This window comes from Arthrobacter sp. fls2-241-R2A-172 (genome assembly GCF_030208885.1).
In the GTDB taxonomy this organism is placed as follows: Bacteria; Actinomycetota; Actinomycetes; order Actinomycetales; family Micrococcaceae; genus Arthrobacter.
In genome coordinates this window covers 229,612-287,099 of the sequence record NZ_JARVTB010000004.1, presented here as the reverse complement: position 1 = coordinate 287,099, position 57,488 = coordinate 229,612, and the positions used below count along the sequence as shown (strand labels likewise).

The 57,488-nt window shown below is 63.0% G+C and carries 51 protein-coding genes and 1 pseudogene (2 of these 52 only partly in view); 23 read left to right on the top strand and 29 right to left on the bottom strand.

The genetic code is table 11. The annotated features are described in order from the left end of the window. The 3 genes from QRM57_RS09470 to QRM57_RS09460 all read left to right on the top strand — a co-directional run. Positions 1-1,048, top strand: the 3' portion of a protein-coding gene (locus tag QRM57_RS09470) for a PucR family transcriptional regulator (RefSeq protein ID WP_257370630.1). The gene continues 395 nt to the left of window position 1, outside the view; only the last 1,048 of its 1,443 coding nucleotides appear in the window; its start codon lies beyond the left edge, outside the window; its stop codon occupies positions 1,046-1,048. A gap of 67 nt (positions 1,049-1,115) precedes the next feature. After that, positions 1,116-2,414, top strand: a complete 1,299-nt coding sequence (locus tag QRM57_RS09465; RefSeq protein WP_257370631.1) for an MFS transporter — start codon at positions 1,116-1,118, stop codon at positions 2,412-2,414. Beyond that, positions 2,411-3,091, top strand: a complete 681-nt coding sequence (locus tag QRM57_RS09460; protein WP_257370632.1) for a FadR/GntR family transcriptional regulator — start codon at positions 2,411-2,413, stop codon at positions 3,089-3,091. Before QRM57_RS09465 ends, QRM57_RS09460 begins: the two co-directional genes overlap by 4 nt. 3 nt (positions 3,092-3,094) lie before the next feature. Here the strand turns inward: QRM57_RS09460 and QRM57_RS09455 are convergent, their stop codons facing one another. The 6 genes from QRM57_RS09455 to QRM57_RS09430 form a co-directional block, all read right to left on the bottom strand. Next, the gene (locus tag QRM57_RS09455) at positions 3,095-4,459 is read right to left on the bottom strand and encodes an MBL fold metallo-hydrolase (protein ID WP_257370633.1); all 1,365 of its coding nucleotides are present in this window, start codon (positions 4,457-4,459) and stop codon (positions 3,095-3,097) included. A gap of 80 nt (positions 4,460-4,539) precedes the next feature. Continuing rightward, the gene (locus tag QRM57_RS09450) at positions 4,540-6,006 is read right to left on the bottom strand and encodes an FAD-dependent oxidoreductase (RefSeq protein ID WP_257370634.1); all 1,467 of its coding nucleotides are present in this window, start codon (positions 6,004-6,006) and stop codon (positions 4,540-4,542) included. 20 nt (positions 6,007-6,026) lie between these two features. Then, a complete protein-coding gene (cobA, locus tag QRM57_RS09445) occupies positions 6,027-7,304 on the bottom strand; it encodes a uroporphyrinogen-III C-methyltransferase (RefSeq protein WP_284986407.1) in 1,278 nt (425 codons plus the stop codon). A gap of 90 nt (positions 7,305-7,394) precedes the next feature. Then, positions 7,395-8,213: a DNA alkylation repair protein gene (locus QRM57_RS09440; RefSeq protein WP_257370636.1), complete on the bottom strand. Its 819-nt coding sequence runs from the start codon at positions 8,211-8,213 to the stop codon at positions 7,395-7,397. Between the two features lie 15 nt (positions 8,214-8,228). Next, on the bottom strand, positions 8,229-9,140 hold the full coding sequence (locus QRM57_RS09435) for a glutaminase (protein WP_257370637.1): 912 nt from the start codon (positions 9,138-9,140) through the stop codon (positions 8,229-8,231). A 4-nt stretch (positions 9,141-9,144) separates the two neighbouring features. Continuing rightward, positions 9,145-10,761 (bottom strand): PucR family transcriptional regulator, encoded by a 1,617-nt coding sequence (locus tag QRM57_RS09430; protein WP_257370638.1) that lies wholly within the window; start codon positions 10,759-10,761, stop codon positions 9,145-9,147. Positions 10,762-11,102: 341 nt separating this feature from the next. Here QRM57_RS09430 and QRM57_RS09425 point away from each other — a divergent pair, with 341 nt between their 5' ends. Both QRM57_RS09425 and QRM57_RS09420 read left to right on the top strand, forming a co-directional pair. Then, on the top strand, positions 11,103-12,593 hold the full coding sequence (locus tag QRM57_RS09425; protein ID WP_284986405.1) for an amino acid permease: 1,491 nt from the start codon (positions 11,103-11,105) through the stop codon (positions 12,591-12,593). A 27-nt stretch (positions 12,594-12,620) separates the two neighbouring features. Next, on the top strand, positions 12,621-15,338 hold the full coding sequence (locus tag QRM57_RS09420) for an aminotransferase class I/II-fold pyridoxal phosphate-dependent enzyme (RefSeq protein WP_284986404.1): 2,718 nt from the start codon (positions 12,621-12,623) through the stop codon (positions 15,336-15,338). Here QRM57_RS09420 and QRM57_RS09415 read toward each other — a convergent pair. Next, positions 15,335-16,372, bottom strand: a complete 1,038-nt coding sequence (locus tag QRM57_RS09415; RefSeq protein WP_284986403.1) for an LLM class flavin-dependent oxidoreductase — start codon at positions 16,370-16,372, stop codon at positions 15,335-15,337. The genes QRM57_RS09420 and QRM57_RS09415 overlap by 4 nt on opposite strands. Before the next feature lie 154 nt (positions 16,373-16,526). Between QRM57_RS09415 and QRM57_RS09410 the strand changes: the two genes are divergently transcribed. The 5 genes from QRM57_RS09410 to QRM57_RS09390 all read left to right on the top strand — a co-directional run bounded on the left by QRM57_RS09410 (position 16,527) and on the right by QRM57_RS09390 (position 20,910). Next, positions 16,527-18,446, top strand: coding sequence for a hypothetical protein (locus QRM57_RS09410; RefSeq protein ID WP_284986402.1), 1,920 nt, complete (start codon positions 16,527-16,529; stop codon positions 18,444-18,446). Positions 18,447-18,466: 20 nt separating this feature from the next. Continuing rightward, positions 18,467-18,991, top strand: coding sequence for a hypothetical protein (locus QRM57_RS09405; RefSeq protein ID WP_284986401.1), 525 nt, complete (start codon positions 18,467-18,469; stop codon positions 18,989-18,991). A gap of 107 nt (positions 18,992-19,098) precedes the next feature. Beyond that, positions 19,099-19,626 (top strand): hypothetical protein, encoded by a 528-nt coding sequence (locus QRM57_RS09400; RefSeq protein WP_284986400.1) that lies wholly within the window; start codon positions 19,099-19,101, stop codon positions 19,624-19,626. 106 nt (positions 19,627-19,732) lie between these two features. Continuing rightward, positions 19,733-20,272 (top strand): hypothetical protein, encoded by a 540-nt coding sequence (locus QRM57_RS09395; protein WP_284986399.1) that lies wholly within the window; start codon positions 19,733-19,735, stop codon positions 20,270-20,272. A 107-nt stretch (positions 20,273-20,379) separates the two neighbouring features. Next, positions 20,380-20,910, top strand: coding sequence for a hypothetical protein (locus QRM57_RS09390; protein ID WP_284986398.1), 531 nt, complete (start codon positions 20,380-20,382; stop codon positions 20,908-20,910). A 50-nt stretch (positions 20,911-20,960) separates the two neighbouring features. Here the strand turns inward: QRM57_RS09390 and QRM57_RS09385 are convergent, their stop codons facing one another. Beyond that, positions 20,961-21,518 carry a dihydrofolate reductase family protein gene (locus QRM57_RS09385; protein ID WP_284986397.1) on the bottom strand — a complete coding sequence of 186 codons (558 nt, stop codon included), beginning with the start codon at positions 21,516-21,518 and terminating at the stop codon, positions 20,961-20,963. Between the two features lie 703 nt (positions 21,519-22,221). Between QRM57_RS09385 and QRM57_RS09380 the strand changes: the two genes are divergently transcribed. Beyond that, positions 22,222-22,842, top strand: coding sequence for a DUF305 domain-containing protein (locus tag QRM57_RS09380; protein WP_175493316.1), 621 nt, complete (start codon positions 22,222-22,224; stop codon positions 22,840-22,842). Between the two features lie 87 nt (positions 22,843-22,929). Here QRM57_RS09380 and QRM57_RS09375 read toward each other — a convergent pair whose 3' ends face one another. The 9 genes from QRM57_RS09375 to QRM57_RS09335 form a co-directional block, all read right to left on the bottom strand. Next, positions 22,930-23,874 (bottom strand): ABC transporter permease, encoded by a 945-nt coding sequence (locus tag QRM57_RS09375; protein WP_284986396.1) that lies wholly within the window; start codon positions 23,872-23,874, stop codon positions 22,930-22,932. Further along, positions 23,864-24,595, bottom strand: a complete 732-nt coding sequence (locus QRM57_RS09370; RefSeq protein WP_257370651.1) for an ABC transporter ATP-binding protein — start codon at positions 24,593-24,595, stop codon at positions 23,864-23,866. The genes QRM57_RS09375 and QRM57_RS09370 overlap by 11 nt, the downstream gene beginning before the upstream one ends. A gap of 95 nt (positions 24,596-24,690) precedes the next feature. Then, complete coding sequence (locus QRM57_RS09365; protein WP_257370652.1) at positions 24,691-25,836, bottom strand: ABC transporter substrate-binding protein; 1,146 nt, start codon at positions 25,834-25,836, stop codon at positions 24,691-24,693. A gap of 152 nt (positions 25,837-25,988) precedes the next feature. After that, the gene (gene mmuM / locus QRM57_RS09360) at positions 25,989-26,942 is read right to left on the bottom strand and encodes a homocysteine S-methyltransferase (protein ID WP_284986395.1); all 954 of its coding nucleotides are present in this window, start codon (positions 26,940-26,942) and stop codon (positions 25,989-25,991) included. 100 nt (positions 26,943-27,042) lie between these two features. Further along, positions 27,043-28,446, bottom strand: coding sequence for a sulfate adenylyltransferase subunit 1 (locus QRM57_RS09355; RefSeq protein WP_284986394.1), 1,404 nt, complete (start codon positions 28,444-28,446; stop codon positions 27,043-27,045). After that, the gene (gene cysD, locus QRM57_RS09350; protein ID WP_284986393.1) at positions 28,447-29,406 is read right to left on the bottom strand and encodes a sulfate adenylyltransferase subunit CysD; all 960 of its coding nucleotides are present in this window, start codon (positions 29,404-29,406) and stop codon (positions 28,447-28,449) included. Continuing rightward, a complete protein-coding gene (locus QRM57_RS09345; protein WP_235517238.1) occupies positions 29,403-30,122 on the bottom strand; it encodes a phosphoadenylyl-sulfate reductase in 720 nt (239 codons plus the stop codon). The genes cysD and QRM57_RS09345 overlap by 4 nt, the downstream gene beginning before the upstream one ends. Continuing rightward, positions 30,119-31,855, bottom strand: coding sequence for a nitrite/sulfite reductase (locus QRM57_RS09340; protein ID WP_284986392.1), 1,737 nt, complete (start codon positions 31,853-31,855; stop codon positions 30,119-30,121). The genes QRM57_RS09345 and QRM57_RS09340 overlap by 4 nt, the downstream gene beginning before the upstream one ends. Positions 31,856-31,990: 135 nt before the next feature. Then, positions 31,991-32,752, bottom strand: a complete 762-nt coding sequence (locus tag QRM57_RS09335; protein WP_284986391.1) for a sirohydrochlorin chelatase — start codon at positions 32,750-32,752, stop codon at positions 31,991-31,993. On the opposite strand from QRM57_RS09335, the gene QRM57_RS09330 reads away from it, so the two are divergent. The 4 genes and pseudogenes from QRM57_RS09330 (at position 32,753) to QRM57_RS20965 (ending at position 35,121) form a co-directional block, all read left to right on the top strand. Beyond that, a complete protein-coding gene (locus QRM57_RS09330; RefSeq protein ID WP_284986390.1) occupies positions 32,753-33,424 on the top strand; it encodes a trimeric intracellular cation channel family protein in 672 nt (223 codons plus the stop codon). Positions 33,425-33,437: 13 nt separating this feature from the next. Beyond that, positions 33,438-33,860, top strand: coding sequence for a hypothetical protein (locus QRM57_RS09325; RefSeq protein WP_284986389.1), 423 nt, complete (start codon positions 33,438-33,440; stop codon positions 33,858-33,860). 391 nt (positions 33,861-34,251) lie between these two features. Beyond that, positions 34,252-34,380, top strand: a pseudogene (locus QRM57_RS20970) (type IV toxin-antitoxin system AbiEi family antitoxin domain-containing protein); the annotation flags it as partial. 219 nt (positions 34,381-34,599) lie between these two features. Next, on the top strand, positions 34,600-35,121 hold the full coding sequence (locus QRM57_RS20965) for an endonuclease domain-containing protein (RefSeq protein ID WP_350309841.1): 522 nt from the start codon (positions 34,600-34,602) through the stop codon (positions 35,119-35,121). Between the two features lie 124 nt (positions 35,122-35,245). On the opposite strand, the gene QRM57_RS09315 is transcribed toward QRM57_RS20965, so the two are convergent. The 3 genes from QRM57_RS09315 to QRM57_RS09305 are packed head-to-tail and all read right to left on the bottom strand — an operon-like array spanning position 35,246 to position 38,492. After that, the gene (locus QRM57_RS09315) at positions 35,246-36,349 is read right to left on the bottom strand and encodes a polyprenyl synthetase family protein (RefSeq protein WP_284986387.1); all 1,104 of its coding nucleotides are present in this window, start codon (positions 36,347-36,349) and stop codon (positions 35,246-35,248) included. Between the two features lie 9 nt (positions 36,350-36,358). Further along, positions 36,359-37,702: a geranylgeranyl reductase family protein gene (locus QRM57_RS09310; RefSeq protein WP_257370661.1), complete on the bottom strand. Its 1,344-nt coding sequence runs from the start codon at positions 37,700-37,702 to the stop codon at positions 36,359-36,361. Positions 37,703-37,730: 28 nt separating this feature from the next. Beyond that, on the bottom strand, positions 37,731-38,492 hold the full coding sequence (locus QRM57_RS09305) for a demethylmenaquinone methyltransferase (RefSeq protein ID WP_211711989.1): 762 nt from the start codon (positions 38,490-38,492) through the stop codon (positions 37,731-37,733). Positions 38,493-38,583: 91 nt separating this feature from the next. On the opposite strand from QRM57_RS09305, the gene QRM57_RS09300 reads away from it, so the two are divergent. The 4 genes from QRM57_RS09300 (at position 38,584) to QRM57_RS09285 (ending at position 42,558) form a co-directional block, all read left to right on the top strand. After that, complete coding sequence (locus tag QRM57_RS09300; RefSeq protein WP_284986386.1) at positions 38,584-39,930, top strand: isochorismate synthase; 1,347 nt, start codon at positions 38,584-38,586, stop codon at positions 39,928-39,930. Between the two features lie 158 nt (positions 39,931-40,088). Then, positions 40,089-40,886: an ABC transporter substrate-binding protein gene (locus QRM57_RS09295; protein ID WP_284986385.1), complete on the top strand. Its 798-nt coding sequence runs from the start codon at positions 40,089-40,091 to the stop codon at positions 40,884-40,886. Positions 40,887-40,966: 80 nt separating this feature from the next. After that, positions 40,967-41,758, top strand: a complete 792-nt coding sequence (locus QRM57_RS09290; protein ID WP_211711986.1) for an amino acid ABC transporter permease — start codon at positions 40,967-40,969, stop codon at positions 41,756-41,758. Between the two features lie 11 nt (positions 41,759-41,769). Further along, positions 41,770-42,558: an amino acid ABC transporter ATP-binding protein gene (locus tag QRM57_RS09285; protein ID WP_235517248.1), complete on the top strand. Its 789-nt coding sequence runs from the start codon at positions 41,770-41,772 to the stop codon at positions 42,556-42,558. Between the two features lie 57 nt (positions 42,559-42,615). Here QRM57_RS09285 and menD read toward each other — a convergent pair whose 3' ends face one another. The 4 genes from menD to QRM57_RS09265 form a co-directional block, all read right to left on the bottom strand. Next, positions 42,616-44,328 carry a 2-succinyl-5-enolpyruvyl-6-hydroxy-3-cyclohexene-1-carboxylic-acid synthase gene (gene menD / locus QRM57_RS09280; RefSeq protein ID WP_284986383.1) on the bottom strand — a complete coding sequence of 571 codons (1,713 nt, stop codon included), beginning with the start codon at positions 44,326-44,328 and terminating at the stop codon, positions 42,616-42,618. Between the two features lie 165 nt (positions 44,329-44,493). Next, the gene (locus tag QRM57_RS09275; protein WP_284986382.1) at positions 44,494-46,584 is read right to left on the bottom strand and encodes a PhoX family protein; all 2,091 of its coding nucleotides are present in this window, start codon (positions 46,582-46,584) and stop codon (positions 44,494-44,496) included. Positions 46,585-46,661: 77 nt separating this feature from the next. Next, positions 46,662-47,681: an o-succinylbenzoate synthase gene (locus tag QRM57_RS09270; protein ID WP_284986381.1), complete on the bottom strand. Its 1,020-nt coding sequence runs from the start codon at positions 47,679-47,681 to the stop codon at positions 46,662-46,664. A gap of 60 nt (positions 47,682-47,741) precedes the next feature. Further along, positions 47,742-48,335 carry a hypothetical protein gene (locus QRM57_RS09265; protein ID WP_284986380.1) on the bottom strand — a complete coding sequence of 198 codons (594 nt, stop codon included), beginning with the start codon at positions 48,333-48,335 and terminating at the stop codon, positions 47,742-47,744. A 103-nt stretch (positions 48,336-48,438) separates the two neighbouring features. On the opposite strand from QRM57_RS09265, the gene QRM57_RS09260 reads away from it, so the two are divergent. Next, complete coding sequence (locus tag QRM57_RS09260; RefSeq protein ID WP_284986379.1) at positions 48,439-49,068, top strand: DUF2510 domain-containing protein; 630 nt, start codon at positions 48,439-48,441, stop codon at positions 49,066-49,068. Between the two features lie 12 nt (positions 49,069-49,080). Here the strand turns inward: QRM57_RS09260 and QRM57_RS09255 are convergent, their stop codons facing one another. Further along, positions 49,081-49,962 carry a helix-turn-helix domain-containing protein gene (locus QRM57_RS09255; protein ID WP_284986378.1) on the bottom strand — a complete coding sequence of 294 codons (882 nt, stop codon included), beginning with the start codon at positions 49,960-49,962 and terminating at the stop codon, positions 49,081-49,083. A gap of 137 nt (positions 49,963-50,099) precedes the next feature. Between QRM57_RS09255 and QRM57_RS09250 the strand changes: the two genes are divergently transcribed. Then, a complete protein-coding gene (locus QRM57_RS09250) occupies positions 50,100-51,152 on the top strand; it encodes a LacI family DNA-binding transcriptional regulator (protein ID WP_284986377.1) in 1,053 nt (350 codons plus the stop codon). 100 nt (positions 51,153-51,252) lie between these two features. Here QRM57_RS09250 and QRM57_RS09245 read toward each other — a convergent pair whose 3' ends face one another. Genes QRM57_RS09245 through QRM57_RS09230 form a run of 4 tightly spaced genes read right to left on the bottom strand, consistent with a single transcriptional unit; the run spans position 51,253 to position 55,913 of the window. Further along, positions 51,253-52,626 carry a glycoside hydrolase family 32 protein gene (locus QRM57_RS09245; RefSeq protein ID WP_284986376.1) on the bottom strand — a complete coding sequence of 458 codons (1,374 nt, stop codon included), beginning with the start codon at positions 52,624-52,626 and terminating at the stop codon, positions 51,253-51,255. A 28-nt stretch (positions 52,627-52,654) separates the two neighbouring features. Beyond that, on the bottom strand, positions 52,655-53,527 hold the full coding sequence (locus QRM57_RS09240; RefSeq protein WP_284986375.1) for a carbohydrate ABC transporter permease: 873 nt from the start codon (positions 53,525-53,527) through the stop codon (positions 52,655-52,657). A gap of 8 nt (positions 53,528-53,535) precedes the next feature. Then, positions 53,536-54,498 carry a carbohydrate ABC transporter permease gene (locus QRM57_RS09235; RefSeq protein WP_284986374.1) on the bottom strand — a complete coding sequence of 321 codons (963 nt, stop codon included), beginning with the start codon at positions 54,496-54,498 and terminating at the stop codon, positions 53,536-53,538. Next, positions 54,495-55,913, bottom strand: a complete 1,419-nt coding sequence (locus QRM57_RS09230) for an ABC transporter substrate-binding protein (protein ID WP_235517260.1) — start codon at positions 55,911-55,913, stop codon at positions 54,495-54,497. The genes QRM57_RS09235 and QRM57_RS09230 overlap by 4 nt, the downstream gene beginning before the upstream one ends. A 53-nt stretch (positions 55,914-55,966) precedes the next feature. On the opposite strand from QRM57_RS09230, the gene QRM57_RS09225 reads away from it, so the two are divergent. Then, positions 55,967-56,980, top strand: a complete 1,014-nt coding sequence (locus tag QRM57_RS09225; protein ID WP_284986373.1) for a phosphatase PAP2 family protein — start codon at positions 55,967-55,969, stop codon at positions 56,978-56,980. A 116-nt stretch (positions 56,981-57,096) separates the two neighbouring features. After that, positions 57,097-57,488, top strand: the start of a protein-coding gene (locus tag QRM57_RS09220; RefSeq protein ID WP_284986372.1) for an acyltransferase family protein. It continues 958 nt past the right edge of the window; 392 of the gene's 1,350 nt are visible here — the first part of the coding sequence; the start codon lies at positions 57,097-57,099; the stop codon falls past the right edge of the window.

Below are 57,488 nucleotides of genomic sequence, written 5' to 3'. Positions count from 1 at the left end.
CCTCGAACGCCTCCTGGCCGGGCACCAGATCCTGGCCCGCTCGCTCCTCACCGGAGGCGGGCTCAACGAGCTCCTCAAGCAGTTGGGCAGCATGCTCCGCACCGATGTGGTGCTCACCCAGTTCAGTGCCCAGCTTTACAACAGCGTGGCTGGGAAGCCGGCGCCGACGGCGGATGGCTGGGCGTCGTACCCTATTCCCACCGGCCGCAGGGACGCCTGCACGCTGTGGTTGCGACAGCCCTTCGTGGACTCCGGGATTGTGAGTTACGCGCAGAACCTGATCAGCGTGGAGCTCAACAACATGGTCAAGCAGCGGCAGTCGCAGCGGGCCATGGCGGGACAGGTGCTGGATGACGTCATTCACGGCACCTTGGAAACCATTGAAGCTGCCCGCCGCTTGGCCGGGGTTGGCATCAACAGCACACGGAAGAACGTGGTGCTGGTGGCGGAGTCCACGGCGCACCACAAACAACTGGTCAGCATCTCGCTCCCCCAAGCCCTGGAAGCCGGCGTCAGCGCCGTCGTCGGGAAGGACCTGGTCACGGTCATCAGCGACGACGGCAGTTCGGCCACCGCCTTGGCCAAGAGCCTCAGCGATCACCTGCAGGAAGCCGGCATCCACGCCGTGATTGGTATCGGTGGCGCCTACACGAAGCCGAACGGATTGCGTTGGAGCTACTTTGAAGCGCGCGACGCCGTGGCGCACGGCTTGCCGGTCAACGAACCGGAACGCCTAAGCCTGACGTCCTTGTTGCTCGCCAGCGAGGATGTGCCCCTTGCCGATATGGCGAGCGAATCGCTGACTCCCCTCCGGAAGTTCGATGCCGCCCACGGAGCCGAGCTGGTGACCACGTTGGAGAGCTACCTCAACCACAACGGATCAGTGGCAGCCGTGGCCGAAGCCCTGACGCTGCACCGGAACACCGTCCGCTACCGGCTTGCGCAGATCACCGAGCTCACGGGCTACGACCCTTCCCAGACGCAGGATCGCGTTCAGCTCTGGCTGGCGCTGGCCGTCCAGCGTCTGGGCTCGCGGAACCCCAGGTAGGCACCCAGGGCGGAGAGGTTCGCCACAGAAGTGTGGACATTAGACGTCAAACGTCTAACCTTTAGTTATGGCTGCGACGACCCCTTTGACTCCCACGACAGGAAACATCCCTACGACCTGCCCCGCTGACACTGCCAGTTCGGTGACTTCGGCGAGTTCGGCGAGCCAGGCAGTTCCAAAGACGCGCGTCGTCGCCGTCGTCGGCATTATCGCCGTGGTGCTCATCGGCCTGAACCTTCGCGCCGGTATTACCAGCGCCGCCGCCTTGTTCCACGATCTCCAGCAGGTCCTGGGGTACGGCGCACTGGTGGCGTCCATCCTGCCGTCCATCCCGTTGCTCTGCTTCGCTGTCGCCGGAATGGGAACTTCATGGCTGACGCGCCGCGTAGGAGTCGAGAAGGCCATCGCCATCGCATTGGCATTGCTCGCCGCTGGCTTGCTGGTGCGGGGTATTCCCGCGACCGGGGCCCTGCTGGGTGGAACGGTGCTGGCAATGTCCGGCCTGGCCGTCTGCAACGTGGCCATGCCGTCGTTCATCCGGGAGCACTACTCCGAGCGCACCTCCATGATGACCGGCCTCTACACCTTCACCATGTCAGGCGGGGCCACCTTCGCCGCAGCGGTCAGCGTCCCCCTGTCCCAACAGCTCGGCTCTCCCTCGATGGGCCTGGCCGCTTGGGGCCTGCTGGGCGTTGCCGCCCTCCTGGGCTTCCTGCCCATGGTCCTGCACACGCACCGCAACAGCACCAGGACCGAGCGCGCCCGCGTCTCCATGTGGCCGCTCCTGCGCACCCGCCTCGGCATCCTGATCACCGCGATCTTCACGTTCCAGGCCTTCCTGGCTTACGCCGTGATGAGCTGGTTCGCCTACATCCTGACCTCGCAGGGCCTCAGCGCTTCCGAAAGCGGTCTGCAGTTCGGGGTCATGCAGCTCGTCTCCGTCGCTGCTGGCATGATCCTGCTCGCGTTCGGCTCCCGGCCGGGCATGCTGCGCCCGGCGCTGTACCTCGCCAGCAGCTCCACGCTGTTGGCCATCGCCGCCATGATCTGGTTGCCCACATCCTTGGCAGTCGTGCCGGCTGTGCTGTTCGGTTTCGGCTTGGGCATCTTCCCGTTGGTCCTGGTGATCATCAGCCGCAGCGGACGTTCGACGGCGGAAACCACCGCCCTCTCCACCATCGCCCAATCGCTGGGATACTTGATTGCGGCAGTTGGCCCCTTTGGCATGGGACTCCTCCACAGCGCCACGGGCGGCTGGGTGCTGCCCCTGAGCCTGCTGTCGATCGTGGCGGTGGCACTCATGGTTACCTGCCATATGCTCACCAGCAAGCGCACTGCCACCAAGACCGGACCGAGGACAGCATGACCCTGACCCCTTCGCATCGCCCAGCCTTGGCCGAGGAAATCACGGCCAAGCTGCGGGACATGATCAAGTCCGGAGAGTGGCCGCTGCAGGAACGCATTCCTGCGGAGCCCGAACTGATGGCGACTCTTGGTGTTTCCCGCGGAACACTGCGGGAAGCCATTAAGGCGCTGGCACACTCGGGCATGCTTGAGGTCCGTCGCGGCGACGGCACGTACGTCCGGGCGAACAGCGAGATGTCCGGCGCCGCCCAGCGGATGTATTTGGAGCACACGCAAGAGCACATTGTGGAGGTCCGGCTCGGCCTGGACACGCAGGCAGCCCGTTTGGCCACGAAGCATGCCACACCAGAGGACATCGCAGAGATGCGCCGCCTCCTCGCCCTTCGTCATGATGCGTGGCTCGCCGAGGACTACCCCTCGTGGGCCTCGGCCGACTGGGAATTCCACGAACGTGTGGCCGTGGCCTCCGGGAACCCCCTGCTTCACCAGTTGTACGTCTCGTTCGGCGGTGTCTTCCACAACGACCTCCTCCGCCAGCAGCGCAAGGGCGGCTTCAATGGCATTCCCCGCGAAGGGCATGACGAGTTGGTGGATGCGCTGGAAGCCCATGATCCCGATGCTGCGGTCAGCAGTGTGTACCGGAACCTGGACTTCTGCGCTGACCAGGCCCAGCCGTAAGTCTTACGGCACTGTTTCGATCCCCGCGCCGGCTGCGTCCTTGAACCTGGCATCAATGAGCACCACGTTCCGGCCCGCCCGGTCCAATAGGCTGGCCGCAATACTTGCGCGGTAACCCGTGGCGCAATGCACCCAGGTCCTCGCCACCGGCAGCTCTGGGATCCTCCCGGGCAGCTCATACACGGGCACGTTAAGCGCTCCACCCACGTGCGATGCTTCGAATTCCTCCGGCCTTCGAACGTCCAATACGACATCGTGGGGTGCCCGTTCTTTGGCCAGGAGGCTCCAGTTACCGTGGGGGTAGGAGGTTCGCTGAGAGTCAGGCGCCAAAGCGCCCGGTTCAGGCCCGACGGCGGCATCCGGACTTTCGATGCCGATCCTCGCCAGATCACGGATCGCCTGTTCCACCTCGTCCCCCGGCCCCAGTAAAGTGAGCGGCTGGTTCCACGGGATCACCCAGCCGATGTAGCTGGTGAAGTTGTCCCCGCGACCGTATTCGAAGCTCAAACTGCCCTGAAGATGGTTGTCCGCGAAGGCCACCCGATGCCTGAGGTCTACTACCCACTCCCCTGCCTTGAGGCGCCGCCCAAGCTCTTCGGCATCCACCGACTCGGGTACATCCAATGACGCAGGCCCTACCCCGGCAGCATTGAGTGGGCTCATGTGGGCGTAATAGGACGGGTAGGCCGTGATGTTCGCCAACAGCTCTGCAACGAAGTGGTCCTCATTGGCGTCCGTCAGCGCGTGGTTGGAAGCTGCTTGCTCGGAGATGGTGGACGCTTCCTGGTGGCTGGCGGGCCCTATCGAACAAAACGAGCCGAAGCCGTGTGTCGGGTACAACGCCGCGTCGGGGCTGGCTTGGGAGGCCAGCCGCCGGACCGATGCGTACTGCTCATGCGTCAACGCAGCGGTGTCGTGGGGCGAGACCAGGTCCGTCCGTCCAACTGAACCGTAGAGCAGGCTGCCGCCGGAAAAAACGGCCTCCGTGCCGCCGTCGTGCGTTTCATCCCGCACCACGTACGAAAGGTGCGTGTGGGTGTGTCCCGGGGTCGCCACAACCCGCACCAACAACCGGCCGATGCGCAGAACCTGGCCGTCGCTGACAGGGACTCGGGCGAAAGAGACGTGGTCCTCGGCGTTTACCAGGTAGTCAGCGCCGTGTTTCAAAGCCAGTACCAAACCGCCGGTGACGTAGTCATTGTGGAGGTGTGTTTCGGCCACATGCGTGATCCGCACGCCCGCAGCTGTGGCGGCGGCCTCCACCCGGTCAATGTCCCGTTGGGGGTCGATCACCAACGCCACGGTGCCATCATGCACCAGGTAGCTCCGGTCCCCCAGCTGGGGTGTCTCGATGACCACGACGTCCATACCCCACCATAAAACAACGCGGGGTCACTTAGGGCCCATCCGGAAGCCCCGGACCGGCACTAAGTGACCCCGCGTTGTAGTTAAACTTCGGCCGTTACGCCGTCGCGGGAGATGTTGACCATGTCCTCGCGCGGCACAACCTTGATGCGCTCACGCTTGACCTCAACACCGTGCGAACCGCCGGCTTCGGTAGCCGCGGCGCCGAGGGCTAGCTCGTGCGCGTCGAGCGCAAGCCAGCCTTCCCAGCTGGTGAACTTCACGCCGCGGGCGTCGAGCAGATCCACGACGGCGTCTGCCGCAGGAACCTCGGCGACCGGCAGGTTTTCGCGGTCCTCCAGCAAGTAGGTCACGGTTTCCAGGGCATCGCCCTTGGTGTGGCCGATGAGGCCAACCGGACCGCGCTTGATCCAACCCGTAGCGTAAAGGCCAGGGACGTGCTGGCCGTCGGCATCCAGGACACGACCGCCGTCGTTCGTAATCACGCCCTTCTTGTGGTCGAACTCGACGTCCGGCAGGGCCGAACCGAAGTAGCCGATGGCACGGTAGACGGCCTGGACGGGGTAGTCGATGAACTCGCCGGTGCCGCGGGCGTTACCCGTGCCGTCCAGCTCGGTGCGCTCGAACTTAATACCGGCAACCTTGCCCGGAGTTTCGGTGGAGTCAACAATCTCAACCGGGCTGTGCAGGAAGTGCAGGTGCAGGCGACGGGACGCCGTGAGCTCGGAAAGATCCTCGGGCTGCTCGGCGATCCAGTTGGTGAGTGTGCCAACCATGGTCTTGATCTGGTTGTTGCTCTGGATCTGGCGGTCGGATTCTTCGTCGAATTCGAAGTCCTCGGCGTAGAGGATGATGTCCACGTCCTTGGAGTGCGAGAGTTCGCGCAGTTCCAGAGGGGTGAACTTCACCTGTGCAGGACCGCGGCGGCCGAAGACGTGCACGTCGGTGACGGGGGAGGCCTTCAGGCCGGCGTAGACGTTGTCCGGGATTTCGGTGACCAGCAGGTCGTCGGCGTGCTTGGACAGGACACGGGCTACGTCCAAGGCCACGTTGCCGTTACCCAGGACGGCGATTTCCTTGGCTTCCAGCGGCCATTCGCGGGGAACGTCCGGGTGTCCGTCGAACCAGGACACGAAGTCGGCCCCGCCGAAGGAGCCCTGGAGTTCGATGCCCGGAATGTTCAGGTCGGCGTCCTTGATGGCGCCGGTGGCGAAGATGATGGCGTCGTAGTGCTTGCGGAGGTCCTCGATGGAAATGTCCGTGCCGTAGTCCACGTTGCCGAAGAAACGGATGTCGCCGCGGTCAAGCACCTTGTGCAAAGCGTTGACGATGCCCTTGATGCGGGGGTGGTCCGGTGCAACGCCGTAGCGGATCAGGCCGTACGGTGCCGGGTAGCGGTCAAAGAGGTCGATGCTGACGGTGAGTTCGCCGCTCTTGACAGCTTCGCTCTTGGTCAGGATGTCCGCTGCGTACACGCCGGCCGGGCCGGAACCGATGACGGCGACGCGAAGCGGACGGTCCGCAGAACCTACGGGGGTGCTAATTGACACGGCTGTGTTCCTTCTTTTTCTCAGTTACTGCGGACACGGGGACGGTTGGGGGTGATGGTGCTGTAGTCAGCGGTCTTGAAATGCTCCGGAGCAAAGGGGCTGACACGGACGACATCGCCGATCACGATGACTGCCGGGCTGGCCACGCCAACGGCTTCCGCCTGGTCCGCGATGGTACCCAAGGTGCCGATGGTGACGCGCTGATCCGGCAAATACCCGTTCTCTACGATACCTACTGGTGTGTCCAAAGGCAGACCCGAGCCTGCCAGGGCAGCCGCGGAATCGCGCAATTGAGCCACTCCCATGAGCAACACCACAGTGTGGTCCGGGCGTGCGGGGACTTCGGACAGCTCTTCATGGCCGGTCACCACGCTGAAGCCCTTGGCCAGTCCGCGGTGCGTGACAGGAATGCCCGCTGCGGCCGGGACCGAGATGGCCGACGTCACGCCGGACACCACTTCAACCTCGACGCCGTTCTGCCGGCAGAATTCTGCTTCCTCACCACCGCGGCCCAGGACATAGGGATCGCCGCCTTTAAGACGGACCACGCGGTTGCCCTTAAGGGCTTCCTCAACGAGGATCCGGTTGATCTCAAGCTGCGGGACGGGATGGTGGCCGGGCGTCTTGCCGACTTCAATCACACGGACATCGGGAGCCAGTTCTTTCAGCAGCTCGCGCGGGCCAAGACGGTCGGCAACCACGACATCTGCTTGGCCCAGGAGGCGCCGACCACGGACCGTGATGAGGCCGGAGTCGCCAGGACCGCCGCCCACCAGGGCCACGGAGCCAACCGAAGCCGTGCCGGAGGCGTCCGGTTTGCGGTGGCGGCGCAGCGGAAGGTCACCTGTTTCCAGGGCAGTGGCAACGGCATTTCGAAGAGCCATGGCGCGGCGCGGGTCTCCTCCGGCGTTGATGGCGATCTTGACGTCGTCCACCACGGCTACGGCGGGGGTCCACGCTGCTGAGGCTTCGTGGTCGGAGGCGTTGACGCACCAGATGCGCTGCGCTTCGGCGTCGGACGCTACTTGGGTGTCCACAGCGGAAGTGCCAGTGGCCGTCTGGACGAACCAGACGCCGTCGAGGTCTGACGTTACGTACTCGCGCTGCTCCAAGGTGAGCAGCCCTGAAGCGGCCAGGCCGTGAAGGTTTTCGGTGGCAACGGGAGCGACGACGGTGACTTTCGCACCGGCGTCGAGCAGTCCCTTGGCTCGGCGCTCAGCCACGGGTCCGCCGCCCACCACCAGCACCGGGCGCCCGAGCAGCCGCAGCGCGGTGGGGTAAATGTCCTGTATTGCCATGAAAAAACTGTAGGGCGGGCTCGTAATATGCTTCAAAGGCTCGGAAACACCCGGTAACGCTGGGTAATCCGGCGTCACATATCTACCGGCCTAGTTCGGGGAAACCCTGTCTTTCAGCGTCAGGTAGTGGGCCCGCTGCTCCTTGCCGAGGTGCTCGATCGCGTAACGAAGCGTGGTCCGCGGCATGGTGGCGGCGTGCTCGTCGAGGAAAGCCAGAAGACGCTCGCGGCTGCTCCGGCCTGCGTCACGGATCCACCCGCCCACGGCTTTCTGGATCAGGTCCTCCGGGTCGTGAAGCAGGACCTCGGCGATGGCGAACGTGTCATCCAGCTGGCCTTCGCGGATGAACGCGGACGTCGCTACGATTGCTGTCCTGCGCTCCCACATGTTCTCCGAGCGAGCCAGTTGGTACAGCGGGTCACGAGGCTTGTCCATCAGCCAGCCACCCACCACGCGTCCTGCCCCAAGATCCACCAAGTCCCAGTTATTGATCCGGTCATGCTTCCGCAAGTAGAGCTCGTAGAGGCGTTGGCGACGCTCTTCGGTGGTCTTCTTTTTCTGGGCTTGGAGCGACATGATCTTCACGGCTCCTGCGCGGGCCTCGTGGATGTCTTGCTCCAAGAGCTGTTCGATGTCCTCCATTGACATGGCTGCGAACTCTTTGCTCAACGTGAAAACCTCACCCATGCGCACGCCCATAAAGAAGTCACCCTCGGCATAGTCGCCCTTGCCGGTCTTGAAATACCGCTGGTATTTAGCTTGCTCCACGTCCGACTGACGGATTTTCAGGCGCTGCAAAAATGCGACGGCGGTGGGCTGCGTTCCCGGCGCGGGCGCGGCAGGCTTGCGGGCCTTTCCGTCTTTGGGCGCCTTACCGTCTTTGGGAGCCTTACCGTCCTTGGGGGTCATGACTCCATCATGCGCCTAAAAGACCGACCAGCCAGTGCGGGTGGTGAATTCGTCCAGTGCCGCTACACCCGCAACCGAATTCCCGGACCTTCCCAGGCCCGGACTCCACACGCTGATGGAGCACTTGTTGGGAACCACGGCAACGATTCCACCGCCCACCCCGCTCTTGCCCGGCAGACCCACCCGGTAGGCGAACTCGCCCGCGGCGTCGTAGGTTCCGCAGGTCAGCATGACGGCATTGATGCGCTTGGTCTGGGCTGGAGACAGCAGCAGGTTTCCGTCCACGCCCAGACCATTCGAGGCAAGGAAACGGGTGGCGAGCGCCAAGTCCTCGCAGGTCATGGCGAGCGCACATTGCTTTGCGTAGGAGTCCAGGACATCCTCGACAGGATTCTCCAGGTTTCCGCAGCTCGCAAGGAAGTGCGCCAAGGAAGCGTTGCGGTGGCTATTGGCCAGTTCCGAGCCGGCAACACGCTGATCGGTGTCGATGCTTTCCTTGGTGGTTTCCTGCCGCATCAGGTCCCGCACGGCGTGCGCTGCGTTGCCGGTCAGGCTCAGGAGCCGGTCCGTCACCACAATCGCACCGGCGTTGATGAAAGGGTTCCGGGGAATGCCTTCCTCGCTCTCCAGCTGAACCAAGGAGTTGAACGGATTGCCCGATGGTTCGCGGAAGACCCTCTTCCAGATGTGGTCGCCGTCGGAAGCCAGCACAAGGGCGAGAGCGAACACCTTGGAGATGCTTTGAATGGAGAACTCCACGTGCGCATCACCCGCCGAGAAGACTTCACCGTCGCGGGTAACTACCGAGATCCCGAATTGATACGGGTCAACAGCACCGAGTTGCGGAATGTAGTCAGCCACATTTCCTTGGCCGATATGCGGTTGAACTGCTCCGACGATGTCGTCGAGGAGGTTTTGAATGTCCACAGTTCTAGCCTTTGGTCCCTGCATAGGTCCAGAGCCTGATCTGAAGGTGTGCCAGCAGGCGTTCATCCGCGGATTGCAGGTCCAGGCCAGCCACTTCGCAGGCACGGCGAAGCCTGTAATGAACAGTGTTTCGGTGGACAGCCATTTCCTCGGCGCACCGGTTCACGTCGCCGAAGAACTCCAGGTAGGTCAGGAGGGTCAGCGCGAATTCCGGATAGCGGCTGCAAAGCCGGGTGATACCCGCATGACGCAAACCGGTCCGTGATTCCAACAGTTCCAGCAGTTCCCGGGTCAGGACGGTGGTCTCAACGTCGCTGTACGAGGCAACGCGAACATCGGGGGTTGATTCCATGACTTTCAGGACGCTGCGCACATGGTCAAGAGTGGCTTGCAGTGCGTCCAGGCGTGGAACGATGGGGCCTACTGCTGCCTGCACTTGGAAGTGGAGGTGGGTGGTGGCATCACGGACAATCGTGTTGACCAGCCGATTGATGGCGGGCAGCGATTTCTGCGGGTCCAGGTCCGGGAGAATGATGGCGGTCTCCATGCCAAGCGCACCCACCACCGCGCCTGGCCGGTAAGCCGCGGCATGAATCGAGGCCACTTTGGAGAGTTCGCCCCTGCGCAGCTGGAGACCGGCTGCGCTTTGGCTGAGGCCCCCTGCAGAAATCAGAACCAAAGCCGCTGGTTTGGAGGGATCGATTCCAGCAGCTTGGGCTTGGGAATGAACTTGTGCCGTGCCGCTGAGCAGGCTGGATACCCGGTCCTCCCGCATCGATTGCGACTGCTCGTTGCGGTGCCGTACCAGCTCAATGGCTGCGTGCCGGGCGGCGCCTACCATGATGCGGTCAGTGTTTTCCGCCAGGGGTTCTGCGCCTTCCTGCAACCAGATGTATCCCATGACCCGACTGCCGGCGTGAATGCCGATTGCTACGCGTTCCCGAAGCCCGGCCTCCAGGTTGGCCTCCACATGAACGGGTGCTTCAGTGGCTTGCAGATGCTTGTAAACTCCTGATTCCTTCAAGAGTTTCTGGTATTTCTCAGGGCCACGCCGCGCCAGGATGGACAGCCTTCGAAGCTCATCAACGTCATTGGACGCAGGCGAGTAGGCAAGCACCCTGTTGCCCGGATCTTCGATCACCACGTGGCCGTTGGTCAGCGTGGCTGTAGTTTGCGCGATCGCAAACAGGTCCCGGTGGACGGCGTTTGGGGATTCCCCCGGCACATCGTTTTCGCGGATCCGGTCCAGTGCGATGCTTTCGAATTTGTCCCAGCGGAGTCCGGGAGCAACGGCCACCAGGCCAATACCCGTTGCCTGTAGCAACTCAGCAGCGGCTTCCAGCTCGCGCTCACTGCCCTTGACTGCTATCGCGGTGGGGCGGCCGGCAATGATGCGACGAAGTGCGGGGAGGGCGGCACGTCCACGGACACCAATCAGCATGACCAGCACCCGGGGGCGGATCTCATCGTCGTCTTCAGCGTCGACAATGACTGTTTCACTGACAGTTCTGTTGTCGCTTGCAGGGGCCAGCACCAACCGGGCGTTGTCGACGCCAAGGTCTTCCAGGACGTCGCTCAATAAGGTGACGACACCGTCGTCGTCAATGTCCAAAGCGTTCAACGAAGCTATCGCTTCCTTTCCTCATCAGTGTCTTCGGCAAGACGCTTCCTCGCCATTGAGGGGCGCAGCCGGTACCTGTACGCAGGCACGCACAGCGAGAAACATTACCGGCCCTTCAGAACACCAGTGTTGTCCGCCCGGCACAAGAGCCGGCCCTGGAATTTGGTTCGCCAGCCAATTTGCCGGCGACGGCGGCGACCTAGAGTTGGTGACTGTCCCAAACACCACAAAGCCTGTCTGCACCACGGCCAAATTCAGGTACATCAAGCCGGCAGGCCACCCCCACGTTTTGGAGTATTGAGCCACCTAAGGTGGCAACGGAGTCAAAGGAGACCCCCGAAGTGATACCCACCCCTGCGTCCACACAGACCCTTTCCGCCCCCAAAGATTCCCCGAAAGACATAGCCGCGGCGCCGTCGTCGAACGCTGTCGCCCCGGAGGAAAGCGGCTACCGCAAAACCCTCAAGCCCCGGCAAATTCAGATGATCGCCATCGGAGGTGCGATCGGTACCGGGCTCTTCATGGGCGCCGGAGGCCGCCTCAACGGATCCGGACCTGCGTTGGTCCTCGTTTATGCCGTCTGCGGATTCTTCGCGTTCCTGATCCTGCGGGCACTGGGCGAGTTGGTGCTGTACCGCCCCACCTCCGGCTCGTTCGTTTCCTACGCCCGGGAGTTCTACGGGGAGAAAATGGCCTACACCGCGGGCTGGCTCTACTTCCTGAACTGGGCCATGACCTCCATAGTGGACGTCACCGCGGTTGCCCTGTACGTGAAGTTCTGGGGCCAATATTGGGCGCCCATCAATGACATCCCGCAGTGGTTGATCGCGTTGATCGCTCTGGTAGTGGTGCTCTCCTTGAACCTGGTGTCCGTGAAGATCTTCGGCGAGATGGAGTTCTGGTTCGCCATGATCAAGGTGGGCGCCCTGGTGACGTTCCTCGTGGTGGGCATCTGCTTCATTGTTTTCGGCGGCCGGACGGACGTTGGCGTTCCGGGCTTCAACGTCATCGCTGAGAACGGTGGCATGTTCCCCATGGGCTCCGTGGCGCCGCTCCTGGCCATCAGCGGCGTGGTGTTCGCCTACGCCGCCGTGGAGCTGGTGGGCACTGCAGCCGGCGAAACCGCCAACCCCCACAAGGTGATGCCCAAGGCCGTGAACACCGTAGTAATCCGCATCGGGGTGTTCTACGTGGGCTCCGTCCTGCTGCTCTCGCTCCTGCTTCCCTTCACGTCCTACAAGGCCGGCGAGTCCCCCTTTGTCACCTTCTTCTCGCACCTCGGCGATCCGCAGGCCGGAGCCATCTCCGCGTCCGTGATGAACTTCGTGGTCCTCACCGCCGCGCTCTCCAGCCTCAACGCCGGCCTCTATTCCACTGGCCGCATCCTCCGGTCCATGGCTGTGAATGGCTCGGCTCCGCAATTCACCGGACGGATCAGCGCGTCCGGAGTGCCCTACGGTGGCATCCTCCTGACAGCGGTCATCACCTTGGTGGGCGTTGGATTGAACGCCGTTGTCCCCTCGCAGGTCTTTGAGATCGTGCTGGAAATCTCGGCGGTGGGCATCATCGGCGGCTGGGCCACCATCATGCTCTGCCACATCAAGCTCCAGCGGTGGGTCCGCAGCGGCAAGGTGGTCCGCCCGGCCTTCCGGCTGTTCGGAGCACCCTTTACCTCCTACCTCACGCTTGGGTTCCTCGCCTTTGTGGTCGTAACCATGGGCTTCTCGGAAACGGGCCGCTGGGTTCTCGCGTCATTGCTGGTGCTGGTGCCGCTCCTGATCGCGGGCTGGTATGCGTATCGCGGCCGCATCCGCACAGCGCTGACGTCTTAGACCCTTCCCAGTTCGAAAGTGAAACACATGAGCAACCCTTCCCCGTCCCTCAAAATCGGCACGCCAAGCCGGGCTTGGCGGTCCCGAGCCGATGCGTGGGAATTCCTGGGGTACGCGCTCAGGCAGCTTGCCTCAGCCAGGCACCAGGAGCCCGGCCTGTTGTCCCAGATCCACCGAAGCCTTGCCCTCCTGGCGGCGGTGGAACCGTATTGGGCAGAGCCCGGAGTCAACGCCGTGGCGCAGTTGCGCCAATTAATCGACGACGGCGAACCCCAGGCCGCGCTCCAGCTTCTGGGCGGTTTGTCCCACCTCCCGCTCGCCTCTGCCGGGGAAACAGCTGCGGTGCCGCGCGCTGAGCTCCCGGACGAGGAAGTTGTTGACCAGTCCGAGCCGGCGGAGCGGCCACGCTTTGAGGTCCTGGTGGTGGATACCATTGAGCCCGAAGAAGCCGAGGCGCTCAAGAACACCATGGCTGCGCAGCGCCGCCCTTCGGATGCGTTCACGTACACGGTCAACGTGGTTCCCAGCTATGAGGATGCCTTGGTGGCCATCATGCTGAACCCCGATATCCAGTCCGTTGTTCTTCGCCCGGGCTTCTCCCTCCGCAGCTCCCACCTGTTGGGCAGCGACCTCCGGAGGTTCCTGGCCCGGCATACCTCCGCAGACTTGCAGGACTCGCGACCCATCAGACGGATCCTTGCGCTGGCCGATGCAATTTCCGGGCTGCGGCCGGAACTGGACGTCTACTTGGTGGCAGGGGTTTCCATCGAGTCCCTGGCGGGATCCCTCACCAGGAAGTTCCGGCGGATTTTCCGGCGACAGGATCATTTGGACCTGCATCTGTCACTGCTGTCCGGGGTGGCTGAACGCTACGAAACGCCGTTCTTCACCGCTCTGCAGGACTACAGCCGCCGCCCGGCCAGCGTCTTCCACGCCCTGCCGATTTCCCGGGGCGCGTCGGTGGGGACTTCACCGTGGATCCGGGACATGGCCGATTTTTATGGGACAAACCTGCTGCTGGCCGAAACCTCCGCCACCTCGGGCGGTCTGGACTCTTTGCTGGATCCGCATGGGTCCATCAAACGCGCGCAGGAACTCGCGGCCCGGGCCTTCGGGGCGCAACGAACCTACTTTGTCACCAACGGCACGTCCACGGCCAACAAAATTGTGCATCAATCGCTGCTTGCCCCGGGCGATGTTGTGCTGGTGGACCGGAACTGCCACAAATCGCACCACTACGCGTTCGTGCTCGCGGGCGCCCGGGTTTCGTACCTGGACGCCTATCCCTTGGACAAGTACGCCTTTTATGGTGCTGTCCCCCTGGCCAGCCTCAAACGCAGGCTGCTGGAATACCGGCGGGCAGGCAGGCTTCACGAGGTGAAAATGGTGACCCTCACCAACTGCACCTTTGACGGCGTTGTGTACGACGTCGAAAGGGTCATGGAGGAATGCCTGGCCATCAAACCGGATCTCGTCTTCCTGTGGGATGAGGCGTGGTTTGCCTTCGCCCGCTCCCATCCGGTGTACCGCCGTCGAACCGGCATGGCGGCTGCAGCCTCCCTGGAAGCTTCCTTCAGCGATCCTGCCTACGCAGCCCGGTACGCGGAACAGGCAGCCGCCCTTCATGACCCGGTCACCAGCGAACCCATTGATGACGAAACCTGGCTCACCACCAGGCTGATTCCGGATCCTGCCAAGGCACGTTTGCGGGTCTACGCAACGCAGTCGACCCACAAAACGTTGACCTCGCTGCGGCAGGGTTCAATGATCCACGTGTTTGACCAGGACTTTGCCGGCTCCAACCGGGAATCCTTCCGCGAGGCGTACATGACCCACACGTCCACCTCGCCCAACTACCAGATTCTGGCGTCCTTGGACATTGGCAGACGACAGGTGGAACTGGAAGGTTTCGGCCTGGTGCAACGGCAATCCGACCTTGCCATGTCCGTGGCCCAAGCCGTAGCCCGGCACCCCCTGCTGAAGAAGTACTTCCGGGTGCTTTCCTCGCGGGACCTCATCGGTCCGCGCTACAGGGAAACCGGCTCCAGCATGCCGCTGCGGGATGGGCTGGCTGAGTTGGAAGATGCGTGGCTACGTGACGAGTTCGTCATCGACCCCAGCCGCCTCACGCTGGACATCAGCAGGACAGGGATCGACGGCGATACTTTCCGCCACAGCTACCTCATGGATGATCACGGCATCCAAGTGAACAAAACGTCCCGGAACACGGTGCTGTTCATGACCAACATCGGCACGTCCCGCAGCTCCGTAGCGTACCTGATCGAGGTCCTCGTCAAGCTGGCCGAGGGTTTTGAGAATCCACATCCTTCGGCGCGGGCTCGGACGTTACCTGCCTCATCCGATGCCCCGCGTCCCACTCCCCCGCTCCCGGACTTCAGCACTTTCGCCGCGCGCTTCCGTACTGATGATTCCTGCGAGGACGGTGATATCCGGGCCGCCTACTTTGAGAGTTACAAGCCCGATTCCACGGTGTACCTGTCCGCAGCCCAAGTGGCTGCGGCGGTGGCCGAAGGACAGGAAGTGATCTCGGCAGGGTTCGTTACGCCGTATCCGCCCGGGTTCCCCATCCTTGTCCCTGGGCAGGTGATCACGCGGGAGACCCTCGAATTCATGGCTGCTTTGGATACCCGGGAAATCCACGGATTCGATCACGAACGGGGGTACCGGGTATTCGTGGAGCCTGCTTCGTTTTCAGCTGCCGGGCTGTTGGCGGTGGCGTCCTAGGCTTTCGCGTTCCAACCGAAAGCAGGGGCGACGTGCTTGGCGACGTTGCCCAGCAGCTTGGCGTTGTAGTCGACGCCTAGCTGGTTGGGCACTGTAAGCAGGACCGTGTCGGCTGCTTGCACGGCTGCGTCCTTCGCCAGTTCGTCCGCTAATTGATCCGGCTCGCCGATGTAGCTTTTCCCGAAACGGGACAACGCGCCGTCGAGAATTCCTACCTGGTCCTGGCTGTCCGCTTGGGCACGCAGACCGAAATAGTGGTTGTCTTGGCTGTCGACGATCGGAATCACGCTTCGGCTGACGGAGATCCTTGGCTCGAAGTCGTGCCCGGCGGCGGCCCAAGCTTCGCGGAACATCCGGATCTGCTCTGCCTGCAGTTCGTCGAAGGGAACACCGGTGTCCTCGGTAAGAAGGGTTGAGCTCATCAGGTTCATCCCCTGCTCAGCAGCCCACACGGCCGTTTTGCGGGTTCCGGCGCCCCACCAGATCCGCTGAGGGAGGCCGGGTGACTGGGGTTGGATGGGCAGCAGACCTGTGGCCCCACCGGCGTAGTGCGGGTCCGCTTCGGCCACCCCGTGCCCGGCGATGGCTTTGCGGAACAATGCGGTGTGGCGGCGGGCCATGTCGCCGCCGTCCTCACCGTCCTCGGGGACGTAGCCGAAGTTCGCTGCTCCGTTCCGTGCGGGTTCGGGTGAACCACGGCTCACTCCGAGCTGCAACCGCCCATCACTGATGAGGTCTGTGGCGGCTGCTTCCTCGGCCATGTAGAGCGGGTTTTCGTAGCGCATGTCGATGACGCCGGTGCCCATCTCGATCCGGCTGGTCCGCGCCGCAATAGCACTCAGCAGTGGAAAGGGCGATGCTTGCTGCCGGGCGAAGTGGTGCACCCGGAAGAAGGCTCCGTCGATGCCCAGTTCCTCAGCGGCCACAGCGAGTTCAATGCCCTGTTTCAGGGCCTCCCCAGCCGTTGGCACGAGGGAACCCGGGACGCGGGCCCAGTGACCGAAGGAGAGGAAACCGATCCGTTTGTTGTGCATGTTCGGGACAACTCTTCACGGTGCCGGGAAATTCCACCGGCACCGTGCCCGCTCAGGGTCCATAGTCCGTCACTTCCCGTTACCTGTGCAAATAGATCCGCAGGATTAGGTAGAGTAGGCGTCGGGGATGCTTTATCTATTCGATGGAGTTTTTATGGATTTCGATGCTCATGCTGCTGATCGCCTGATCGGTGCATGTCGAGACGCCGCGCGTACGTTGCAGGATCAACGAGGCGGACGGGAATCGGCCTCGACTGCTGCTCTCACGGAATTTCGGGGCGTGTTCGCAGACTGCTTCCGGGAAAACGTTGCCTCTGAAAGGGCGGCCCGGTCCGAGCTGGTCCATATGTTGGAAGATGTTGCCCGTCAGGTCCAGGACGCGAAGAACGCGGCCGAGGTTGAGCAGCGTCGCTTGGATGACGTGACCGAGTGGGCGCTGGCCTCCGGCTGGGCCCGTGCTGGCGGCGGTTTCGGGGTGGATGTAGGGCCCCGCCCGTCGACGGCGGAGACTGACCGTCCGGTGGTGAGCGTGGAGACGGCCCGGCAAGGGTTGCGTGTCTGGGCGAGCGGAAGCACTGCTGGGGCGAGTTCCGCTGATCCGGACACCTTGGACTCGGCAGCGTCGACCTTCAGGATCCACGACGACTCAGACCGAGCTTCGGCTGACAAAGTCAGTGCAGCTGTGTCCGATTTCGAGGAGAAGTGCTCCTGGGTGCACTCTGACCTCCACGCTGTCCGTGGCGGGCTACGACGGTTCCTCGAAGACAACCATCAGGACGCGAGCCGGCTTTCCGACATCGCGTCGACGTTCCGCGCTGCCGGCGCCAGCGGGGACGTTGGCCAGATAACGGTATCGAACGGCCTTCTTGTGCTTGCCACGGCACCGATGTCGTTGTCGGGCGCGGCGCTGCTGAGCTACTTGTCCAGTGCCACCGAGGCGGACGTGAAGGCGTTGGCCACAATGCCTGGATGGAAGCAGGCCCTGCAAGGCATCGAGCCATCGAAAATCGGGACTTGGTGGGCGGGCATGAACCCTCCGGCCGGCACCGCCACGGCCGTGGCTGGGTTCTCGCGGGTGCAAGAGCTGCTGCTGACTGCGGCTCCGGCCGTGTTCGGCGCTTTGGACGGAATGCCCGCACTGGCCAGGGTCCGGGCCAATCAGTTGAATGTGCCAAGCCTGCTCCGCGCGGCGGAGAACGACCTGGAATCAGCACGGAAGTTGTCCGAGTTGGGGCAAAGCCACCACGACCCTAACCGAACAAAAATGCTCGAAAATGAGGTGGCGTACCTGAATCTGGTGAAAGCCGGGGACGTACAGCTTTACCTCTATGACCGGGACCGGTCCAGGATTGTGGAAATGATCGGCACTCCGGGCTCCGACACACGGCATGTGATCACCTACGTTCCGGGCACCTTCACCGGGATGGACATCTTTTACACAGGCGGGGTACAGCAGGTCTCGAGCTACCTCCGTAGCGAAGTGCCGGGTACACTGGCTTTCGTTTATAAGGATGGGCGGTTCCCTGGGGAGGAGAACACCGCCGGCGGTCCCAACCTGGCGAGAATCGGTGAGGCGAACGATGAAAAACTCGCACGCACGTCCGGGCAGCAACTGGCATCCTTCGAAGCCGGGATGCGCACTGATCCCTACCTAAAGGGTGCCGAACAAACCGGCATCGGGCACAGCTGGGGCCTGGCAAACGTCACCAGCTCCGAAGTCGCCGGGGCCCGATACGACAAGGTGGTCTCCCTCGCTGGGGCAGGCATGCTCCCGGACTGGAAACCACAGCCAACCACGGAGTATTCGAACCTGTACTACTATGATCTGCTCATCCATGGCCAGGGAGTTACCAACCCCGTCACGAAAAAAGGGGTGGTATGGGAGGGAAACAATCCGATTCATCGCGAAGAGTTTGAACAGCACTACTACCGCGGCCCCCACGACGACCAACTTAGGGCGATCAACACCGTCGAAGAAGGGAACATCCTCATGGAAAACCACAACCTCATTGCCTCCAACAGCGAGGACAACATAAAAGTGCTTGAAACCCTACTTGGAATCGTGGCTCGGTGACGGCTCGGTACGGTGCCACGGTGGTGGTGCTGGCATTGCTGATGGGACTTGCCGGCTGTGCCGGAAATCCAAACTCGAGTTCGACCGAGGCAACTGTGCCAATTGCTACGCAAACACAAGAGGAACCGATGACCACTGAACTCACTTGGCAGGAAGCGAAGGCTCACACTCAAGCTATTCAACTTGAGATCGCCGCACTGATCCCAAAAGATGTTGTTGTCTCGATTGATCAAAAGAAAACGGGCGTGCTTCTATCTTGCAACAAAACTCAACATAACTGGAATGCCTCAACGACAGTCACGGTTCTTGAAGGAACCAAAATAGAGCCTATCGTTAAATCACTCGAAGCTCACTACCGGACAATAGGAACAAAAGTATCCATCGATACTGATGTTAATGGAAGGTATCGTATCCAAATCGACCCGCCCACTCCGGGGGAAAGTTACATCGTCTCTGAAGGATTCTCCCCAAATGAGATCCGCATTGCATCAGGTTCGCCTTGCTTCACATTGCCCGAGGGTACCTACCCGGGTGGGGATTTTTAGATCCTCATGAACAACCAGAACTTCATCGCAACCGACCGCGAGAACTACAAGCAGGCACTCAGAGTCATGCTTGGAATTGTGACTCGATGATGGTGCGACAAGGAGCCATGGCGTTGTTGCTGTTGGCGGGTTCGATCGGGCTCGCAGGTTGCGCCGGAAACCCAAGCGTGAGTTCGACCGAGTCAACCGTGCCAACTGCCGCTGATACACAGGAGGAACCGTTGATAACTGAACTGACCTGGCAGGAAGCCAAAGCCCACACCCAAACTATGGAGCTGGAGATCGCGGCCTTAATTCCAAACAACAACCTTGTCTCGATCGATCAGAAGAAGGCGGGCATGCTTCTGTCCTGCAACAGCACCCACCACAAATGGAAAGGTTCGACTACCATCACTGTCGTTGAAGGAACCAACATCGAGCCGATCGTGAAGGACATCGAAGCCAACTGCCGGGCGAAAGGAACGAAAGTATCCGCCGACAGGAATGTCGACGGAGACTATCGAATCCAAATCGATCTGGGAGCTGGGGAGAATTACATCGTGGCAGAAGGCTTGGCCCCTAATGAAATCCGTATCGCCTCAGGATCTGCGTGCTTCACTTTGCCCGAGGGCATCTACCCGGGTGGGGATTTCTAGATACCATGAACAATTACAACCTCATCGCCTCAAATAACGAGGACAACGAGCAAGTACTCAAAGACATGCGCGGAAATTTGGCTCGATGAGGGCGCGACAAGGAGCCATGGCGTTGTTGCTATTGACGGGTTCGATCGGGCTCGCCGGCTGCGCCGGGCTACCCAACGCGGGTTCGACAGAGTTACCTGTGCCAACTGCCACTGATACACAAGAGGAACCGATGACCACGGTACTCACTTGGCAGGAAGCTAAAGCAAACACAGAAAAGGAAGCGCTGGAGATAGCGGCTTTGATCCCAAAGGACAAGATTACTTCCATAGTCCAGAAAGAGACGGGCGTTTTCCTATCCTGCAGCAAGACAGAACACAACTGGAACGGTTCGACTTCGATCACGCTGGCTGAGGGAAGCGAAGCTGAATCTGTCGTGAAAGAACTTGAGACGGCTGCACGGGCACACTTCACGGATCATCGTTTTGAGGTCTCAAGCGACCGGACCATACAAGGCACCTTTCGTGTTGAGATAAGCGATCCGGCCACCTCGGAAATGTATCTCATCAGAGAGGACGATCCCGGCGTCATTCGCATTGCATCAGGTTCGCATTGCTTCACATTGCCCGAGGGTACCTACCCGGGTGGGGATTTCTAGATGCTTTTGAGCAACCGTGATCTCGTAGCCTCTAACAGTGAAGACAACGACCATGCGCTCAACGACGTGCCGGGAGTTGTGGCTAGGTGAGGGCGCGACACAGCGCTATGGCGTCGTTGCTGCTGGTGGGTGCGATGGTTCTGGCCGGCTGTTCTGGAAGCCCCGGAGGGACACACATCGAACCACCAGTACCCACCGCAACAAAGACGCCGGGTGAACCGATGAAAGCTGACCTGACGTGGCAGGAAGCCAAAGCCCAGACCCAAGCGATGGAACTGGAAATCGCCGCCCTGATCCCAAAAGACGCTGTTATCTCGATCGATCAGAAGAAGAAGGGCATGCTTCTGTCCTGCAACAGCACCCACCACAAGTGGAAAGGTTCGACTACCATCACTGTCGTTGAAGGAACCAACATCGAGCCGATCGTGAAGGACATCGAAGCCCACTACCGGGGGCAAGGGCTCAAGGTGTCAGCCAATATGGATGTAGACAAAAAGCTTCTTATCCAGATTGATCCACCTGCTCCCGGGGAAAACTACCTCGTCGGTGGCGGCGTCAAACCTAATGAAATTTGGATCGATTCGGGCTCGCCGTGCTTCACCTTGCCCGAGGGCATCTACCCGGGTGGGGACTTCTAAACCAGAGCTGATGAGGATGGTTCGGCGTTTTCACGTCGCCTCTACAATCGTCAAACAGCCCGGCGATAATGCATGGACACCGCCCCGTTACTTAGCGGCTCGGCGTATATCAGCTCAAGATGCCGGGTGCTGGGCAGCCCGCCTTGGTATAGGGTGGGGCCGTGACCGGTGATCATGGGGTGGATGAGAAATTTGTACTCGTCGATCAAGCCCAGCCGGTCCAGCTCTGTTGCTAGTTTCCCGCTGCCAACAAGTACCCCCTTCGGAGTCCTGTCCTTGAGTTCCTGAACGGCCGTACCCAGTTCGCCGACCAGCCGATGACTGTTGGTCCAGGGGAAGTCGCTCCGCGTTGTGGAAACGACGTACTTAGGTTTATCCTCCAAGGTAATCGCCCACTCACGAAGGGCTGGCGGCGCTTCGACCTCGCCCCGGGCGACCAAGGGCCAGTACTCCTCCATCATTTCGTAGGTGGTGCGTCCCCAGAGCATCGCACCGCTCTGATCCAGGAGGCGTGTGAAGTGGGCGTGGGTCTCATCATCTGCGATCCCCTCCCGGTGGTCGACGCAGCCATCCAGAGTGACGTTGATGCTGAACGTGAGAAGGCCCATTCGCCGATTCTAGGCCGTTGCCGGCGTTAGCGCAGCGGGATTGCCGCAGTAGTGTGCTTATTCTTGCATTGCAAAGACCGATACCCTCCAGGGGTATAGTGTTGCGAATGGACGCAAAGGAGGAGTGCGCGTGAGCGGGTCATCGTCGCGGGTTTCATCGCCCCTTCTCAGACGAGGATCGCTCTTGATGCTCGTGGCTGCCATCATTGCGGGCTTGTTCGGAATGCATGTGATGAGCGGATCCCATGGGGAACATTCCGTCACGCCAACAGCCACTGACGCGATCACCCTTCACGGGCAGGGCACTTCACATCATGTGCACGACACTTCGCAACCCCTCCCTGCCGGTCATCCTGCGGAAGCGGAACAGTGTACGTCCGGAAGCTGTTCCTGCGCCGAGGCGGTAGGTGCTACCTGCACACCGTCGCTAAAAACCGGTTCCTTGGTTGCGCCGCTCCCAGCCAGCGCGGCTACCTACACTCTCACTGCCACCGGGTACCAAGATCCATTGCCATCCTGGTCCTACCGACCAGACCAGCCCACGCCCGGGCAACTCAGCATCAGCAGGACGTAAGCACTGGGAGGGGCCGCCAACATGCGGGCCCTTCGCCACACCCCGGACCCCTATGGCTCCGGGCGCCCAACTGCTTACCCTTGGCGGCAGACGATGGTGCCGCCTGAATTGGCAAAGGACCAATCACTGATGAACAAAACACGCTACATTGTCACGGGAACCGCTTTGGCAACCCTGCTCGCACTGGCCGGCTGCGGATCCAATTCCGGCTCGGGCTCGATGCCGGGCATGGATCACGGCACCTCCAGTGCATCGGCAAACCCGTCGGCGGGCAGCACGGATCCGGTCCACAACGCGGCGGATACGATGTTCGCGCAGATGATGATTCCCCACCATGCCCAAGCCGTGGAAATGTCCGACGCGATGCTGGCCAAGCAGGACATCCCGGCGGCCGTAACGGAGCTGGCAGCCAGGATCAGGGCCGCACAGGCCCCCGAGATCGAAAAAATGACCGGCTGGCTTACAAGCTGGAATGAATCGGCCACCATGGCTGCCGGCGATCACAGCTCCCACAGCATGGACGGCATGATGAGCGACGCCGACCTGCAAAAACTCGAAGCGGCACAGGGCACAGAAGCTGCCACACTCTTCCTGACGCAGATGATCGCGCATCACGAAGGTGCCGTGACCATGGCCAAAACCGAAACGAGCCAGGGTCAGAATCCTGAGGCCGTCCAGCTCAGCAAGGATATTGTGGCCTCGCAGGAAGAGGAGATCCAGGAAATGAAGGATCTCTTGGCTGGACTCTAGCCTCACGCCAACGTAACGCAAGGGCCCGACGGCGGTAGGTCGCCGTCGGGCCCTTGCGTTTAGGTCGGGCGCGCCGGCCAAAGGAGCCTAGCGGGAACTGCCCGCCAGCAAGCCACGGCGCTGCAGGAGGCGCTTCTCGATCGGTCCGAACACCAGGAGCTCAATCAGGATGCCTACGAACAGAATGAGCAGGATCGCGGACATCACGATGGTCATGTCAGACAACAGTCGGCCCTGATCGAGCAATGAGCCCAGCCCGAAGCCAATGGTTCCGCCCACTGCGATGATCTCGGCGGCCATGAGGGAGCGCCAGGAGAAAGCCCAGCCCTGCTTCAGTCCGCCGATATAGCCGGGAAGGGCCGCGGGCAGCACAATCTGAAGGGCCATTTGGAGTCGGTTGGCACCAAGGACTGTACCTACGCTGCGGTACTGGGGCGGGATCTGGTCCACACCGGAGATGAGGCCGTTGATGATGGACGGGATGGCACCCATGAACACCACGAAGTAGACGGTGGCATCGGTCAGGCCGAACCAGATGATGGCAGCAGGAACCCATGCCACGGACGGGAGCACCTGCAGCCCGGAAATCAGCGGTCCAAACGCCCGGCGCAAAGGAGCGACCTGGGCGAGCAAAAGACCAATGGGGGTCGCGATCACCACGGAGATCAGGAAGCCGATCAGGCCACGCTGCAGCGAAGTCCACACCGCTTCCTGGACTTTGCCTTCTCCCCACATCGTCACGAACTGGGTGAGCACGTCAAGGGGCCCGGGCACGAGGTCGCGCCGCTTGAACTCCAAGGAAACGTAGAGCTGCCACGCAAGGATCAGGACCACCAACGCGGCAACAGGCAGCAGCACTCGATTCCACTCGATGCCCCGCTTTCGGCCATTGTCCGACTGCAGGTTGTCCAGCCCGGCTTCAAGGTCGCGGAGCTCGGAGGCGCTGCCCTTCAGCGACGGGGAAGTGATGTGCTCTTTGGATTCGGTCACGGGAAGGGTCCGCTCTTCGGTGGTGATGGGGTTACTTGGCATGGCGGCGGATCTCCTCGCGAAGTCGGCGGGTGATGACACCAGTGAGCTCCCCAGCGCGACCGGCATCGGTACGGTGTTCCTCGGTGACGTCCCATTCGGCCACCACACGGCCGGGGCGGGAGGACAAAAGCAGCACGCGCTGGCCCAGTCGCACGGCTTCGCGGACGTTGTGCGTCACGAACACGATGGTCCGGCCGGTTTCCTTCCAGATCCGCTCGAGCTCATCATGCAGGAGGTCGCGGGTGATGGCATCGAGGGCAGCAAACGGCTCGTCCATCAGCAGCAACTGCCGGTCCTGGGCCAGGGAACGGGCCAAAGCCACGCGCTGCCTCATGCCACCGGAAAGTTCGTGCGGGCGCTTGTCGCCGGCGCCGCCCAGGTGCACCAGATCGAGCAGCTCCGTGGCGCGGGCACGCCGGCTCGCCTTGGTGCTGGACTTGTCGGCCAGTTGCAGCGCGAGTTCGATGTTGCCGCGGGCGGTCAACCACGGAAAGAGGGACGCGTCCTGGAACATGAAGGCGGCGCCGTCGCTGGGGACTTCAAGGGCGCCCGACGTCGGTTTTTCCAGTCCCGCCATGATGTTCAGCAGGGTGGACTTGCCGCAGCCGGACGCACCGAGGAGGGCCACGAACTCGCCTTGGGCGATGGTGGCGTTGACGTCGTCCAGCACCGGGGCGCCGTCGCCGAAGCGCTTGCCCAGGTTCTCGAGTACGACTGGCATGGTCCCGTCCTTCATGTTGATTGGTAGAGCTGATGTGGCTGAAGGCCGGCCCGCTTCCCGCCCAAGGGGAGGAAAGCGGACCAGCCTGTTAATGCTTAGTCCTGGCCGAGACCTGCAGCCGAGGTCTTCTTGCCTTCAACCTCGTTCAAGGTGCGGAGGTCGAAGATGCCGTTGATGTCGGCCTGCTTGGTGGTTCCGGCCTTCACGCCGTCATCCAGGAGCTTTTTGTACGTTCCGGCCAGCGGGTCGGTGGTGAACTTGATGTTCTGCAGCGCCCGCTCAATCACGTTGGCCGGAAGCGGTTTGCCGGCCGTGTCCTTCAGGACAGCGTTGATGGTGGTTGCCTTGTCTGCCGCTGAGGCGGAGTTGAGCCAGTTCACGGATTCCACGTGGCCCTTGAGCAGTGCCTTCACAGTTTCAGGGTGTTCTGCAGCGAACTTCTTGTTCACGATCAGGATGGTCGTGGTGAAGTCGCCCTTCTCCCACAGGTCCTTTTCGTCAACGAGGACCTTCGCTCCGGCTTCGAGGACCAAGCGGGACGCCCACGGCTCAGGCAACCACGCGCCGTCGAGCTTTCCGTCCTGGAAGAGCTTCAGCGACTGGGCGTTTTCGGTGGGGTTGATGTTCACATCACCGCTGCCGTCAACGTTGGTCTTGAAACCCTGCGCGCCCAGCCAGGCGCGGAGTGCTACGTCCTGCGTGCCGCCGAGCTGCGGCGAGCTAAGGATTTTGCCCTTGAGGTCGGCAGCGGAGTTGATCTCCGGCTTGACCACCAGCTGGGCACCACCGGAAGCCGCACCGGCGATGATGCTGATGGACTCGCCGTTGCTCTTGACGAAGGAGTTGATGGCCGGGTTCGGGCCGATGTACGTGGCGTCGATGGCGCCGGCGTTCAGGGCTTCGATAGCGGCGGGACCGGCGTTGAAGACCTGGGTGCTGAGCTTGGTTTCACCAAGTTCCTTGGCGATGATGCCCTTGCTGATTCCGACCAGGGCCGGACCGTGGGTGACGTTGCTGAAGTAGCCGAGCTTGAGTTCGGCGGCGGGCGTCGTGGCGGGGGCTGGGGCGGCTTGGTTGTTGTTCTGCGAAACAGCGGAAGCAACGGCGGCGCCTGCTCCGATGAGCAGCACCAGGCCGACGGCCAGTGCGATCTCAACGGTGCGGCGGCGCTTGGGCTTGGCGGTCTCACCCGCGACGATGCGGGTGGTACCGGTGTTGGGTGACTCGGGGTTGTTCGACATGAGGGGTCCTTCGGAGATGTGGGATGCGAGTGGGGCGAAGATCAGGCCCCGTGACATCGCCCGTCGAGGGCAAGCAAGGACCATTCCGGAGAGGTCATGCCTTCACAGTAGGGACTGTCATATTTCGGCTTCAATCCCGTAGAAATCAAGGTTCACGCAGGTTCACGTGGCGTCATATTGGCCACGAGGCCTTCAATGTCACGCGGAGTTGTGCGGCAGCAGCCACCTATGAGACGGGCTCCCCTGTCGTGCCAATCTGCAGAGGCGCCGGCCAGGGTTCCGCTCCCCTGAACACCCACAGCCGGACCCCATGTTTTGGTCACGGCGTCGTAGGCCTCCCCCGAATTCGGGTAGGCCACCAGGGGTTTGTCGCTCACAGCCTGGAGGGACTCCAGTGCTGGTGTCACCAACTCCAACGGCACGCAATTAACCCCGACGGCGGCCACGCGCGGTTCCGCGCCAAGCAGCGCAGCCACGCTCTCCAGTGGCGTCCCATCACTGATGTGGCCGCTGTCCCGCAGCGTGAACGTAAACCAGGATTCGACGTCGAACTCCGCCACGAGCGCCAACAGCGCCTCAGCTTCGGCAAACGACGGCAGTGTTTCGCAGGCCAGGAAATCCGCACCGGCCTCTACCAGCGCGGCGATGCGGGGGCGGTGGAAGTCCCGGAATTCCGCGGCAGAAAGCGTGTAATCGCCGCGGTACTCCGAGCCATCGGCAAGGTACGCGCCGTAGGGGCCAACAGATCCGGCCACCAGCAGCGGACGGGATCCGGGGTTGGCTGCTAGGTATTCCTGACGGGCTTCGTCGGCCAGCCGGACACTCAACGCCACCAGCTCCAACGATTCCTCCACGGACAGCCCACGCCGCGCAAAGCCCTGCGGAGTGGCCTGGTAGCTGGCTGTAATGGCCACGGACGCACCGGCGTCGAAATAGTCGCGGTGGACCTGTTTGATCAGGTGCGGCTGTTCCAGCAGGACCTTGGCGGACCACAAGGCGTCTTCCAGGTCGCAGCCGTGGGCTTCCAATTCCGTGGCTAAGGCGCCGTCCAGGACCAGGTCCTTGCCGGCGGCTAAATACGTGCTGAGCGTGGTGTTCTGTGGCATGGGTCCTTCCCCAAAAAAGAAAACCGCAGCTTGTTCGAAAATCCCGCCGTACAACGTGAGGAGTCGCGAACAAGCTGCGGTTTTGTGACTACGTGTGACCCTAGATGACGTAACGTTCGTCCTCGTGGTCGCCCGGGTGGTCCTTGACCAAGCCCGCGGCAAGGGTGTTGCCGTCGATGGGGTCGATCACCAGGAAAGCGCCCGTTCGGCGGTGGTGCAGGTAGTTCTCCAACGGCAGCGGAGCAGAGAGCCGGAGCTGTGCGTGTCCGATGTCGTTAAGGTCCAGGGTGGACGCCGGCTCCACGTTGAACGTGGCCAGGTCCAGCTTGCCCGTGACGTTGCGGACCAGTGCCTGGACCGTGCGCGTACCGTGCTTCACCAGGACCTTCTGGCCTTCGCGGAGCGGTTTCGGCGAAAGCCATGCCAAGGACGCATACAGATCAGCAGTGCTTTCGCGGACCGTACCGGCTGCGGCAATGGTGTCACCGCGGGCGATGTCGATCTCGTCAGCCAAGCGGACAGCCACAGACTGCGGAGCGGCTGCTTCTTCCAACGACTGGCCGGCGAAGTCGATGCCGACCACCGTGGTGGTGCGCGGTTCGTGGCCCGGGCTGATGACACTCACTTCGTCGCCAACCTTGACCGACCCTTCGGTGATCTGGCCGGCGTAGGCACGGTAATCGCGGTACGCCTCCACATCGAGCCCGGCAGCAACAGCGTCAGGAGCAAGGGCACCCTGCGGACGGATCACCAGCTGGACCGGGAAGCGGAAGCTCTCCAGTTCGGCCTCGAGCTCGTCAGCGGCCGGGAGGGTCTCGAGGACTTCCAACAGCGCAGGACCGGTGTACCAAGGGGTGCGCTCGGAGCGGTCCACCACGTTATCGCCATCAAGGGCGGACACAGGAACCACCAGCAAGTCAGCAACACCATCGGAACCCAGTCCGAGCTCGCGGGCAACCTTCTGCACATCGGCCTCGATGTCGCGGAACACCTGCTCGCTGAAATCGACCAGGTCGATCTTGTTCACGGCCACGATCACGTGAGCAACGCGCAGCAACTGCAGCACGGACAGGTGGCGGCGCGTCTGCTCAAGGACACCCTTGCGGGCGTCAATAAGTACGACGACGGCATCCGCAGTGGACGCGCCCGTCACCGTGTTCTTGGTGTACTGAACGTGGCCCGGGCAGTCCGCCAGGATGAAGCTGCGGCGGTCGGTTGCGAAGTAGCGGTAAGCCACGTCGATGGTGATGCCCTGTTCACGCTCAGCACGCAGGCCGTCGGTCAGGAGGGCGAGGTCGATCCCGCCCTTTTCGCCGCCGAAGCCCCGGTCCGCTGAGGTGCGGGCAACGGCGTCGAGCGTGTCAGCAAGAATCGCCTTCGAATCGTGAAGGAGGCGGCCCACCAAAGTGGACTTTCCGTCGTCGACCGATCCGGCAGTAGCGAAACGGAACAGAGTAGTGGGCAGGGCTGTCTCCAGCCCGGCAGCCAATGTTTCGGTGCTCATTTAGAAGTAGCCGTCCTTCTTGCGGTCTTCCATGGCTGCCTCGGAGATGCGGTCATCTGCTCGGGTGGCGCCACGTTCGGTCAGGGTGGAGGCGGCGACTTCAACAACGACGTCGGCCACGGTGCGGGCATCGGACTCGACAGCACCGGTGCAGGACATGTCCCCCACCGTGCGGTAGCGGACCAGCTTGGTGATGACTTCCTCGTGCGGCAGCGGCTGGGAAACCTCGCCCACTGCACGCCACATGCCATCGCGGGCAAAGACCTCGCGGTCGTGGGCGTAGTACAGGCTGGGGAGCTCGATGTTCTCGCGCTCGATGTACCGCCAGATGTCCAGCTCGGTCCAGTTGCTGATGGGGAACGCACGGACGTGCTGGCCCACCGTGTGGCGGCCGTTGTACAGGTTCCACAACTCGGGGCGCTGGTTGCGCGGGTCCCACTGGCCGAACTCGTCGCGGAGGCTCAGGATGCGCTCCTTGGCGCGGGCCTTGTCCTCGTCGCGGCGGCCGCCACCGAAAACGGCGTCGAACTTGTTGCGCTGGATCGCGTCCAACAGCGGAACGGTCTGCAACGGGTTACGGGTGCCATCGGCACGCTCAGCAAGCTCACCGCGGTCGATGAACTCCTGCACCGAGCCCACAACCAGCTTCAGGCCCAGTCGCTCCACCGTACGGTCGCGGAAGTCGATGACCTCTGGGAAGTTGTGGCCCGTGTCCACGTGCAGCACAGGGAAGGGAACCTTGCCAGGCCAGAAGGCCTTGGTGGCCAGGTGCAGCATGACCACGGAGTCCTTGCCACCGGAGAACAGCAACGCAGGCTTCTCAAACTCGGCAACAACCTCGCGGATGATGTGAATGGCCTCGGACTCGAGTGTGTCCAGGCTGCTCAACCGCTCAGCCGAAGGGGCGTCGACTGCCGCTGCAACTTCCACCGTGGACTCCTCTGTTGTGTACGTGCTCATGTGTGTAGTCCGCATTCTGTCTTGTCGGATCCTGCCCAGCGGCCGGCGCGGGGGTCTTCTCCCGGGGCAACCTGGCGTGTGCAGGGCTGGCAGCCGATGGACGGGTAACCCTGGCTCAGGAGGGGGTTGACGGGAAGGATGTTGTCCTCGGAGTACTCGATCAGCTGATCGAAGGTCCAGTCGACCATCGGGTTCACCTTGACCAACCCGAAGCCTTCATCCCACGTGATGATCGGCGTGTTGGTGCGGGTGGGTGCCTCGTCGCGACGGACACCGGTGAACCAGACCTCGTAGCCGGCCAAGGAGCGGCGCAACGGCTGGACCTTGCGCAGCGCGCAGCACTGGGCGGGGTCGCGGGCGAACAGGTCCTTGCCCAACAGGCGGTCCTGCTGTTCCACGGTGGTTTCCGGAAGGACGTCCACGACGTTGACGCGCAGGTTCGCTGCAACTTCGTCGCGGGTCTGGTGCGTTTCCTTGAAGTGGTAGCCGGTCTCCAGGAACAAGACGTCGACGCCGGGAAGCTGGTCCGCCACCAAAGCCGGCAGGACGGCGTCGGCCATGGAGCAGGCCACCGTCACCGCGGGCAGTTCGAAGTTGCGGGCCACCCAAGCGATCGCTTCGGTGGCGCTGGCGTTCCAACCCAGCTCAGCGGCGCCGGCTTCAGCCAGGGCCTTGAGCTCCTCGTTGGAGCGCTTGAGTGCTACAGCTACGGTCACTGTAAGTCTCCTTCGTCGGCGGAGTGTGCCCACTCAGCGAAGGTCTGGCCCTCGGCGCCAACGGCGACAAACTTACGGACCACACGCTCCACGTAATCGGGCAGGTCTTCCACCGTGACCTTGAGGCCGCGGACGGTACGTCCCAGGCCGGCTTCCTCGCGCTCGTTGTTGGCCAGCCCGCCACCGAGGTGGACCTGGAAACCCGGGGTGGGGTCGCCGTCGGGCGTTGGCAGCATCATGCCCTTCAGGCCGATATCGGCCGTCTGGATGCGTGCGCAGGAGTTGGGGCAACCGTTGATGTGGAGGGACAGTGCCGACGGCAGCTGCTTGGTCTCCACGAGGTCGGCCAAGCGGCATTCCAACTCAGCGATGGCCGTTGCTGCGGTGACCTTGGTTTCCACGATGGCCAGCTTGCAGAACTCAATGCCCGTGCAGGCAATGGTGCCGCGGCGGAATACGGACGGCCGGGCGGAGAGGCCCAGGGTGTCCAGTTCGGCGATCAGGGGTTCCACCTGTTCCTTGGCAACGTCCAGGATCACCAGCTTCTGGTGAGGAGTAGTGCGCAGCCGGTAGGAACCGTGCTTCTCCAACGTGTCGGCCAAGGTGACCAGTGCTTCGCCGGACGTGCGGCCCACAGTGGGTGTGACGCCGATGAAGAACTTGCCGTCCTTCTGCTCGTGGACGCCGATGTGGTCACCGGGAGCGGTGGGCTTGGGAGCGGCGGGGCCGTCCGGGAGCTTGAAGCCGAGGTATTCGTCTTCAAGGATCTGGCGGAACTTGGCCGGACCCCAGTCGTTCATGAGGAATTTCAGGCGGGCCTTGGTACGCATGCGGCGGTAACCGTAGTCGCGGAAAATGCTGGTGACGCCCAGCCACACTTCAGCGGCGACGTCGGCGGAGACGAACACACCCAGGCGTTCGGCCAGGCGGGGGTTGGTGGACAGGCCGCCGCCAACCCAGAGGTCGTAGCCGGCACCAAGTTCGGGGTGAACAACTCCCACCAAGGCGAAGTCGTTGATCTCGTGCACCACGTCCTGGGAGGGGTGGCCGGTGATGGCGGTCTTGTACTTGCGCGGCAGGTTGGCCAGCTCGGGGTCGCCGATGAATCGCTCGGCGAGCTCGTGGATCAGCGGCGTGGGATCGATGATCTCGTCCTTGGCGATGCCGGCGACCGGGGAGCCCAGGATGACTCGGGGAACATCGCCGCAGGCCTCGGTGGTGGACAGGCCGATACCTTCAAGGCGACGCCAGATCTCCGGAACATCCTCAACGCGGATCCAGTGCAGCTGGATGTTTTGGCGGTCCGTCAGGTCTGCCGAGCCCCGGGCGAAGTCCACGGAGATCTGGCCGATGACGCGCAGCTGCTCGGTGGTCAGCGCTCCACCGTCGATGCGCACGCGCAGCATGAAGTACTTGTCTTCGAGCTCGTGCGGTTCAAGCGTTGCCGTCTTGCCGCCGTCGATCCCGGGTTTGCGCTGCGTGTAGAGGCCCCACCAACGGAAACGGCCGTGAAGGTCGGTGCCGTCGATCGAGTCGAAGCCTTCTTTTGAGTAGACAGACTCAATGCGCTCACGGACGTTCAGCCCGTTGTCTTCCTGCTTCCAGGTTTCGTTGGCGTTGAGCGGGGCAGTGCCGTCAACTTTCCACTGGCCGTGGGGCTTGGCGGCAGGGCGGGTGCGCGCCGGGCGCTTGGCGGTCTCCGCGGACGCGCCGGCTACAGCTGTATCTGTCATATATCGAGGGTAGGTCTGGCCAGATTTAGCCAGCAAAGGTCTGGAAATGTTGAGTCACCTAGGGAAACATTTCGTCACGAACACGCCAGTGGCCTTGTCCGGCGGCGCCACATATGCAGGCGGATTTGGAGGCAATCAGCTCGCCAGCACTGCGTCGTAGCGTTCCAACGCGATCTCGGCGAGCACCGGTGAAGGCAGCAGCGGAGCCGCGACAACGTCAGCTCCAGCCTTGGCCAGCTGATCGTGGAAATAGCCGGTCGCCAAGAGGTAGGACGCGATGAACACCCGTCCCGTCCCACCATCGGCGGCGAGCTCCGCACGCAAGGAGGCGACGCCGTCGGGCACTGTCGGCTTGGCGCTGGCACCATAGGCGACCCGGACCTTGTTGGGGAGCAGCTCAGCGAGCAGGCGCGCTTGCTCTTCCGAGTCCACCGACCCGTCCGGAAGCGAGGAGCCGGCGGCAGCCACCAGCACGCCGTCGTTCTCCTCCAGGCCTGCGGCCCGCAGATGCACGGCAAGCAGCTCAGCCAGCCGCGGATCCGGGCCGAGCGGCCTGGCCGAGATCACTTCGGGCCGACTCTTGATCGCCTTGGGTACGTCCACTTTGATGTGGAAGCCGGTGGACAGCAAAAGCGGGACGACGACGGCGGCAGTCCCCTCGGGCAGGCCCTCCACCACTCCCCCCAGCTCAGGTTCCTGCACGTCCACGTAGGCCTCGAGCACCCGCAAGCCGGGGCGAAGGGCCTCGATGTCGGCCATGACCTGTCGGATTGCTGCCTGGCCTTCGGCGTTGCGGGTTCCGTGGGCGCACGCGATCAAAACGGGGCTGTTCATGGGAGCTAGCGTAACGTTGAGCCAGCATCTGTTGAGAGCCGTACCCAGAAAGAAACCGTCCACTTGATTTCCATCGACATCCTTCTTCTGTGGCTTGACCTATTTGGCGTGTTTTTCTTCGCGGTCTCCGGGTCACTGTTGGCGGCCCGCAAACAGTTCGACATTGTGGGTTCCGTGCTCCTGGCCTCGATTGCGGCGCTGGGCGGCGGCGTGATCCGCGACATCATCATCAACGCCGGTCCCCCGATCGCGTTCACCAACCCCGCCTATCTGGTCCCGCCCCTGCTGGCGGCAATGCTGGTGTACTTCCTGTTCTCCTCGGTTCAGCGCTTTACCTCCCTTTTAACGCTCTTCGACGCCGGCGGCCTGGCACTCTTCTGCATCACCGGGACGCTGAAGGCCCTGACCGCGGGCGTAAATCCTGTGGCCGCGATCCTGCTGGGTGTGACCACTGCCGTGGGTGGCGGACTGCTGCGCGACATTACGGCGAACGAGGTCCCCACACTCTTCAACGCCCGCGACCTCTATGCCCTTCCGGCCTTTGTTGGTGCCGGCTTGACCACGTTGCTGTGGCATTTGGGGCTGTTCACCGGGCTCTCTGCCTGCGTCGTCGCCGCCGTCGTTTTCGCTTTCCGCGTCACTGCCTGGCGACGCAGCTGGCGCGTGCCGCTCGCGGTCCGTGGATGGCACCGGCCCGGCCGCGGAACGGGCGCAATTTCGGGTGCCCGGGATTAGCTAGGATAAGAGCATGACTGACATGTTCCTCGAGAAGTTCCGCGCGCTGGTCCCAAAGTATCTCGAGGATGAATGGCAGGAAGAGGATGGCCTCACGCCCGAAGAGCTGGACGAGGCCCTTGCCGACCACTCCTTCACCATCCCGCTGGTTCTCCGCGAGTTCTACCTGGCCATCGGCGGTTGCGAAGACCTCATGGAGGCCTACCACTACTTCTGGGATCCCGAGGAACTCGAGGTCGACGACGAAGGTTTCCTCATGTTCCTGGAGGACGAGGACGAGCAATTCACTTGGGGCTTCCGCACGGCTGATCTGGGCATCCCCGATCCCATCGTCTGGCGCCGCAACAACGCCCGCGGACAGTGGAAGAGCGAAGAAGGAACGTTCTCCGAGTTCGTCTTCGACATGTTCGAGTGGGCGTTCAACGACGAAGACTAGGTCCTTTTTCAGGGCGCCCCCGTGGCTTCCTGACCCTGTTTGAACGACACGCAGCCCCTATGCAACCTTGATTGATTGCATGGGGGCTGTTTTGCATTGAAAGAAGGTCACAAAGCCACGGGTTTCCGGGCTTAAACGGAATGGCCCCGGCTCGCTGCAACGTTACGAGTCATACGCTGCACCGAACCGGGACCACAATCTCCGTTCGCATCAGACCCACCGGAGGCATTTAGTGGATCCGTGAATAGCTTATGACAATCCTGTCACAAGCGCAACTCTTAGCGTCAACGTAAATTCAAAGATGCCGTTGCGTTTTTACGGCCCGGTGTAGTTATCCACATAGGCCGAAAAGCAGGCTCTGGAGAGTCTCCAACGCCGCAACCATAGCCTGATGGACCTCACCCAATTCCTCCGATCCAGACTCGGCGCGGCCAGAACCGCAGACTTGAAGCGGGTCGGGTTCTCTGAACGAACACTGGCATCGGCGTTGAACAACGGGGTGATCACCCGATTGCAGCGAGGCGTCTACGTCACCAAAGGAGCAGACCCTGACGTCGTAGCCGCCTTTCGCGCGAATGGCCGCCTGACCTGTATCTCGGCAGCGAGGTTCTACGGACTTTGGATACTTCACGAACCAGAAACTTCGCACTTAAGCTGCGGCAACGGTCTGCCCAAGCCGCAGGTTGTTGACCACGCCTGCATGACCCATCCCCCGCATCCCTATCTACCTGTTGCAGGCGTGGCTGACGTTCTCATTCACGCCCTTCGTTGCCGGCCGGAGCTGGAGTCGCTGGTCATGGTCCAGAGTGCTGTGAGCCAGGCGCTGCTCAGCCCGGATTACCTAAGGTCCAAACTGGCGGGTCCCCGCAATGGCCGGGCGCGGGCTGTTGTGGGGTTGGTCCTTCCCAGGGCAGATTCCTTGCTGGAAGTCCTGGCTCATGTCCACTTCACCAGGGCAGGACTCAGGGCGAAGATGCACGTGCAGCTACCCGGGGTTGGTGAAGTCGACTGCCTGATCAACGATTGCCTGGTGATCGAGCTGGACGGCGGTACCCACTTGGAAGGTAGGCAGGTTAAGAAGGACCAATACCGGAACAACGCCAGCATGCGTGGCGGGCTGCTGGCTCTTCGCTATTACTACTCCGACGTCGTCCACCATCCGGGGAAGATGGTGGCTGAAGTGCTCATCGTGCTGGGTAACAGGGAAGCCGGGCACTTCGGACCGTCGCGGTGGACACCAAAGTGGGTGCCGGCGTCGTGATTCGATCGTCTGCCGTGGCGATCCAAGCTTCTTTGGAACGAAAACGGCCGCTTTGCAACCCGAAAAGGGTGCAAAGCGGCCGTCAAGCGCCTAAAGCGGGTCAGGAAGCCACGCCCGGAAAAACCTAGCTGCTGCGGTCCACCACAGCGTGGGCGAAGTTGGTCAGCGACGCCTTCACCACGCCTTCCGGCAGGGGCGCGAGTGCAGCGACTGCCTCGGCGGACCATTGGCGCGCGATTTTCCACGACTCGTTGGTGACGGGGTGTTCACGCAGGCCGGCCACGGCCTCAGCCAAAGCCGAATCGGAGGACAGGTCGCCGTCGATCAGTTTGAGGAGTTCGGCGGCAGACGAGTCCCCCGCAGCAGCATCGCGGCGCAGCAACAGCACCGGGAGGGTGGGTACGCCTTCGCGGAGGTCAGTGCCGGGGGATTTTCCGGACTTGACCTTCACGCCGGTGACGTCGATGACGTCGTCGGCAAGTTGGAACGCGACGCCAACCTTTTCACCGTACTCAACCAGCAAATCCTCAAAGGATTCATCGGCACCGGCGAAGATCGCGCCGAGCTGCCCGGAGGCCGCAACCAGGGATCCGGTCTTGTCCGCGATGACGGAAAGGTAGTGCTCCACGGGGTCTTCGTCCTCGCGTGGCCCCACGGTTTCGTGCAATTGGCCCAGGCAGAGGCGTTCGAAAGTCCGGGCCTGGATACCGAGGGCACGAGAGCCGAGTTCGGAGACGAGAATGGAGGCTCGGGCGAAGATGAGGTCGCCGGTGAGGATGGCCACGGAGTTGCCCCATACCTCGTGTGCTGTGGGAGCCCCGCGACGGAACGGAGCCGAGTCCATGACGTCGTCGTGGTAGAGCGTGGCCAGGTGCGTGAGCTCAACAACCACGGCAGCCTGGACAACCTCGGGGCGCGAAGCATCACCGAGGTGGGCGCACAGCAGTGTGAGCAGTGGTCGGATGCGCTTGCCACCGGCTTCCACCAGGTGACGCGACGTCGCGTCAGCCAAGGGGTCAGAGTTGGAGATGGCTTCGCGAAGCTTCTTCTCCACCCGGGCAAGGTTGTTGGTGATGGCGGGGCCGAGTTCGGCGTCCCCTGCAATGGCAGCGAAACCAGCGGGCAGTTGCAGTCCCGTAGCAATCGCTGTGGTGTTCAGGGAAGGCTCGTTGGAGTCAGGCAGGCCGTGCCCGGCATGCGTCCAACTGTGTTCGGCAGAGTTCGTCACGGGTTAACCCTAACTAGTTGTTGCGGAAACCGCGGTGTCGGAGCCGGCTGCGGTCAGCGCGCCGGACGAAGAAGTGTTGGACGTCGCCGGAACCAGCATTTCGAGTACCCGGATCACGCGGTCCTCGAAGCCTTTCGCTGACGGATCGGTGAGGTTCGCGAGCATGCGGACCACAAACCGCATCAGCACCGGAATCGGCATTCCCGTGCGAAGTGCCAGCTTCATGACAGCCGGCTTGCCAATCAAGGAAGCGAAGAGCCGTCCCAGCGTGAAGTGCGATCCCCACTGGTCCCGCACATAGTCCGCGTACCGCGAAAGGTGCGCATCGGCGTCGTGCGTGTTCCAGCCGGCTGAAGCGGAGCGGGAGGACGCATCAATGATGAACTCGGCCGCGAACCGGGCGGACTCCATGGCGTAGGAAATGCCCTCGCCATTAAAGGGGGACACCATGCCGCCGGCGTCGCCCAGCAGGAGCAGCCCGGGCGAGTAGTGCGGCGTGCGGTTGAAGCCCATGGGCAGCGCGGCACCACGGATCTCCCCTACCTGGTTCTCCGGCGTGAAGCCCCAGTCAGCGGGCATGCCGGCGGTCCATTCGCGCAGGACCTGCTTGTAGTCGAGCTTGCCGAATTGCTTGGAGGAGTTCAGGATGCCAAGGCCAACGTTGGAGGTGCCGTCACCAACACCAAAAACCCAGCCGTAACCGGGCAGCGGCTTGCCTGACTTATCCGGCAGTTCAAGCCAGCCTTCCATCCAGTCGTCCTCGTGCCGGGGCGACGTGAAATAGGTGCGCACGGCGACACCCAGCGGACGGTCATCCCGCTTGTGCATACCCAGCGACACAGCGGTCCGCGTGGAGTTACCGTCTGCGGCAAGAACGACGTCGGCATGGAAGTCGCGCGTTTCGCCCGTCTTGCGTCCGGACTCGTCAAGGATGGCGGCACGTACGCCGACGACTCGGCCGTCGTCCGATTTCAGGGCCGACGTGACACTGTGGTGTTCAAGGACGACGGCGCCCGCGGCCTGCGCGTGACGGGCCAGGTCCTCGTCGAAACCGAGGCGGGTCCGGATCAGGCCGTACGTGGGAAAGTCGGCGACCTCGGGCCATGGCAGCTCGATGGTGCGGCCGCCGGCAATGAGGCGGAGGCCCTTATTGCGCCTCCAACCTTCAGAGACGGCGTGCGGCAATCCGAGCTTTTGGATTTCCCGGACAGCCCTTGGGGTGAGTCCGTCGCCGCAGACCTTTTCACGGGGGAAGGAGGTCTTTTCCAGCACCGTGACGTCAATGCCCGCCTGGGCGAGGTAATACGCGGCGGTGGACCCGGCCGGGCCCGCGCCAACAATCAGTACTTTCACGTCGTCCTAAATCAGCAGGCAGTACGAGCTAGCCGGCCTGGTGGCGCGGCTTAATCTGGCGGCGAAGCTTGGCTACGGGGACACTTTCGCGGTGCTCGGCGGGCTTCTGCGCGCGGTGCACGGCAACGATGCCGCCGCTGAGGTTGCGGTAGGTTACGTCAGTCCAGCCGGCGTCACTGAGCCACTGGGCCAAGTGGTCCTGGTCCGGCCAGGCACGGATGGACTCGGCGAGGTAGACGTAGGCGTCGGGGTTGGAGGAAACCTTGGTGGCGATTGCCGGAAGCGCGCGCATCAAATACTCCGTGTAGAGGTTGCGCCACAGCGGCACCACGGGGTGGGAGAACTCGGCAATGACCAGCCGGCCGCCGGGTTTGGTGACGCGCAGCATTTCCTCGAGGGCCTTGCGCGGTTCCACGACGTTGCGCAGGCCGAAGGAGATGGTGGAGGCGTCAAAGCTGTTGTCCGCGAACGGCAGGTTGGTGGCGTCCCCGGCGATGAAGTCGATGTCCGGACGGCGGCGCTTGCCGACTTTGAGCATGCCCAATGAGAAGTCGCAGGCTACGACGTCAACGCCGGCGTCTGCGTAGGGTTCGCTGGAGGTACCGGTTCCAGCGGCGAGGTCCAGGACCTTCTGGCCGACCTTGACGTCCATGGCGTCCACCACGATCCGGCGCCACCGCCGGGTCTGCCCCATGGACAGGACGTCATTGACGACGTCGTATTTTGGGGCGACATCATCAAACATCGTCGCAACTTCGTCCGGACGCTTTTCCAAGGATGCTCGGTTCACCCTGTAATTGTCTCAGACATTCCGCCGACTTTGCTGCGCTGTAGAAGTCGGCTCAGATTCTGGCTGCGGGCGGGAGTACTGTTGTTCCATCATGACCAGCACGCTCCGCACCTTGACAGTCCCCCTCGATGTTGAATCATCCTCCGGGGGGCTGCCGTCGTTTCTGGTGCGGGATGACGTTCTCTGCTGGTCCCGCCGCGAGGCTGGCCTGGTGGGCTTCGGTGAGCTGACCCGCTTCAGCGCCACCGGTCCTGAGCGTTTCCTTGAGGCCGATATGTGGTGGCGGCACCTCATTCTTGAGGCCGAAATCACTGACCAGATGGAGCTGCCGGGCACCGGGCCGGTCGCTTTCGGCTCCTTCGCCTTCTCCAAAACGTCCCCGCACGTCTCGCGCCTGATCCTGCCCGAGCTGGTGGTTGGCATCCGTGATGGCCGCGCCTGGGCCACCCAACTAACGTTCGACGACGGCGACCTCACCGAGGCCGGTGTCCTAGCCTCTGTTGACCACTGGCTGAGCGGCGGCGAGCCGAACGGCGAGGATTCAGCGGCAGGCGGGTCCGGCGTCGGACTCTCACCGGACGCTGTTGCCGCGGACGGTTACCTGAGCCACGGCTCGCTCAGCGAAGAAGCCTGGATGCAGGCGGTGGCCGATGGCGTGGAGGAGATCCGCGCCGGCAAATTGGAGAAGCTCGTGCTGGCCCGCGACGTCGTAGCCACCCTTCCGGACGGCGTCAACGCTGCGGAGGTTCTTCGCCAGCTCGCAGCCCGGTACCGCGAATGCTGGACGTACGGCGTGGACGGCCTGGTGGGCGCGACACCGGAGATGCTCATCCAGGTCGAAGGCCGCACGGCGCAGGCCCGCGTGCTGGCTGGCACCTTGGACCGTCGCGACGCTGACGGCATGGACGGTTCTCCGATGGAGTACGCCGAGCGGGTGCTGGCCGGTTCGGAGAAGCAGCGGCACGAACACGAGATTGCGATCGACTCCCTGACGCGACAGTTGGCCCCGTTCTCCGAGGCAATGAATTCGCATAGCGAGCCGTTCATCCTGGAGCTGCCCAATGTGTGGCACCTGGCCTCGGACGTAAAGGCAGAGTTGGCTGACATCGAGGGACACGTCCCTACATGCCTGGCCTTGATCAACGCGCTGCATCCCACGGCTGCAGTGTGCGGAACGCCCACGCTGGTAGCGGGAGCTTTGATTCGCAAGCTTGAGCATCTGGACCGGGGCCCGTATGCCGGGCCCGTCGGTTGGCTGGATGCTGCGGGCAACGGCGAATGGGGCATCGCGCTTCGCGGAGCCGTTATCGAGGATGCCAACACGGTCCGCCTGTACGCAGGTTGCGGCATTGTGGAGGGATCGCAGCCGGAGGCCGAGCTGGCGGAAACCTGGGCTAAATTCCGGCCAATGCTCGAGGCTTTGGGTATCCGTCGCTGAATCTGGGATCCCGGACAGCTACTCCCTTTTGGCGGTTGATAAGTGCGTAAACTAGTTATCTAATAGTGAAACTTCGTTTCCTGTGATGCACATCTCATGTTCGGCGCTACACTAAAACCGACTCAGTTCAGCATCCACCGCAACAAAAGGTAAACAACATGCAGATCTCCCGTTCGGTTCTGTCCGGCACCAAGATGGCCGCCGTGCTCGCTGCCGGCGCCTTGGCCTTGACCGCTTGTGGCGGCTCGTCCACTCCGGCAGCCTCCAACGACTCCGGCCTCAAGTTCATCAACGCCGGCAAGCTCACGGTGTGCTCGGATGTTCCCTACGAGCCGTTTGAATTCCAGAAGGACGGCAAGATTGTTGGCTTCGACATGGACATCGCGGCCGAGATTGCCAAGGACACCAAGACCGAGCTCAACGTGGTGGACAGCTCCTTCGAGGCCATCGAGACCGGCACCGCACTGACCGGTTGCGACGTCTCCATCTCCTCTATCTCCATCACCGACGTCCGCAAGAATGTCATGGACTTCTCCAACCCGTACCTGGATGACGACCTGACCCTCGTTGCCACGTCCTCCTCGGGCATCAGCAACATCGACAGCGCGAAGGGCAAGAAGGTTGGCGTGCAGCAGGCCACCACCGGCGCACAGTACGCCAAGGACAAAGGAATTGACGCCCAGCAGTTCGAGGACTCCGGCCTCCTGGTCCAGGCACTCAAGGCCGGCACCATCGACGCCGCCATCGGCAACCAGTCCGTCCTTGGCTACGCCATCAAGGATGACTCCAACCTCAAGCGCGTCGAAGACTACGCAACGGGTGAGAAGCTGGGCATCTCCATCAAGAAGGGCAACACGGCCATGGCAGATGCCGTAAACGCCACGCTCAAGCGCCTCACGGATGATGGCTCCATGAAGAAGTTCCAGAGCACCTGGTTCGGCGAAACCTCCAAGTAGCTCCCGACATCCACACAGGTGGGCCCCGAAACTACACGCTGTTTCGGGGCCCACCTGCGCAACACGAATGTGAGAACACCATGGCAATGACTGCACGTCAACGAGCCAAAGTCAGCCTGTACGTCCAAGCCGGAATCTTCGTAGTGGTCCTGGCCGCGGTGATCCTTGCCGTCGACTGGAAGACTGTTGGGAACAGCGTCTTCAACTTCGCCAAGATCGGGCCGATGTTCCCGGACATCTTCCTGGTGGGCCTCAAGAACACCCTTATCTACACGGCGTTGGCCTTCGTAGTGGGTTTGTCAGGCGGCCTTCTGCTTGCCCTGATGAAACTCTCCTCTTTCCCGCTGTACCGCTGGCTCGCAACGGGCTACATCGAGTTCTTCCGCGGTGTCCCTGCGCTGCTGGTCTTCATCGCCTTCGGCTACGGCGTTCCCCTGGCCTTCGGTGTCCAGTGGGACGTCAACATCGTGGTCATGGTTTCGCTGGGCATGGTGGCATCGGCGTACATCGCTGAAACCCTCCGCGCGGGTCTTCAGGCCGTGCCGAAGGGCCAGATGGAAGCCGCCCGTTCACTTGGCATGCCGCACTGGCGCGCCATGGTTTCGATCGTGATTCCCCAGGCGTTCAAGATCGTCCTGCCCCCGCTGACCAACGAGATCATCCTGCTCACCAAGGACTCCTCGCTGATTTACGTCCTGGGCCTCACAGCTTCCCAGTACGAGCTCACCAAGTTCGGCCGCGATGGCATCTCCAGCCTCGGCGCGGGCCTGACCCCGCTGCTCGTGGCCGGCGCCTTCTACCTGGTCATCACCATCCCCTTGAGCCTCCTGGCACGGAAGTTCGAAAGCCGCTCCGCGCGGACGAAGCGATAGGCAGGACAGTCATGAACGACGTCGTAAACAGCACCGTTCGCGCCGCTGGCGTGGATATCAAGGACCTGCGCAAGTCCTACGGCAGCAACGAAGTCCTCAAGGGCATCTCGCTGACCGTGGAACCGGGCCAGGTGGTTTGCTTGATCGGGCCTTCCGGCTCGGGAAAGTCCACGCTCCTGCGCTGCGTCAACCTGTTGGAGCAGCCCAACGCGGGCACCATCAACGTGGGCAAGTTCGAAGCAACGGATCCTGATGTTGACCTGAATAAGATGCGCCAAAGCGTGGGCATGGTGTTCCAGCACTTCAACCTCTTCCCGCACCTCAGCGTGCTGGACAACTGCACCATCTCCCAGATGAAGGTGCTCAAGCGTTCCAAGTCCGAGGCCGCCAACGTGGCCCGCCACAACCTGGAGCGCGTAGGGCTGGGTCACCTGGCCGACCGTTTCCCGGACCAGCTCTCCGGGGGCCAGCAACAGCGTGTCGCAATCGCCAGGGCACTGTCCATGGACCCGCAGCTGATGCTCTTCGATGAGCCCACGTCCGCGTTGGACCCCGAGACCGTCGGCGATGTCCTGGCAGTCATGCGCAAACTCGCGCAGGAAGGCATGACCATGTTGGTGGTCACGCACGAGATGGGCTTCGCCCGCGAAGTCGCCGACCGCGTTGTCTTCATGGACGCCGGCGTTGTGGTGGAAGAAGGCCCGGCCGAGCACGTCATCAGTGCTCCTACGCAGCCGCGCACCAAGGAATTCCTGCGCCGTGTCCTGGATCCGACACACATCGGCGTCGAGGAAGCGTAACTCTCTGCCGCGAGGGGTTAGCTCTCGGCGCTTTGGAAGCCCCCAAAGCCTCGAGAGCTAACCCCTCGCCGTCAGGACCCTGTCCACGGCTTCGGAGATGGCTTCCTTGATCCGGGCATGGAGTCCGCGCAAGCCCGCCCGGTCCACGCGCACCTCCACAATGGTGCGCCCCTTCAGCGGCGACTTCAGCGCTTCGGCAAGTTCCGCCGTCGTACTTACCGCTTGGTGTCCGACGCCGTAGGCCGCCGCGAGTGCCGCGATGTCCACTGAGTGCGGGGTACCGAAAAGGCGTTCGACGGCGGTGCCGTAGGCGCCGGAGTCTTCGACGGCGCCGTGTTCCAGGAGGCTGAAGATGGCCCCGCCGGAATCGTTGAGGACCACGATGCGAAGATCCGGAACAGGTTCACCGTGTCCCATGAGCAAACCGCCGGCGTCGTGGAGGAAAGTGACATCCCCCAGGAGTGCAGTGGTTTCGCGGCCGCTCCCCAGCGCGATTCCCGTGGCTGTGGCGATGGTGCCGTCGATTCCGGCCAGGCCGCGGTTGGCGTAAACCGTTGCGATAGGCGCGGTGTGTGGTTGCCCCGCGAGGTCGACGTCGCGGATGCCGTTGGAGGAGCCGAGGACCAGCTGGCCGCGGGCGTGTTCCCAAACCGCTGCCCCGACGGACGGGCCATTGGCAGCACTCTCCCCCGCCAACACGCTGTCCAAGCCATGCTGGGCTGCGGCGGCGGCGAGGAGCCAGGAGTCGAGCCACTCCGCGGAGCCACGTCCCGCGAAATCCGCGAGCTCCGGGAGTGTTTCAATCGGCGTTTCGCGTCGCCGTCCCGCCTCGTACCAGGCAACCGGGACCGGCTGGTAGATGGCGGACTGTACGGCCTCACGCGCCAACAGGGACGCGACGGGACGCGAGAGCGTTGCCCGGCCGAACAGGACCACGCGGTCGATCGGGGTTGAAGATTCGGGCCCGAAATGCTGAAGCAGCACGCGATACGGGCCCACTGCATTAGGGCCGAAGCGCGCGTTGGATGATGGCTCTGCAAGCAACGGCAAGCCATGCGCCCTCGCGAAAGCCTCGGCCACGGGTCCGGCATCGTGACCGGCGAGGACCACGGTGCGTCGCTCGGGGAGTTCGCTGGACGCCGCCGGCAGGTCCAGTGCCTGAGGACCGGCGTCGTAATGGAACACGCCGTGTCCCTGCGTTTCCGGGAGGGCGTCGTTGGCCGCTGGAACCAAAGGATCACGGAACGCAAGGTTCAGCTGGACGGGGCCGGGCGGGGTGTCTTCCAGCGCGCCCGTCGCGGCATAAAGTGCAGTGGCAACAGCCTTCTGCGGATCGTCCCCAGCGGGGACGTCGACGGCGAATCGCACGTGCTCGCCGAAAAGGTCCAGTTGGATGGTGGTCTGGTTGGCCCCGGTCCCGTGGAGTTCTTCGGGCCGGTCCGCGGAAATGACAACCACGGGCACGGCCGAATGGTTGGCCTCCATCACGGCCGGAAGAAGGTTGCCCACGGCCGTCCCGGAGGTGGTGACGACAGCGACGGGAGCTTCCGTTGAGAGCGCCAACCCCAGGGCCGTGAATCCGGCGTCGCGTTCGTCGATCCGCACGTGGAGCCGGACCCGGCCCGCAGCTTCGGCTTCCGCGAGGGCGTAGGCCATGGGGGCCGACCGCGAACCCGGCGCCACCACCACATGCCGCACACCGCCGTCGATCAGCGTAGTTACGGCGATCCGTGCGGCGGCGATGGATGTCAGAGAGTCCTGGGAAGTCACCGCTCCAGTCTATTGGGGCGGTGATGGAGCGTCCGCCGGAACCGGGCGGGATGTGAGAGAGCGTCCGCCGGAACCGGGCGGGACGTGAGAGAGGGACAGTGTGGGAATGCTCCCCCACCCGGGGGTCGGGCGGGAGAGCATTCGTGGTTTTAGGAAAGGTCAGTGCTACTTGCGGAAGACCTGCACGATCGCAGGGCGCGGGGCCCGCACGGCACCGGCCGGAGCGGGGGCGCCTGCAGCAACGTAGTCCGGGAAGTACGAGTGCGGCGCGTCGAACGTGCCTTCCTCACCCGGGTGCTGGACGGCGACAAACACCGTGCGCTCTTCGTCGTGGACGATCGGGCCACAGGTTTCGGCGTCGCGGGGTACGGCCAGGAACTGCTCCACCTTGCCGCGCTCCGGGCCTTCCAACGTGACCTTGAACAGACCGTCGTTGTAGCCGATGGTGGACGGGGCACCGTCGGTGGAGATCCAGAGGTTGCCCACCGAGTCGAAGGCCACATTGTCGGGGCAGGAGATGGGCGACACCTTATCCGCCGGGAAGCCGGAGAAGTAAGCGGACTTGTTCTTGGCCGGATCGCCCGCAACAAGCAGGAGGGTCCAGTTGAACTTGGTGCCGGTCTGCCCCGGCGCCTCAGTGATCTCCACGATGTGGCCGTCACGGTTCTGGGTGCGGGGGTTGACCTCCGTCGCGCCTTCCTTGCCGGCCTTGCCGCGGTCGGAGTTGTTGGTGCAGGCCACGTAGATCTTGCCCGTGAGCAGGTTGGGCTGGACGTCTTCGCAACGGTCCATCTTGGTGGGTCCGACCTTGTCAGCGGCCAGGCGGGTGTACACAAGGACCTCGGCCACGGACATACCCGGAACCGCGGAGACGCCACCAACCACCAAGGGCAGCCATTCGCCCGAACCGTCGAAAGCGCCGTCGGCCGGGAGCTTGCCGGTACCGTCGATCTCGGCGGCGGGCGAGTCACCCGTGAAGCGGGCCACATACAGGTCGCCTTCTGAGAGAAGGTTCATGTTGTTCTGGCGGGCAGCCTTCGAATCACCGGGCTGGTACTTGCCCTTGGAGACGAACTTGTAAAGGTAGTCGAAACGCTCGTCATCACCCATGTAGGCAACCACGTGGCCATCGGGGGCAACGATCACGTTGGCGCCCTCGTGCTTGAACCGGCCCATGGCCGAGTGCTTCCTCGGAGTGGATGTGGGATCGAAGGGGTCTACTTCCACGATCCAGCCAAAGCGGTTGGTTTCGTTCGTGTACCCGGAGTTGCGGGTGTCGAAGCGGGGCTCGTCCAGCTCCCACTGCCGCGCGGTGGGCTTGGCAGAGAGGCCGTAGCGCTTGTCCGAGTCGCTCGTGCCGGGCGCGACGAAGTATCCGTTGAAGTTTTCTTCGCCGGAGAGGATGGTGCCCCACGGGGTGGTGCCGCCGGAGCAGTTTCCGAGCGTGCCCTTGATCCAGCGGCCGGCTGGGTCATCAATGGTCTTGACCAGGTTTGTACCGGCAGCCGGGCCGGTCAGCTCGTAGACGGTGTTGGTGAGGAAGCGGCGGTTCAGGGGTGCGCCTTGGACGTAGCTCCACGGCTTGTTCTTGTTCTTGCGCTCAAGCTCCACCACTGCGAGGCCGTGGGCGGCGCGGCCGATGGCACGGCCCTCGGCAGCATCGAAGCCGACCGGCAGCATGATGTTCTCGTTGGTGTACTCGTGGTTGGTGAACAGGACAGCGCGGCGATCCTTGGAATCGGGGATCGGAAGGATGTCCGTGTAGTCGTTGTTGTAGCCGAACTGGCGTGCCTGCGCGGCCGCGGTCTGCTTGGTGATGTCGAAGGCCGGGGAGTCGCTGAACAACGGGTCACCCCAACGGATGATCGGGTTCCAGCCGAAGCCCTCAGGGACGGTGAATTCGTCGACGGCGGCGTCGACCGGCTTGATCGCGGTGAACTTGAGCTTGGACTTGTCGAAGCCCTTCTTGGCAGCGTCGGAGAGTCCGTTCCCGGAGTCGGCGACTGCGGCATCGGTGCCGGTCACTGCGCTGCCAAGAACGACGGCGAGCGCACCCGCAGCGCCGAGGCCAAGAGCCGCGCGGCGTGACATGGCCGTGGAGGCGATGTCCCTGAAGTAGCCGTTGGTGCTGGTGTTGCAGACATCGCCAGAGCAGGCGTTGTCGCATTTCAGAGCACACGTGACTGGGCTGCGCTTGCCTTTGGTGTGGCCGAGCATGGGGAGCAGCGGGAACGTGCGTCCAGTGGTTTCAGACATGGGGATGACCTTCCAGAGGGTGTACGGGATTCCCGTTGAGCTTTTCAGCGGAATCCGAATCCGGGAGGTCGCTCGGGTTAAGGCTGGGTGAACAAAGGGTGGTGGTCGCGCGCCAGGACGTCGTGCACCCGTCGGAGCCGGTCCAGCCACCAATCCCGGCGGTCCGCCGAAGCCGCGTACTGCTCCAGCAGTCCGGGATCGGGGTGCGTGTCACGCAACGGTATAGCGCCGTCGTCGGCTACCAACGGATCCAAGGTGACGTCTGAGGCAAAGAGGGAAACCGTGCCCAGGCCGCAGGCGTAGGGAAGGGACGGAAGGGAAGCTGCGAGCGCGAGCCCGGCACGGATCCCCACCGAGGTGTCCAGCGCAGAACTGACGACGGCAGGCAGCCCGGCTTGCTCGACGATGTCCAACGCCCGCCTGACTCCCCCGAGCGGTGCTACCTTGACGACGATGAGGTCCGCAGCCCCCGCCTTGGCTACACGGAGGGGGTCATCCTCTTTGCGAACACTTTCGTCGGCGGCGATCAGGACCGGAGTCCCTGCTTCGGCTAGCCGACGGCGGACCTCGGCCAAACCTTCGATGGTGGGAACGGGTTGCTCGGCGTACTCGAGGCCCTGCGATGACAGCGCCCCAAGCGCCTCCACAGCTTGGTTAACGTTCCATCCACCGTTCGCATCCACCCTGATGGCGGCCTCGGGAAGGGCCCGGCGTACTGCTGCTACCCGCGCGAAGTCGTCGGCGAGTTCCTGTCCCTTCTCGGCGACCTTGATCTTGACAGCATCGACCCGGCCAAAGCGGGCCAGGACGTCCGGTACCTGCTCGGCCCGAACTGCCGGAACTGTGGCGTTAACCGGAATCACATGCCGCAATGGCGAAGGAAACCCCACCCAACCTGCCTCCACGGCGGCAGCGAGCCAGCGGGAGGACTCTTCGTCGTCGTACTCGGGGAACGGGCAGAACTCGCCCCAGCCGCGAGGTCCCTGAAGCAGCAGGGTTTCGCGCTGCATGATGCCCCGGAACTTCACGCGCATGGGCAGCGACACAACGTGGGCGGAGTCCAGGAGTTCTTCGAGGTCAGGAAGGCTTGCAGGCATAGTGCCACTGTACCGGCGGCTTTGCGGGCCACACGGCGGCAGTTGGCCTATGTGGACATCTCAAACGGCCCAGTAGTTTTGGACAGTTCCAAGGACATCAGCCAACCGGGCTCCGGAAAGGACCAGAGAGCTTTCGGGTACCCCCAGTTCGTCCCATTTGGCCACGATGCGGATATCGCCCTCCCCGGGCAGTGGCCATAGCCAGAACTGCGCAGATCCCTCCACTTGCTCATCCCCGGCACTGCCTCCGCCGCCGCCCCGGTGGGTGAGGAGCGGCCCTGAGACGTCTTCGGTGTCCTCCAACATTGCCGGCGTGGGATGCGAGGCAATCGCCTTGCTCCCATCGGCGAGCGAGACTCCGACCTTGATTCCCGGCAGTCCCGGACGGCTGAAGCTTTGCTCCAGAATGTCCCGCCATTCCTGGGCCGACTCGTCTATGCGCCGCACGGACCACTTGAGGTCCAGCAAACAGCCAGTGGAGTACACCTCTGCCATCTTCAACGCAACCACCACGTGGGCGCTTTGGTACACGAAAGCTCCGATGGGCAGGATGCCCGGCAGCTCGTCCGAGGGCGGACCGAACCATCCGGGCCGGATGGGCTGCGGTTGGCGTGGCCGTTCCGGCAGTTCAGGGACGTCGTCGAAGAAGCTCATATTCCATGCTTACACCGCCACGCGGCGCCTGGGGAGGGCCATCTGGCAACTAAGGGACGGCAACCGCGATATTCTCAAAGTCACGACTCAATGCGGGGGAAACATGACTCAATCAATGCCCGGTTCACCAACACCTGCCGGCTGGTATCCGGACCCTTCGGACCCCAGGTTTGTCCGGTGGTGGGACGGCCACGCGTGGGCAGCCAACCAGGCCCCGCGCCAGGGGCAGTACCAGCCAGCCTTCACGCCGCAACGCCCGCGGATCAGTGAGGGGACACCTGTTTACAACCCCTTCATCTGGGCTATCACGCTGTTGCCGCTGGTCTCGGTCATCTTCCTGCTGTTCTGGCAGCCGGAGTTCCGGATGATCACCACCCGCAGTGGCGCGACCACTGTGGACCCGTTCTCGATGTATACCCCGGCGTATTTCCTCAGCCTGGGATCGGGTTTCATCGCCTATGGCCTCTCGGTGTTTTTCGCCTATCTGGACCGTCAGCGCCTGCTGAAGTCCGGCGTCGAGCGTCCGTTCCATTGGGCGTGGGCGTTCCTCAACGCCGCTGTGTACGTGATTGGCCGCTCGGTGGTCGTCAACAAGGTTGCCCCCAAACGTGGGCTGTGGCCGATCTGGGTCACCATCGCCGTGTTCGTACTCACCATGGTGGTTGCAGGTATTTGGACGTCCAACATGATGCAGTCCATGTACAACCAGCTCGGCTACTCGGTCACCACGTAGCTCACCCGCAGCTCACAATTTAGCCGCGGTTGCCGCCCAGCTGGTCAGGAGCTTGATGTGTTCCTCGTGGACGGTGCCTGGCTCCGCTGTGTAGACGCTGAGTTCGTTGACGGCCCGAGGCAGGGTGGGCAGGGCGAGGGACTGGTAGGTGAGTTCCAGATACCCCACCACGGGATGTTGCAGCCGCTTCATGCCCTCGTGGCGGAACCGGATATCGTGTGATCCCCAAAGCTCCCTGAATTCGGGGCTCAGGGTGGAGAGCTCGCCCACCAGTTCGCGCAAGGCCCGGTCGTGGGGCTCCCGTCCGGCTTCTGCGCGTAGAAGGGCCGCCGTGGCAGCGGCGCCGGCTTCCCAGTCGATGTAGAAGTCCCGTGCCGCCGGATCCAGGAAATGGAAGCGGGCAAAGTTGGGACGCCCATTCGCCGTAGTGGTTTCGCTGGCGAACATTTGAGCGTGCAGCGCCCGTCCCAAGGCGTTTGAGGCGACGATGTCCAGGCGGCCATTCCTGATGAACGCCGCGGACAGGGTGATGGAGTCCACCATCCATTGGACGGGTGCGGCCACTTCCGTGTCCTTCCGCCTGGGAGCGGCGCGATTCGTGGTCCGGGCCGCTTTGGCGAGCTCGAACAAGTACGTCCGCTCCTCTTCGCTCAGTTGCAGCGCCCTGGCTACGGCGTAGAGGACGTCATCCGAAACGCCGCTGATGTTTCCCTTTTCCAAGCGGGCGTACCACTCCGGGCTGACGCCTGCCAGCACGGCTACTTCCTCGCGCCGAAGGCCCGGCACCCGACGCCTGCTGCCCGATGGAAGCCCAACCTGTTCCGGGAGGAGTTTCGCGCGGCGGGTAGCGAGGAAGTCCTTGATGTCGGCACGGTTGTCAGGCAGGTTGTTCATGGATTTACAGTATCGCTGGCTCGCCTCACTAAGGGGGCCACAACCTGTACCCCCTATCAACGGAGCCAGTCCCGCAGAATCGTACCCTCACACGCGTTAGATAGACTTCAGGAAGCAGAGCACGGAAGGACGTTCCCATGAACCGCAAGGCCACCGCCCTGGACGTCGCCAAGAGGGCGGGAGTTTCCCGGAGCGCGGTCTCGCTGGTACTGAACGGCCGCGGCGACGGCAATGTGGCAAAGGAGAGCCAGGACCGGATCCGCCAGGCGGCCCAGGAGCTCAACTACTCCCCCAACGCCATTGCGCTGAGCCTGCGAAACCAGCGGTCCCGGGTCATCGGCATCCTGTCCGACGAGGTGGTGGTCAGCCCCTTCGATGGCAACATCATCGGCGGCGCAGACGACGTCGCCCGGAGCCGCGGTTTCGTGACGGTGGTCATGGACACAGAGAGCGATACTGCCCGTGATGCGAGCGCCATCGAGACACTGTTGGATCGCCAAGTAGACGGGCTCATGTACGTGACGGTGGGATTGAAACCGATCGAGGTGCCACAAGGCATGCTTCGTGTCCCGTCGGTCCTGGCAAATTGTTATGACGCCCACCCTAAGCCGCAGCTCCACCATGTCATCCCGGACGAGGTCACCGGCGGCAGGGAGGCAACGGAGCATCTCCTGCAACTGGGCCACACGGATATTGCCCTGCTTGCCGGTTCCTTGGACTCTCCCGCGGCTCCCCTGCGCGTGCAGGGTTACCGGGACGCCTTCGCCACTGCGGGGCTCGCAGCGAGCGAGGGGCGGATCCACATGGCGGGCTGGGATATCGATGCCGGTTTCCACGGGGCCATGAAGCTGCTCGACGGCGTGTCCCCGGCTGACCGGCCCACCGCCATCATGTGCGCGAACGACCGGCTGGCCGTCGGGGTAGCCCTCGCAGCCGCACGCCTTGGACTGAACGTCCCTGCGGACCTGTCCATCATGGGCTACGACGACGAGACCCGGATCGCCGACACCATGGTCCCCGCCCTCACCACCATGGCCCTGCCGTTGCGGGAGGTAGGGCGCGCGGCGATGACCACGCTGCTGGACGCCCTGGAACGTACCGAAGGCGCGACGGAGGAAACCACGAAGGAAACGATGGTCCCGTGCCGCCTTGTCATCCGCGAATCCACTGGCCCGGCGCCAACCCGCTGACCTGCCACGTTGTGAGGCCCGCTCTGCACCCTAAAAGGGCGAAATACCCTGCAGAGCGGGCCTCACAACGCAGGTCAGCGAACGACGCCGGCCTGCCGCCTTAGCGCGGCAGCGCCAACTCCCACACGTCGGCAGTCGCGCCCGGGGGCAGGGTGAGCTCCCACGACTCCCCGGGAGCGGGGTAGGCGCGGAGCGTCGTAGCCACGGAACCGGTACGGTATACCTCCACGAGGGAGGCGTCGAGGAAGATCCTCAGCTCCTCCCCTTCAGCCAGGGAACCTGAGTAAACCACCTGTGCCGCGGGCCCTGAGCCAAGCACCAGGTCGATGGAACCGGCCGGTGAACCCGAACCCCGCACCAGTACCTCGGCAAACCCGGGCACGGCAACCGATCCTGCAGCACCCATCGCCAGGACAGCACCACGGTATGCGAGGACCTCAGGCGCAGGAGCGACAACCAAGGAACCATCAGCCACGGACAAGACGCGAGGATGTGTCAGCACACCCGACCATCCGGCGTCGTCGATTTCCTCTTGGGTGCGGCCCCGGCGACCATCGCGCCCGGGCCCCTCGTTGGCCCAGCCCCACAGCAGGGCAGACGGCGTGGAACCGGTGGAAAGCTGCAGGATCTGGGGCGCATAGAAATCCCGTCCAAGATCGGATTTTCCTCCAGTAACGGGCGTAAAGACCGGCAGCCCGGTCTTGGGGTCCGCGGTGAGCGAGCCGATCAGGTGGCCGACCCCGTTGGCGTGCTCATGGTCGTCCCCGGAGAGCCACAGCGAGAACATCATGACCCATTCCCCCGTCGGCACCTGGACCAGTTGCGGGCACTCCCAGATTTCGGCCGGAGCGTGCTCCCCAGCGACGGGATCAGCCGTGGTCAGCCAGATTCCCTGGTACTTCCAGTCATCGAGGGAATCCACCGTGTACAGCAGCAGGGCAGCTCGACCGTCAGCAAGACCCGCCCCCTGCATGGCGTAGCGGGCACCGTTGAAGCGGAAGATGAAGGGGTCGCGAACGGCGGTGACAAGAGGATCGGCCGGCATGGAGGCGGCAACATGCCCGTCCTGGGACCAGGTCACCAAGTCCGAGGAACCCCGGGCAATGACCACCTGCGAATGCCCCCCGTGATCCTTGACTCCGGAGTAAGCAGCGGTCGGCACGCCGTCGTCGGAGGTGACGACACCTGTCCAGCAGCCCGCGGAGTCCGGCCCGCCCGGCTGTGGTGACAGCGCCACCGGGTGTTCTTCCCAGCGGACCAGGTCCGGGGAGCTCACGTGGCCCCAGCAGATCTGGGAATGCCGCGCGGACAAGGGGTTGTACTGGAAAAACACGTGGTACCGGCCGCCGATGTAGCTGACGCCGTTGGGGTCGTTGATCCATCCTTGCGCCGGACGCGGGTGGAAGCGCGGAAACGCGGAATCCGGATGTGTCGCCGCCAGAGACAGAGTGGAAGAGAGTGCAAGGTCCGTCAACGGAACCCCTTTCAGAGTGAAGAGAAGATTACTTGCCCGTGCCTGCGGTGAGTCCGTCCTGCAGCGCGCGCTGGCCGAACATGAACACCACCAGTGCGGGAATCATGGACAGGACAACACCGGCGAGCACCACGGAGATGCTTCCAGTGCCGAGGTTGCCTTGAAGCGAGACAAGGCCCAGGGGCAGCGTGAAGTTCTGCTCCGAGATGGTCATAATGAGTGGCCGGAAGAACTCGTTCCAGTGGAAGTTGAACGCCAGGATGCCCACGATCGCCAGGCCCGGCATGGCCAGCGGAGCGTACACGGACCGGAAGGTCCGCCACGGCGAGGCGCCGTCGATCGCAGCCGCTTCAGCGAGCTCACCCGGCAACCCCATGAAGTACTGGCGCATCAGGAAGGTACCGAACGCCGTCGGGATAGCCGGAATGATCAGCGCGAGCAGTGTGTCGGAAAGCCCCACGCCGCGGATGAGCATGAACACCGGCACGATCGTCACCTGCGCGGGCACCATCATGGTGGCCAGCACAATTGAGAACAGGGCACCGCGCCCCTTGAAGCGAAGGTGCGCGAAGGCGTAGCCGGCCAGCGCCGCCGTCACCATTTGTCCGACGGCGATCAGCCCCGTCACCAGGGCACTGTTCACCACCAGCAGCACGATGTTGAGCTGCTTGAAGACCTGCGTATAGGAGGTGAGGTCCGGGTTCAGCGGCAGGAACGCGGGCGGAAGTTTGAAGGATTCCGACGGCGGCCGCAGCGAGGTGGACAGCGTCCACAACACCGGACCAAGGACAAAGACGGACGCTATCAGCAGGACGATGATGCGGCCGGCCACTGACCAGTCCCGCTTCTTCCGGGTGACTGCGGGCGCCGTGGTGGTGACACGTTCTTGAATGGTGGTCATGGCGGGCCTCACTGGTAGAAGACGAATCGTTTGCTGAGCCGGAACTGCGCGGCGGTGATGGCCATGATGATGAGCGTCAGGATCACGCCGATCGCTGAAGCCTGGCCGAACTCGAGGCGCTGGAACGCGGACTCGAAAATCACCATCACCGCCGTCCGCGTCGAGTCGCCGGGCCCACCGCGGGTGAGGACGTAGGGCTGGTCGAACACTTGGAGGGCGTTGATGATGGCCATGACGGAGGCCACCAGGGTGGTGGGACTGAGGAGCGGAAGCGTGACGTAGAAGTGCTTGCGCCAACCCGTGGCACCGTCGATCGACGCAGCCTCGTACGTCTCCACGGGAATCGACGCCAGGCCGCCGATGAACAGCAGGAACGAGAACCCGAAGTTCTGCCACACGTAGACAAGGATGACGACGGCGGCCGACCCTCCCGGCGTCGTCAGCCACGGGACTGCCGGGATTCCGATCAACGAGAGCATCCAGTTCACGACGCCGAACTGCTCGTTGAAGAGGTAGCGCATGAAGATGGAGACCGACGCCGCGGACAGGATCAGCGGGAAGAAGAAGGCGGACCGAAAGAACACCCTCAGCCAGGCCGGGAGCTTCTCCTGCACCATGATTGCAAGCCCAAGGGCCAAACCCAGCTGCAGCGCCACGGCCACCACCACAAACACGATGGTGTTCACGAATGAGACGCGGACGGTGGGGTCCTGGACTACTTCGGCAAAGTTGTCGAATCCCACGAACGTCGGCGCCGAGATGATGTCCCAGCGGAAGAACGCCAGCGCAATGGAGGCAATGATCGGCAGCAGGGTGAAGATGCCCATGCCCACGATCGTTGGCGCGAGGAAGGCCCAAGGGAGCCATCGTTGTTGCACGCGGCCGCGCTTGGACGGCTGGCTGTGCTTGTGGGCTGTTTTGCGTCCCGGTTCGCTTCCCGTCCCAGTGGGCGTGCTGGTTGCGGTGCTCATGGCTGCCTCCTCAAGGCAAGTTCAAGGTCGCGTTGCATGGAGCTGAGGGCGTCCTTGAGTTGGCGCTCGTCGCCGCTGACGGCAAGGCTGACGTTTTTCATCAGGGCGGTCTCGACGGCGGCCTGCTGGGGTGGCGCTGGAATGGGACCTGTGGTGGGGAAACGGTCCAAGGTGTCGTAGAAGACCTTCCAGTTCCGGGGCCCGGTTCCCGAGTAGAGCTGCTCGTTGACCATCGAGCGCCGGGCCGGAGTGGTGTTGGGCGTGGGGAACACGATCTGCATGGCTTCGAGGCTGGAGCTGAACTTCACCCATTCCCAGGCGGCGTCCTTATCCTTGGCGGTCTTCATGATCGCGTACCCGGCCGTACCGAACTGGTGCCGCTGGGACCGCCACTTCGGGAAGAACTGGACGTCGAAGTCGTTCTCTGTCATCCCCGCTTCGTGGAGGCCTTGCACCCAATAGCCGCCTGCCGGCGTCGTACCTATCCTGTTGGAGGCGAAGAGGCCGATCAGCGAACTGCCGCCGCCTTCTTCGGGCCGAACACCGAGTCCGTCCTTGACCAGTCCGCGGAGGTAGTCGAAGGACTCGAAAACCCGGGGATCGTCGGCGTTTGGTTCGAGCCATTGGTAGCCGCCGGAGCGGAGGCTTCGGGTGGGGTCGTTGGCGTAGAAGCCGTCCCAGAACCACTCCCCGCCCGGTGACTTGGTCTCTTTGAGGAAGCTGGTGTCGTTGGCGTAGAGCCACGGCACCACTCCGCCGAAGAGACGGTTGGTCCAGTAGTAAGGAGTGAAGTCCTTGGGATTGGCCTTCTTCATGGCGGCCAGGGTGCTCCGGAAGTCGGTGTGCGTCCAATTGTCGGCGGGCCGCTCGAGTCCGGCTTTAGTGAGCGCCGTGGTGTTGTAGTACATGTTGGCGGCGTTCCAGTCGATGGGGAGCTGGAACAGGCTGCCCTTGTACATGAACGCTTCCACCAGGCTGGGGTGGACGTCCGCAAAGTATTCCTTCATGTCCGCTGCGTCGCGGCGCAAGTACTCGTCCAGCGGGTGGGCCAGTTTTTCCGCGAACAGCTGGGCGCCTTCGGTGGCCACGTAGACCACGTCCGGCGGGGTTCCCGCCGCCACCATGGTGAGGATCTTGGTGAAGAAGTCCTTCCAGTCCACGGCCTGGATGGCTTGGACCTTGACCTTGATTTCGGGGTGCACTTTGGCGAAGGCGTCGATGACCTTCTGGCGGGCTGCGGCGTCTGCGGCGGTGCCCATGATGGCGATACTGAGGCTGTTGTCTCCCCTGCCCGGAATGTCTGCTCCTGTGAGTCGCGGCCACGATGCCGCAGTTACTCCAACAATCCCGGCGCCGAGGGCTGTGAGGGCACTTCTGCGTGTGAATTGACGCAAAGCCCCGTTGGTTCCCGACATGTAGATTCCCTTTCCTAACACGTGTTAGGAACACTATGCTCGGCACCTAACACGTGTCAAGCGTCACAGGAATGTTGCACAGGCCTCACCTCGGCCCGCCGCGCCGGAGCACACTTCACACGAGGCGTCCAGCGAATTGTGGCAGTCTTGAGAGAATGAGTTCCCAGCAATTCCGCACCAGCGGGAGGTCAAGCAAACGGCCGCTCCAAGCACGCGATGCCGGCTCCGGCACAGGATTCCTTTTCATCCTGGCCACCATCGCCAGCGTCGTAGGCCTTGCTGCGACCTACTACTTCTTCGTGCGCACCACCATGGGCCAGTTCATTGATGAGTCCGCATTGGTCGAAGCAACCGAGCTGGGTGGAACCGCGGGGCGCGCATCCACCAGCCTGCTGGATATGCTCCCCATGCTCTCCCTGGCCATTGCCACCCTCATGGTCATCTTTGTCACGGTAGCCCGGCGGCGGTGGACTGCTGCGGGAATCGCCGTAGTCGCCTGCATCGGAGCCAACGCGGCCACCCAGATCCTCAAATTCCTCATTCCAGACAGGCCCGACCGCGGAGTGCAGACGCTGGAGCTCAACTCGCTCCCCTCGGGGCACACCACCTTGGCCGCTTCCGCAGCGGCCGCCGTCTTCCTCATGGTCTCACCGCGCTGGCGCCCGCTGGCAGGCTTCCTGGGCAGCACCTTCGCAGTTGCCACCGGCGTCTCGACGCTCATCAACCAGTGGCATCGCCCGGCCGACGTCGTTGCGGCCTTCCTGGTGGTGGGCGCTGTAATGCTCCCGGCGGGCTGGCTCATCCTCCGGACCGGCAGCAGCTGGAACGCGTGGAAGGGATACGGCGAACACTGGGCGGCCTCCCGGCTCTGGGTATGGCTCACCGTTGCCGCCCTGCTGATAGCCATCGCAGTGGCCGGCTACTCCTTGATGCAGGTCATGCCCGGGTTGAGCGCCGACAGTACCGTCGACTACTTCTGGGCCGGCACCGCATTCATCGTGATCGCCGGTTACCTCTCAGCCCTGGGGGGCACTTGGCTGTTCGGCCTGGCGGCACGCAAAAGCTAAAGGCCCGCTCCCAGCCCTTTCTCCGCGTCGATAGATCTACCCATGGCATCCCCGGATTCCTTGCATTACTATTAATCCAATCGTTGGAATAACAGTGCAAGATCCGAGGAGCCTTCATGTCTTCCACCCCCACCGCTAAGCTGTGGACTCAACCCTCCGCCGGGCCAATTGCGATCCCCGATTCCCGGGACCTGATTGTGGACCTTATCCGGGTCGCGTGCATGTTCGCAGTCGTGGCTGTCCACTTGCTCATGATGGGCATCAGTGTGGACGGGTCCGGCATTGGAGTCGGAAATCCGTTGACGTCCCTGAGCTGGTTCGCCCAAGGGACGTGGTTCGGTCAGGTCATGCCACTCTTCTTCGTGGTGGGCGGATTCGCGTCACTGACTTCGTGGCGAAGCCTGCAACGCCGCGGCGGTGACGCCGGCGACTACCTTCGCAACCGGGTGCTGCGGCTGGTCCGCCCCACGGTTGCCTTGTACGCGTTCCTCGCCGTTGCGTTGTGGAG

Excerpts from the sequence above, each read along its gene's own strand:
- QRM57_RS09465 (WP_257370631.1), top strand. The coding sequence starts at position 1,116 with ATGGCTGCGACGACCCCTTTGACTCCCACGACAGGAAACATCCCTACG.
- QRM57_RS09460 (WP_257370632.1), top strand. The coding sequence starts at position 2,411 with ATGACCCTGACCCCTTCGCATCGCCCAGCCTTGGCCGAGGAAATCACG.
- QRM57_RS09455 (WP_257370633.1), bottom strand. The coding sequence starts at position 4,459 with ATGGACGTCGTGGTCATCGAGACACCCCAGCTGGGGGACCGGAGCTAC.
- cobA (WP_284986407.1), bottom strand. The coding sequence starts at position 7,304 with ATGGCAATACAGGACATTTACCCCACCGCGCTGCGGCTGCTCGGGCGC.
- QRM57_RS09440 (WP_257370636.1), bottom strand. The coding sequence starts at position 8,213 with ATGACCCCCAAGGACGGTAAGGCTCCCAAAGACGGTAAGGCGCCCAAA.
- QRM57_RS09420 (WP_284986404.1), top strand. The coding sequence starts at position 12,621 with ATGAGCAACCCTTCCCCGTCCCTCAAAATCGGCACGCCAAGCCGGGCT.
- QRM57_RS09415 (WP_284986403.1), bottom strand. The coding sequence starts at position 16,372 with ATGCACAACAAACGGATCGGTTTCCTCTCCTTCGGTCACTGGGCCCGC.
- QRM57_RS09410 (WP_284986402.1), top strand. The coding sequence starts at position 16,527 with ATGGATTTCGATGCTCATGCTGCTGATCGCCTGATCGGTGCATGTCGA.
- QRM57_RS09400 (WP_284986400.1), top strand. The coding sequence starts at position 19,099 with ATGGCGTTGTTGCTGTTGGCGGGTTCGATCGGGCTCGCAGGTTGCGCC.
- QRM57_RS09395 (WP_284986399.1), top strand. The coding sequence starts at position 19,733 with ATGGCGTTGTTGCTATTGACGGGTTCGATCGGGCTCGCCGGCTGCGCC.
- QRM57_RS09390 (WP_284986398.1), top strand. The coding sequence starts at position 20,380 with ATGGCGTCGTTGCTGCTGGTGGGTGCGATGGTTCTGGCCGGCTGTTCT.
- QRM57_RS09385 (WP_284986397.1), bottom strand. The coding sequence starts at position 21,518 with ATGGGCCTTCTCACGTTCAGCATCAACGTCACTCTGGATGGCTGCGTC.
- QRM57_RS09380 (WP_175493316.1), top strand. The coding sequence starts at position 22,222 with ATGAACAAAACACGCTACATTGTCACGGGAACCGCTTTGGCAACCCTG.
- QRM57_RS09375 (WP_284986396.1), bottom strand. The coding sequence starts at position 23,874 with ATGCCAAGTAACCCCATCACCACCGAAGAGCGGACCCTTCCCGTGACC.
- QRM57_RS09370 (WP_257370651.1), bottom strand. The coding sequence starts at position 24,595 with ATGCCAGTCGTACTCGAGAACCTGGGCAAGCGCTTCGGCGACGGCGCC.
- QRM57_RS09365 (WP_257370652.1), bottom strand. The coding sequence starts at position 25,836 with ATGTCGAACAACCCCGAGTCACCCAACACCGGTACCACCCGCATCGTC.
- mmuM (WP_284986395.1), bottom strand. The coding sequence starts at position 26,942 with ATGCCACAGAACACCACGCTCAGCACGTATTTAGCCGCCGGCAAGGAC.
- QRM57_RS09355 (WP_284986394.1), bottom strand. The coding sequence starts at position 28,446 with ATGAGCACCGAAACATTGGCTGCCGGGCTGGAGACAGCCCTGCCCACT.
- cysD (WP_284986393.1), bottom strand. The coding sequence starts at position 29,406 with ATGAGCACGTACACAACAGAGGAGTCCACGGTGGAAGTTGCAGCGGCA.
- QRM57_RS09340 (WP_284986392.1), bottom strand. The coding sequence starts at position 31,855 with ATGACAGATACAGCTGTAGCCGGCGCGTCCGCGGAGACCGCCAAGCGC.
- QRM57_RS09325 (WP_284986389.1), top strand. The coding sequence starts at position 33,438 with ATGACTGACATGTTCCTCGAGAAGTTCCGCGCGCTGGTCCCAAAGTAT.
- QRM57_RS09300 (WP_284986386.1), top strand. The coding sequence starts at position 38,584 with ATGACCAGCACGCTCCGCACCTTGACAGTCCCCCTCGATGTTGAATCA.
- QRM57_RS09295 (WP_284986385.1), top strand. The coding sequence starts at position 40,089 with ATGCAGATCTCCCGTTCGGTTCTGTCCGGCACCAAGATGGCCGCCGTG.
- QRM57_RS09290 (WP_211711986.1), top strand. The coding sequence starts at position 40,967 with ATGGCAATGACTGCACGTCAACGAGCCAAAGTCAGCCTGTACGTCCAA.
- QRM57_RS09285 (WP_235517248.1), top strand. The coding sequence starts at position 41,770 with ATGAACGACGTCGTAAACAGCACCGTTCGCGCCGCTGGCGTGGATATC.
- QRM57_RS09275 (WP_284986382.1), bottom strand. The coding sequence starts at position 46,584 with ATGTCTGAAACCACTGGACGCACGTTCCCGCTGCTCCCCATGCTCGGC.
- QRM57_RS09270 (WP_284986381.1), bottom strand. The coding sequence starts at position 47,681 with ATGCCTGCAAGCCTTCCTGACCTCGAAGAACTCCTGGACTCCGCCCAC.
- QRM57_RS09265 (WP_284986380.1), bottom strand. The coding sequence starts at position 48,335 with ATGAGCTTCTTCGACGACGTCCCTGAACTGCCGGAACGGCCACGCCAA.
- QRM57_RS09260 (WP_284986379.1), top strand. The coding sequence starts at position 48,439 with ATGACTCAATCAATGCCCGGTTCACCAACACCTGCCGGCTGGTATCCG.
- QRM57_RS09255 (WP_284986378.1), bottom strand. The coding sequence starts at position 49,962 with ATGAACAACCTGCCTGACAACCGTGCCGACATCAAGGACTTCCTCGCT.
- QRM57_RS09250 (WP_284986377.1), top strand. The coding sequence starts at position 50,100 with ATGAACCGCAAGGCCACCGCCCTGGACGTCGCCAAGAGGGCGGGAGTT.
- QRM57_RS09240 (WP_284986375.1), bottom strand. The coding sequence starts at position 53,527 with ATGACCACCATTCAAGAACGTGTCACCACCACGGCGCCCGCAGTCACC.
- QRM57_RS09235 (WP_284986374.1), bottom strand. The coding sequence starts at position 54,498 with ATGAGCACCGCAACCAGCACGCCCACTGGGACGGGAAGCGAACCGGGA.
- QRM57_RS09230 (WP_235517260.1), bottom strand. The coding sequence starts at position 55,913 with ATGTCGGGAACCAACGGGGCTTTGCGTCAATTCACACGCAGAAGTGCC.